Genomic DNA, 50,265 nt, shown 5'->3' on the forward strand with positions numbered 1-50,265 from the left:
TCCATTTACAGGATTCAGCAAGCCATTTCCGGCGCGGTTTTGTCCTCACTTCTCACAGGAATATTCTGCATGTTTAATATTTCCCTGCTGTTCTATTACGGACCGATCCTCGGCATTGTAGCGCTGGGGATTCTGGCCGTCGCCGTAGCAACCATGCTGGGATTGTTTGCCATGCAGCTTCGCTATCAGAGGCCTCAACTGGATTTGGAAGGGAAGATCAACGGGTTCAATATTCAGATTTTGACAAGTATGGCGAAGATCAGGGCAAATGCCGCAGAAACGCGCGCATTTGAGAAATGGTCCCTCATCTATTCCCAGCTAAAGGCGCTCCGCGTGAAATTTCGAAAGGTGGGTATGGTCACAGCCATTTTTCAGGCATCACTTCCCCTGATCGCAACCCTAGCCATTTTTGCGGTGCTGGCTCACACGTGGAAACCAGAAGATCCGACCATTCCTACGGGGCAATTCCTTGCGTTCACTGCGGCCTTGACTGCGGTTATCTCCGGCGTGATGTCCGCTGTAGGTAATTTGACGGAGGTGCTCTCGGTTAAACCGATGTATGAACGCATGCAGCCCATAATACAGGCGACGCCTGAAACACAGACCGCGAAGAAGGACCCCGGTGAACTGAGCGGAGCGATTGAAATGGCGCATGTCAATTTCCGATACAAATCCGACGGTCCGTTAATCCTGAAAGACGTGAGCCTGAAGGCCGATCCTGGAGAGTTCATTGCCCTTGTTGGTCCCTCCGGATCGGGAAAATCCACTATCCTGAGACTCCTTGTCAGATTTGAAACTCCTGAGTCTGGATCGATATTCTACGATGGGCAAAGGCTTGCGGAATTGGACATTCAAGCGATAAGGCGTCAACTCGGTGTCGTTCTCCAGGGAGGTAAGTTGCTTTCAGGGAACATATACGAATCTATTACAGGAGGATATCGCCTGACCCTCGAAGACGCATGGGATGCCGCTCGCATGGCTGCCCTGGACAAGGAAATTGAGGCTATGCCTATGGGAATGCATACCGTAATCGGTGAAGGGGGATCAGGTCTTTCCGGGGGGCAACGCCAGAGGCTTCTCATCGCTCGAGCCATCGTGAGGAGGCCGCGCGTCGTGTTGTTCGACGAGGCGACCAGCGCCCTGGACAATCCGAGCCAGTTTTCGGTCAGCAAAAGCCTTGAGGGTCTCCAGGCCACGAGAATCGTCATCGCTCATCGGTTGAGCACCATTCGAAATGCGGATCGTATCTACGTGCTAGCGCGCGGCGAAGTTGTAGAATCTGGCTCCTATGACCAACTCATGGCCAAGGGAGGGATTTTCTCTGATTTAGCGAAGCGGCAAATAGCCTGATACGATTATCAGCGGCCAACACATATATCCCGCCTGATTTCACTCTTTCCCACAATTCAATTTGACATATTCCATAATAATTAGTTATAATACCAACTTAGTAGATATTCTTCATGTTACTTCGCAGCTAAGGACAATTAGAGCGCGGAGCCAAAAGAGCACGCGTCCTCAACTAGCGAACGATCCTCGCCGTTCACCTCTTTGAAAGGCCTAGCGGATGGGTTTGTTGCCTCGATTTGTGATAGCCGTGTCATGTTGCCTCATACTATTGGCGACGAATTCCGTCATGGCAGGCGAGGATAGAAAACCCAAAGGCTCTCCGATAATTATAGAACGCTTCGCAAAACCCAAACCAGATCAACTCCGTTTAAACCTCCAACAGGCGGTCCAGACTACTTTGAGCCGCAATCCCCGGGTTGGGCAAGCGCTCTCACGGATCAGACAAAGGGTGTGGCAAGAGCAGGAAGCGTATTCAGATTTTTTCCCGTCCGCTGCGATTGGCTACCAGGGGACATGGCACAGATACAAAGTTGGAGCCGGCGCCTTTGGGCCGCCTGACCACATGTCCCGCTACAGTGCAGCCGTAGCTCAAGTAAGAATCAACGGGGAAAGGATACGGCGCTCAAAACCTGACATTGATTACCCTTACAGGATCGACCCATGGAAGCGCTTTTCAGGAACTTTAGCCGTAACTCAGCCTATCTACCAGGGCGGGCTGACGGTCAGCAACTTTAATACCGCCAAGCTTCAGGTAACCAATTCAGAGTTGCAGTTACAGGTTGATCGGCAAGACCTCATTCTCGAGGTATACCAGGCGTATTACCAAATGATGCTTGCAAAACTGTTACTCGAGGTGAACGCTGAGTCCATATCCACACTCGAAAAACTGAAGAGTCTCAATGAAAAGTTCCTTCGGGCCGGGACGGTTACCAAGACGGACGTGTTATCAACCGAAGGTCAACTCTATTCAGCCTACGTCGAGCGAAGGGGCTTCATGAGAGACATGGCGGCCGCCAGGGCGAAGCTGAACAACCTACTATCCAACCCTCCTGAAACACCTGTCGAGATAGAGCGGGATTACAAACAAAGATCGAACCCGTACAGGATACCTCAGATTTATAATACCGCCATGACCAACCGTGATGAGATTGTCCAGGCTAATGTTCTAATCCGGGAGGAGATCGAGGCGACCAAGGCGGCCAATGCGGCTTTATTGCCAAAAGTTTCACTGGTCGGCCAGGGGACAAGAACGAACGATGACTGGAACGTTCTCGATCCGGAGGGCAACAACGATTGGACCCTTACAGGATTACTCACATGGACTTTCAATATATTCAGGAACAATTCAACTGTTAAGGAAAAAAGAGATGCGGTAAATGAACTGGTCCTCGCGAGACAGAGACTGGTTCAGGATATTTCCCAGAATGTCAAAATCGCCTATCTGGACATGAAAACCTCCGAAGGCAATATCGATGATTACCGAAGAGCCGTCGCCACTCGAACCGAAAACTTCAGGCTCTTTCAAATGCGATACCGACAGGGAGATGTAAGTTTTACCGACGTCCTGATAGCTGAAAGGGAACTAGTCTCCGGCAAGGCGAATTACTACATCTCTTCGATCAACTACAGAATCAATCAGGCCATATTGGAGAGAGCGATGGGAATACTCAGGCGCTAGCGCGTAGCAAAGAGCGACGTTTCGATTTTTTCTTAATTGAGATCTTTGGCCGGCCTACTAATCCTTAGCCGACTCAAAACCATCCTACACTGGGCATAACCCGTGACTACTTGTATAGATACATGACGTGTTTTGAGTTTGTGTGCGAAAATAGCACACGGACCAATACGATTGACCGACGTTAAGACATTGAATTAACTTCTAACCCATTCATAATACAGAGAGCGGGAATTATGTAGTCCGTTATTAGGACACTCACCCCTTTCTTGCCGACCTCTTGTATCTCACCCACCACATTCCATGGCTGTGGCTAACTAACTAACATCACAGCTTTTATAACAAACTTCATACATTAGCCATGGGTTGGCACACAAAATGCTCGGTAGTTACAAGGGTTAAAATCATCACCCCGCGCGATAGACTGAACCGCTTTTTGGATCTGCGGAACAGGGGAAGCGACTGCAGTCCTCTCCGATGGCTTTAACGGGCTGTTCGGCGTGGGAATAATTCGTGTCCATGACAAATATAAGATAAATCCTGTAGGATCGTCCGTGCCGATTGATATGAACGACAAGAACCTAGCGTGAAGCCAAAGGCTATGCTGAAAATTGCCGAGAATTTGGTCGTTATCCGGCCTTGTGAGGACAACATGTCGCAGAAAGGGAGGTCACATGTCAGTAGCGAATAAACCGGTTGCAAAGCCCCAAATAAGATTCCGTGAGGAATCTGACAACTGGGTGATTCTTTTTGATCCGGATACAGGTAATTCAAGAGTCCTGAACCCTATCAGCGCGTTCATATGGAAGCTCCTGGACGGAACGCATAACGTGAGCGACATCGTTGAGCAGGTAAGAGACTTTTACACTAACGTGCCTCAAGAGGTTGACCAGCAGATAACTGAGTTTATCGAAGTTCTGGCGACAAAAGGGTTTGTTGAGACAACCTCTGAAGGGACGGCAGCGTCATGACACTCATGAAAACACCCAGGTCTGTGGACCTGCTCATAACGGGTAAGTGCAATCTTCGTTGTAAATATTGCAGTTATTTTAGCAGTGGAGCGGAGGTGGAGGAGGACCTGCCCACCGAAGAATGGCTGACGTTTTTCGAGGAATTGAATCGCTCCATGGTCATGGATGTGTGTTTTCAGGGTGGCGAGCCTCTCATGAGACCGGATTTGCCGGAACTCATCCAGGGTGTCGTGCGTAACGGTATGAGATTCTCGATTCTGTCCAACGGCACATTGATCACCGACGAGACCGCGCAGTTTCTTGCATCCACCGGCAGATGCAATTACGTGCAGGTTTCTATTGATGGGTCGGGCGCCGAAACCCATGATGTGTGTAGAGGCGCGGGAAACTTTGAGCGGGCGGTCAATGGGCTCAAACTTCTGCAGAAACATAAAGTTCCTGCAACCGTGAGGGTTACCATTCATCGGGGAAATGTCAGAGACCTGGATAATGTAGCTCGACTGCTGCTTGAGGACTTCGGCCTATCCTCGTTTGGATGTAATTCCGCTTCCCATCTCGGTTTGTGCCGAAAGAACGCTGAACAGGTCCAGTTGAGCGCGGAAGAACGTTCCCTGGCGATGAAATCTCTCATAGCCCTTTCCCGGAAATACGACGGGCGGATATCCGCTACAGCCGGCCCTCTTGCTGAGGCCCGCGCCTGGCGCGAAATGGAGCGTGCTAGAGAGCAGGGATTGGAGGGACTTCCCGGTCGTGGATTCCTCGTCGGCTGCGGAACCTCGTTTTCCAAAATAGGGGTCCGAGCTGATGGAGTAATGGTTCCATGTGTTCAAATACCGGACATGGCCCTTGGCCGAATCAATAGCGACGACCTTACGGAAATCTGGCAGAACAATTCCGAGCTAAACCGGTTTAGAAATCGAAGAGAAATTCCCCTCTCTTCGTTTGAATTTTGCGCAGGGTGCGACTACACGCAATATTGCACCGGAAATTGTCCCGCCACTTCGTACACTCTGGTGCATGATGCCTGGCATCCTAGCCCGGATTCCTGCTTCAGGTCATTCCTTCAATCAGGGGGAACCTTGCCGCCTGAAGAGGAACTTTCCAGTTCGACCCAAGGAGGCATTTGTCATGAGTGAAACAGATCAAAGCTCACGCCCTTCCTGGCCCCTCAATACGATCTATTTCTACCTGACAAAAGGCTGCAACCTGCGATGCCGCCATTGCTGGATAACACCGAAGTTTCAGGGGGACGATCAATCTTATCCTTCGCTTGCCCCAGACCTGTTCCGGTCTATTCTTGAACAGGCAAAGCCGCTCGGCCTATCGTCACTCAAATTCACAGGGGGGGAGCCACTCATCCATCCGCAAATAACAGAATTGCTGGACCACGTTCAGACAGAGAACTTGCCGCTCGCGGTGGAAACAAACGGAGTCGCCTGTACGCCGGAACTCGCCGGAAAAATCAGGGCATGCAAGGATCCGTTTGTTTCTGTGAGCCTTGACGGCGCCGACGCGGAAACCCATGAGTGGGTTCGAGGGGTTAAGGGGTGCTTTGAAGCTGCTTTGGCTGGGATCAAGAACCTCGTGGACGAGGGGTTACCGCCTCAGATCATCATGACGGTGATGCGCCGAAATGTCAGTCAAATGGACTCCATGGCTCGCCTCGCTGAATCCTTGGGAGCGTCATCGCTGAAATTCAACGTTCTTCAGCCCACCGCCCGCGGGGCGCACATTCATGAGTCTCATGGCGCTCTCAGCATCGAAGAATTGTTGAAATTGGGCCGGTGGGTAGAGAATGACCTGAGCAAAACCACAAAAATGCGTCTAATGTTTGACCATCCGATGGCTTTCCGTCCTCTGGGAAAGATTTATAGTTCTCAGGGCGACGGTTGCGGCACGTGCGGTGTGCTGGGTATTCTCGGGGTTCTGGGAGACGGCGCCTATGCCCTGTGTGGCATCGGGGAAACGGTCCCGGAAATGGTGTTCGGTCACGCGGGGACCGACCGCCTGGAAGATGTCTGGATGGGCAGCCCGGTGTTGACGGAGATCCGTGAGGGAATGCCCAAGGCCTTAAAGGGCATCTGTGGGCAGTGTCTCATGCGCTCGCGATGCCGGGGGAGCTGTATAGCGCAAAACTACTATTCGAATAAGGATCTTTGGGCTCCATTCTGGTTCTGCCGCGAGGCTCACTCCAGGGGACTCTTCCCAGTTAGCCGCCTTGCAGAAGACGACCCTGGGGATAGGTCCGCCGCTGTGGCATGACAGATAATAAGAATAAGTGAGTCAATCAATCGATCCCTCGTTTTCAAGAGGTGTCAAATCCACGGATAGAAAGGATTACAGCTATGGCGGACGAAGAAAAGAAAAAAGGTGATTACGAAAAACCCGAGTCACACGGGGAAGGTGATGATTTGGAGGGTGTCAGCGGCGGCTGGCAACCTGGAAACTGCGCCAGTGGAGAGAATGCCCAAGGTTATTGCGGTACCGGATCGGGGGTCACAGCAACCTCATGCACCAGGGGAGAGAGCCCCCATCCGGTGTAATGGGCGACACGCAAGAATTGGAGTTGGCAGGGGCGGCGGCGACAACTTGGGCGTCAAGCGCAGAGACGGCCAATCAGCAGCCAGTTACTGTTTTATTGGATCGGGGGTGTCTAAAATAAGTCGCTCCCCCAATTTCATGGAATATGTGGGAAAGGCTCAGAAGTTTCACTGAGGCGATTTCACTCCGAGCTTCGATGACAAGATACGGTAGCTCGCTACAGAGCTAACCAGGATCCACTCGTAGGAGGATTGGCAACATGGCGGACAAGAAAAAAGACGATTACGAAAAACCAGAATCACACGGGGAAGGTGACGAGTTGGAAGGCGTCAGCGGCGGCTGGCAACCTGGAAACTGCGCCAGTGGAGAGAACGCCCAAGGTTATTGCGGCACCGGATCAGGGGTCACAGCAACCTCATGCACCAGGGGAGAGAGCCCCCATCCGGTGTAACGGACTACATACAAGAATTGGAGTCCGCAGGGAGCTAGGCCTCGCCAAATGCGACAGGCGGACTCCTTATCAATTGGGGCATGTCAGCTCTGGTGTCCTCTCCCTAATCTCATCAAGCTGCCATGTCCCGAGCGTTGGTCATCCGCAACCGGCCTTACCAGAAAAAAAAGGTCAGTTGAAGCTCCAAAGTCAGAGTGTTCTCCACAACATGAACATCCAGCGACCGAGTTACAATAGAGTCTTTTAGTCCGTCAAAGCCCCCTGCTACATTCTGATAGCTGTAGCGCCCATACAGTCCTAGCAAAAGGTTACTCGTGATTGGGGCCATGCCCTGTATCCGGCCCTCGAGCAATACACCGTCCTGGGCGACACAGTGGTATTCCCCGTATTGGTTTTGTCTCACCGAACCGTTTAAAGTTTTGTAGACGAATCGGGATGTCAGAAATTCAAAAGTCGACCGCCAACCTGGGTACGCCATTTCGGCGCAGAGGCCAACAAAAGGAATTGTTGAAGTGACATCATCATGAGACCCGACACTGGCGTTCATGTCGCTTGTTTCCTCATCGTTATACCACCAGTATTCCCGTCGCCAACCCCCAATTACACCGAAACGATGTCCTGCTGATCTCCAGACATCAAACAGGCCCGCAGCTTCAACGCCGACGTATCCGGGCCTTGCGTCCGAGTATAAACCGTTTGGCGCTCCGGAAGTTGGCGTCCACCAGGGGCCATATATTATATTTTGCTGTCCATACACGCTCACATCGCCGATCATACGGACGGAGAGCCGGTTGATAGGCGCCAATTCAATCGCGCCTGAAAGGATGGGAAACCCAAAGGAGATATCAAGCTGAACAGTGTTGCCGGAATATTGATCGGAGGCGCTGCTCACCACTTGGGAGCCGTACAGGTAGCCAACCCTAAATGATGAGTTGACGGGAATGTTCCATGGAAGAAACTCCGCACGTACGGAAGGCGCCATCACAACAAAAATCAAGAGTGATACATGCGCCAATATCCTGATATGCTTCAGAATAGTTACCATTGAATTCACTAATGAATAATTGGTCGCTGAAATTAATGGGTTGCGACCCCGTATCTAATTAAATTATCTCCTCATTCGGCGGCTTGATTGGATGTGTGCAGGCGCACTTCTTCGGCAGAAGTTTTCTCCAGGACCTGCTGGGCTTTTCTAATTTCCTCTACGCCCCCATGAGCTATTAACAAAAACTTTTCCGCTTTCAGTTCAGTTTCATATTTTATGATGCTGTCCTTGGGAATTCCCATGCTGAAAAGCCCAGCTCCCAAAGCGCTGAGACCTCCAACAACAACCGCCCCTTCCAGGGCTGCTATAATCCAGCTCACTAGTGGACCGGCTACGGCGACCGGACCTATACCTGGAACAAAAAAGAACGCCGCCCCAAACAGAAGGCCCCACAAACTACCCCAAAAGGCTCCCAGTTTCCCCCAGGCTTTCATCCTGTCACCGACTGAATAATAACCAACCACGTGCTCTTCAGTGTGGTAATCTTTACCCACTATGGATAGCTTGCTCATGTCAAACCCTGTTTTTTGAAGTTCATTTACGGATTGTTCGGCTTCCAGGTGGCTTTTGTAAATTCCCACAACTGAATTTTTTTGTTCCATGATTAAGCTCCCGCACATAAAAATTTTGGTTGATTATCGATCGCAGTGACCCATTAATCTGTTTAGGTGTCTTTACCACATCAAATCAAGAACCATCGAATATTCTATCACGTTTCAGTCACGATTATAGCATCTTCAGGGCATTCAGCCACACAGGCCTCACAGCCGTTGCAGGCAGCAGGATTTGACACTTGAACTTCCTCATTCTCGATCTCAAAAACTTCTTTAGGGCATATTCTAACGCAAAAGTAATGTCTCTTGCATCTATTTTGATCAATTTTAGGTAAGTATATTGTCAAATATCCTTCCCCGATGGAATGGCCTTCTCGAATCTTGCCCGAAGGAGCTTTTTGGGAACCCCGTGGTCTACTACGTCCCACGGGAAAATCTCTTCTGGTCCTCGCGTACGTTCAGAGTAAAATTTGACATCCGGGTCGGCTCCTGCAAAACATGACATGCCTAACTTACCCTGTTCGGCCATCAGTTTTACGCCACTGGAAATTCTACGGTCAGCCCTGCTTAGTACTGCCTGAATCTCGGACATGCGGGTAGATTCGTGTCTGACGACAAGATTTTTAACGCCTCGCAACCGGTCTTCAATTATTTTTATGCGATGATCCCATTCTTTTTTAGACAGAGCCGCAGTCCATTGAAAAGGAGTCCAGGGTTTCGGCACAAAGGCGTTTAGCTGGACACCTATTCGTCCTATTTTCCCCATTTTTCGCGAAGAATTGAGAAAAATTTCTCTCGACTCAAGGACAAACTCTATTATTTGCTTCACGTCTTCTTCTGTTTCAGTGGGTAAACCGATCATAAAATAGAATCGGAGGTTTGGGGCGCCTGCGGAAACCAATTTTTCGATCAGTTCAAAAAAGAGTTTGTTGGGAATTTGTTTCCCTATGACCCGTTTCAAACGTTCCGAAGCGACTTCCGGCGCGAGCGTAGCTGTTTTTTGGCCTGATTCCACAATGCGTTTTATGATTTCATCATTTAGACCTTCCGGCCGTATTGATGATAGTGAAAACTTGCCACCTTGATCAGCGATGTCGTTAAGCATATTTGACAGGTCCGGATGAGAAGCCAGGTCGGAACCAATTAGCCCAATGGTCTTTCTGGCCTTGATTGCTTCGGCAAGGCCATTTTTTATACTGTCATATTTGTAATGGCGCACAGGCCGATGAATCCAGCCTCCTGAACAGAATCCGCAGCCCCTGGCGCACCCACGGTTGACCTCGACCAGACAGGAATTTTTAAACTCTGTCGGGAAATCATCAAGTATGATGAGGGGAGGCGCATCCAGCGTAGATAATCTTTTTACCGCTGTGATTCTGTCTGGAAACCCAGGCTCCGGTTCTATAACCGATATTGTTCCGTCATCTTTGTACCTGAAATTGTAGGATTCAGGAACGTATACCCCCTGAACATCCTTGAAATTCCTATAAAATTCGTGTCGGTCTCTTGTGGCCGATCTTGACTCGCAAAACTCTTTTAGCAAATTCCATAAGCCATTTGGATCATCTATGGCCCCAACCAATTCACCGATAAAGACAAGATCGAGAAATTCACCCAGAGCCTCAGGATTCATGGATACGGAAACGCCTCCGGCCAAGACCAAGGGGTCCACAGGTCTTCTGTCCTTTCTCAACGGAGGAATCCCGGCGCTGATCAACGTCCTGGGCACAATCCAGTAATCATTTTCAAAAGGGATGCTGAAAGCGACTATCGGGAAGCGTTTCAGTGAAGCCCGATCTCCTTCCAAAACCCGGGAAGTCAAGTCTGTTGGCCGTTTCAAAAACTGTTCATCTACAAAGAAAGTCTCAGGGGCGAATATTCCTGATTGCTCCAGTGTGCTTCTCAAGAATTGAAATCCCAAGTTACTCAACCCAACTTTTCGCGTATTTGGGAAAACCAGCGCTATAGGCGAACGGGCGCCCAATTTGTGGCGTTTAGGCTTAGTGGCGATTCTTTGCCTCATATTCAATGACGACAAATGTATATTGATTGAAGATTGCCCGGAGAAAAACTTTCCAGACTGTCAGGGGGAACAGGACGTCCCCCTGACTTATGATGAAAGACTTTTGATGGTCTATTCGGCATGTTTTCGTAGAAAGGTGGGAATATCAAGATCTTCTTCGCCGTCAATTGAGAAATCATCCACTACGTTCAAATGCCGACTACCCTTTTCTCTCTGGCTCTTTCTAATAAAAGCGGGAATCTGCGAATCTCTGGGCTCATTGGGAATGATCGTCCTGGCCGCTGATCGGTCAATTTTATTTTCATCTGTTGACGGGCTTGGAGACTTAGCAAAAAGGAGAGAATCCGTTTTGTCGATCAAACCGCTCTCGCTGCGTCCAAAACCAGTGGCGATTACAGTTACGTTTACGGCGTCTCCCATGTCTTCGTCTATTACAGCTCCAAATATTATGTTCGCGTCATCGTGAGCCTCATTCTGGATTATGGAGACAGCGTCGTTGATCTCAGTCAACGACATGTTCGATGAACCGGTAATGTTTATTAGTACTCCCTTGGCGCCGGACATGGAAACGTCTTCAAGCAACGGACTGTTAATAGCCATTCTTGTGGCTTCTTCAATACGTCCCTCGCCTGTGGCTGAGCCTGTGCCCATAAGCGCCACACCTTTTTCCTGCATAATGGTCTTGACATCCGCGAAATCAAGATTGATCAAACCGTTTATGGTAACTAAATCTGAAATTCCTCTCACGCCCTGCATAAGGACATCGTCGGCTCTTCTGAATCCTTCCAGAAACGAGATGTCTTTTTTGAGTGAAAGCAGCCGTTGGTTGGGAATAATGATCAATGTATCAACTTCTCTACGAAGTGTCTCTATGCCTTCTTCCGCTTGGCGCATGCGCCTTTTGCCTTCAAACAGAAATGGTTTGGTCACCACAGCCACGGTGAGGGCGCCTACTTCCTGCCTGGCGATTCGGGCTATTATAGGGGCCGCTCCTGTGCCTGTTCCGCCACCTAGACCCGTTGTAATAAAAACCATATCAGACCCTTCTAAAGCGTCTCTTATGGCTTCATAATCTTCATTGGCGGCTATACGGCCAATTTCAGGGTCCGCCCCGGCTCCAAGTCCGCGGGTTTGTTGTCTGCCAATCTGTAATTTTAGCGGAGCCTGGTTGTGCTGGAGCGCTTGAGCGTCGGTGTTCGCCGCAACAAACTCCACTCCATTTAAACCGGCGCGAATCATGTTATTAACGGCGTTTCCACCACCACCGCCAACTCCAACAACCCTTATTAATGCGCTGCGGTTAGATTCAATTTCAAAGTCCAGCATAAGCCGGCGCCTCCTCTATTTAATATCAACCAAAACCTTCCAGACCGTCGAGCCTCAATCAAATTGTCAAGGTCCCGAACGACAACGCTTGGTCCGGTCAGTACATTACAGACCGGAATTCGCATACCACGAGCCAAGACTTTTCGCCAGAAAATTCATGATATTCCAATTTAAAAAGCTTCAGTAAACCACCTTCTCATTTTTTCAAAAACTTTATTGAAAACCTTACCTGACTCATAAGCAGAGCTTAGATCAGCGCATCCGTGCCTAGCTCCCCAGAGTACCAGTCCCACACCGGTAGCGTAAACCGGAGAGTTCACAACATCCACCAACCCACTCACACCGGTTGGATAGCCCAATCTAACCGGCATATCAAACAACTGTTCCGCCAGTTCCGCTATACCCTGAATGGCCACACTGCCCCCAGTGAGCACTATTCCGGATGCCACAGCGCTCAACAAGTTGAACTTTTCAAGTTCTCTCCTTACCAATCCTATTATCTCTTCCAAACGGGGTTCGGTTATCTCAGCTAGAACCGATCTTGCTAATACCCGAGGTTGCCGGCCTCCCACTCCTGGGACATGTATTGTCTCATCGCGATTTACAAGAGTGGCCAAGGCGCAACCATATCGCTTTTTTATTTTCTCAGCTTCTCCTGTCGGAGTTCTCAAGCCTACGGCTATGTCGTTCGTGAGTTGGTCACCTCCCACAGGGATGACAGCAGTATGTTGAATCGCTCCTTCAATAAAGACAGCGATATCAGTGGTTCCGCCCCCTATGTCGATCAAGGCGACCCCCAGTTCTTTCTCGTCCGAAGACAATACCGCTTCAGAAGCCGCCATCTGTTGCAAGATCAGGTCGTCCACTATCAGGCCACTGCGGTGAGCGCATCTCACGATGTTTTGCGCTGCAGAAACAGCTCCTGTTATAATATGAACTTTGGCTTCGAGGCGAACACCGGCCATACCTACCGGTTCTCTAATGCCGCCCTGATCATCGACCATGAATTCCTGCGGCAAAATATGGATTACCTCTCTATCCAGAGGTATCGCAACTGCTCTTGCAGCGTCGATTACTCTTGATACCTCCTGAGTGGTCACTTCCCGGTTTTTTATGGCTATTACACCATGGGAGTTTATGCCTTTGATGTGCCCGCCGGAAATTCCCGCTAACACGGTCTCCACTCGGCGTCCAGCCATAAGTTCGGCGTCATCAACAGCCTTTTTTATGCTGGAAACAGTGAGGTCAATATTGACAACTACGCCACGGCGTAAACCTCTAGATGGAGAAGTTCCTACCCCTATGATGTCCACCGCGCCATCAGCGTTTAACTCTCCAATAATGGCGCAAATTTTTGTGGTCCCCACATCCAGACCGCAAATGATGTTATCGCTTCTTGACATTTTCTTACCCCTGCAGAAGCGGATCTTCAGAAGACCGAACAATAGCTCGATCTTCAAAATCCAGGTTAATTATCCGTGCGTTTCGCCATTGACCCCTGTTTTTAAGAAATCTCTTCAGTCGTTCATATCTGGCTATTTTGGTCTCAAAACCTGAGTTACCAAAAATAATCACCTGTCCTGAATTCATTTTTAACGTCAGTCCATCATCATGACTAATATTGATTTCCCTGATGTCCTTGATGTTGATTTCCGAACCGGACCGATCGAGAAGTTCGGTCAGTTTGAGCCCTGACAGCAGTGATTCCTCAACCTCTTTTGGGCTCGAGCGCAATTCATCCGGTTTTATACCTGTAAATAGAGGTAGCCCTACAGAATCACCGGGTAAAATCCGTGAAAATATTTTTGCGTTTTCATCAATGTAATAAAGCTTTTCACTCGCAACTATACCTTGGGGAATCCTCTCTTCAATTTCAACGACGAGTTGGCCGGGAAATCGCCTGGAAACCGCTCCCTCACGAATCCACGGGTGATGGCGTAATCTTTGTGTTATTGATTCAAGATCTATATCAAGAAGGTTTACGCCTTTCTCTACTTTCGTTGTTTCAATTACTTCTTCAGTTGACAGTCTATGGTTTCCATAAACATCCACTTTGCTCAGGTTGAAGTACGAGGATCGAACCACCACGAGATATGTAAGGACAAGCGCCATAAATATATCCAGACATATACCAGTCCAAAACAACACGTTCAAAGCCACGCGATTCCAGAGCAGCGGTGGTTTGCCCTTTTCAGAACCGGGAATATCGTTGGCTTGTAGATTTGCTTTGAGCGCAGCTTCAGACATTTTTTTCTTCCGGATGAACGACTCGTATTTCGAGTTCGAGATCAATGCCCGCTTTTTCTTGGGCGGCTTCACTGATTGTATTTATAAGTTTAAGAATATCTGAGGCTTTAGCCTTGTTTCTATTGATGATGAAGTTCGCATGGACAGTTGAAACCGAAGCTCCTCCGCATTCGAAGCCTTTGAATCCCAGTTTCTCAATCAGAGCGCCTGCCGGCATCGCATTTGAAGGATTCTTGAATATGCAGCCTGCATTCGGATATCCTCGAGGTTGAGACAGTTTCCTATGAGCCCTAAATTCGGTAAGCTTTTTCCCTATTTCATCCAACTTTCCAGGGTTGAGTTCAAACCCGGCCTCTAACACCACAGAGCCGGACGGCAAATTCAACTTCCTGTAACCATAAGAAAAAGAACCTTTTAGCAGCTTTGTTCTTGAACCTAGCGCATCCACCAATTTAAGCTCTGTAATTAGATCCGCCACTGAAATCCCACCTGCGCCGGCGTTACACGCTACTGAGCCCCCGACCGAACCGGGGATGCCCCAAAGTGACTCCATGCCTGTAAGACCTAAACGACATGCCTTTGAGACGACTAGAGGCAGAGGTACTCCTGCCTGAGCTATAATCTTGTTTTTGCGGGAGTCTTTCTCTTCGAAAGTTAGAGTTTTCATTCGAAGCCCGGACACCACCAATCCCCTGAAACCGTCGTCATGGAATAACACGTTTGTGCCGGCCCCAAGCATAAAATGCCGAATGCCTTCTGTTTTGCAAAAGGACAACAAACGAGACAAAGACTGTGGGTCTCGCGGAAACGCAACTATGTCCGCAGGGCCTCCTACCCGAAAGGAGGTCAGGTGTTTCAGGGGAACTCCGGTCAAAGGAGGTTCTCCTAATATAGCGCTGATCTGCTGAATTCTAATTTCGCTAGTTTTCAATAGAAGCGCCTCTTTTTTTCTCGAGTTGTTCTAGAATCTGAGGGCCAAGTTTTGTGACATCTCCGGCCCCCAATGTAATGAGCATATCGCCAGGCTCGAGTTCCCCAGCTATTTGTAAGGCGATTCCGGATCTGTCTCCCAAAAAACGGGCCGTCTTGTGTCCTCGGGCCCGAATGCCTTCACAAAGTTTCGCTCCAGTGACACCTGCGATCGGTTTTTCACTGGCAGGATATATGTCCATGATATAGAGCAGATCGGCATCGTGAAAAGCTGTGAGGAAATCATCAAACAAAGCCTGGGTACGGGAATACCTATGTGGTTGAAATAAAACTGCTATCCGCTTGTCGGCCATCTGCCTGGCCGCCAGTAGCACCGCCTTGATTTCCGCGGGATGATGTCCGTAATCATCAATTACGGTTACTCCGGCGGCAACCCCTCGTTTCGTGAATCTTCTTTGGACTCCTGGAAAAGATTCCAGGGCTTCTTTTAGAGTAGCAAAAGGAACGTCGAAGAGTTCCGCAACAGTTACAGCGGCGAGAGAATTCACGACGTTGTGCATTCCTGGCATAGGCAGTCTTATTTCACCCAACAAGGAATTTTCCCGATAAACCTGAAAAACCGATCTGTCTCTCTCCAACCTGGGCTTGGATGCTCTGATTCGCGCTTGCGAAGATAGCCCATAAGTCAAAAATCTTTTGGAAATTAATGGGATGATTCTCTGGACGTGCGGGTCGTCCAGACAGACGATAGCGCATCCGTAAAATGGTATCCGATTTATAAATTCCAGAAACGTCGATCTTATTTCTTCTATTGACGAATAGCAGTCCATATGTTCGAGATCTATATTTGTGATCAAAGCTATGGTCGGAAAGAGCTTGAGAAAGGACTTATCCGATTCATCCGCTTCAGCGACAAGGAGATCACCCTGACCAAGATGAGCGCCTCCTCCAAGAGCATTAAGCTTACCACCAATTACTACAGTGGGGTCCAAACCCGCGTGTGACATTACCGAGGCTATCAAGGAAGTTGTGGTCGTTTTCCCATGCATGCCTGCAACCGCTACAGAAGTTTGCATCCGCATGAGTTCAGCCAACATTTCGGCCCTGGGGATAACCGGGATCCTTCTTTCCCTGGCCGCTACTACTTCAGGGTTGTCTTCGGCGACGGCTGATGAATAGACAAGCACATCCGCTTTATCGAGATGCTCCTTGCGATGGCCCACACGAACCTGCGCCCCTAAAGATCTGAGGTGTATTACCGTGGGAGACTCCTGCAGATCGGATCCGCTTACATTGAACCCGAGCGCAAGGAGAATCTCTGCGATTCCGCTCATCCCTACACCGCCGATGCCGACGAAATGAACATCTCTAACCTTTTTGAATAATGTGCCAATCACGCAGCTAACCTTTTGTCCTTTAGTATTTCAATCACAATGGACCTTGCGGCGTTCGGCTTTCCAAGCATTCGTGCGTTTTTTGCCATTGATTCAAGACTTGAAGGATTCTCCATCAGTTGAATTATCTTGGTAATCAGAGCGCCATGCTTTAGGTCTTCATCTTTAACTGTTTTGACTGCATTTCGGCTTTCCAGCCATTGAGCGTTTTTGGTTTGATGATCTTCCGCCGCGAATGGGAAAGGAACTACTATCGCAGGCTTGCCCACTGCAGTAATTTCAGCCAGGGAACTCGCTCCGGCTCGACAAATGACAAGGTCTGCCCATGAATAATATGAGCCCATGTTTGTTATAAAATCTTTTACCTCTGCTTCAATCCCTGATTTTTGGTACGCTTCGTTGACTTTTTCGAACAACTCAGACCCTGTTTGATGAACAATTTTGATTTGCCCTTTTTTTGGCTTGAGTTGACTCAAATGGTCAATAACGCCCAGATTGAGGCTGTTTGCTCCTTTGGAGCCCCCAAAGATCAATATTTTGAATTTGTCTGAATTTCCCGGACTGTGCTCCGGCTCCTCAAGCAATGTCTTCCTTACCGGATTACCCACCAGGAATGTTCGTTCCGGCGGGGTTGAAGGTTTTGTGTTTTCCCATGAAATGAAAATCTTATCGACAAATTTGGCTAACATTCTATTGGCTACGCCCATTATGGAATTCTGTTCCTGAACTCCGGTCTTGATGTTCAAAATCAGGGCGGCCGCCAACGTGGGGGCAGATGCGTATCCTCCAACTCCCAAGACAAAATCTGGTTTGAAGTCACCAATGATTTTGAATGATTGAATGATCCCAATCGGAATCTCTAAACCAGCGCGAAGGGAATTGAAAATCCCTGTCCTCATGATTCCTCGAGCGGAGACAAACTTGATGGGAAAATTTGTCTGAGGAATCAATTTTGCCTCGATTCCCCTTTTGGTACCAACAAACAAAACGTCAGATGAAGGATCTTCCGACTTGAGAGCTTCGGCTATCGCGAGAGCAGGGAAAAGATGACCGCCTGTGCCTCCTCCGGCGAGAACAAGTTTCATCGTCGCTCTCCTTCCTTTTTGGCCGACGCCGTGGCGCTTATGGCCATAAGGATGCCGATCCCCGCAAGATTGCTGATCAGTGAAGTGCCACCGAGGGATACAAGTGGCAAAGGCAGCCCTTTTGTCGGCGTGAGCCCCATTGTCACGGCCATATTAATTACGGCCTGAATCCCTACCAAAGCGGTAATACCAAAAGCCAAACATCTGAGAAATGTGTCCTGAGCCCTGATGGCTATCATCAAACCCCTGAATATAAGGAGATAGAATAACAGAATTATAACAATCACCCCTGTCAGTCCCAGTTCCTCTCCGACAACGGCCATAATGAAATCTGAATGGGGCTGCGGTAAATAGAAAAGCTTCTGTATACCTTTTCCCAAACCCACTCCCCAAAATCCACCGCACCCAAAAGCTACCAAACTTTGAATCACCTGGAAGCCAGTACTCAACGGGTCCGCCCAAGGGTTGAGGAAACTCTTTACTCTCGCAAACCTGTAATTAGCGCTCATTCCAATCTGGAAAAGAAAAGGCAGGCACAATATGGCTGAACCAACAAGATGCTGTAGCCTGACTCCAGCTACAAACATCATCAGAAAACCAACAGTTGTAATAATTACCGCCAGGCCGAAATCGGGTTGCGCTAGCGCCAACATGACCACGAGAGCCATGATCAATATATGTGGGAGAAAACCAATAGCGAAACTCTTCACTCCTTCGCCCTTCTTGGCAAGGGAACGAGCAAAAAATATTATCATTGCATATTTGATTATTTCAGAAGGTTGAATATAAAATCCCAAAGGAAGACGAACCCATCGCCTTGATCCCCCGAGTTCAACTCCTATTCCTGGGACAAAAACCAAAATCAGCAGCAAAAGAGATAAGCCAAGGCCCACAGCGGCCGAATCCCGCCAGAAAAAGGGATTGATTCTGGAAAAAAGGAACATCAAGCCCAATCCCACAATCATTGCCAATCCCTGTCTCTTCGTATAATAAAAACCGTCGCCAAACTTTGCGGACGCTATCATGAAACTCGCTGATGTCACCATGACTATGCCGAAGGTCAGTATTAGTATGGTAACAAATAGCAATACGGGATCACTAAATGATAACTTGTTCCCTTTTAGCGCAATTGTTTGACTCTGAATTGTCATTAACGTCTAATTCCGGTTTCTTGTTTTCAATGCTCTTGATAACCTGCGACTAATTCGATTCGGCTTATCTTAAGCGGGTTGTGTACCTTGTCATCGTAGTTTCAGCGTGCTCATGGCAATGAGCGCAAACACGATTGAAAGTATCCAGAAACGAACAATTACCTTTGGTTCAGCCCAGCCTCTGAGTTCAAAATGATGATGAATAGGAGCCATGGCGAAAATTCTTTTGCCCGTGGTCTTGAAAGAAGCCACCTGAAGTATCACCGATACTGCTTCAATCACAAATACCCCACCGGCAATGGCTAATAAGATTTCGTGTTTCGTCACTACCGCTACAGCTCCGAGAAGTCCTCCCAGAGATAATGATCCTACATCGCCCATAAAGACTTCCGCCGGGTAAGCGTTGTACCAGAGGAACCCCATGCCTGCGCCAAGCATTGCTCCGCAAACTACACAGAGTTCTCCAGATCCGGGAATGTATGGTACCTGAAGATACTGGGCCAGTTTCAGGTGGCCGGCAATATAGGCGAATAATAGGTAGGTGGCGGCGCATATCATTACAGGCCCTATGGCTAAACCATCGAGGCCATCCGTCAAATTTACCGCGTTTGAAGCTCCAGCGATTACCAGGGCGGCGAATATAGGGTACCAAAAGCCAAGATCGGGATGAAAGTTTTTGAAAAAGGGGACTGCGAGAGTTGTCTTGAATGATGGATCCATCCAGAGAAACAACCCAACCAGTCCGCCTATCAATAACTGAAGCCCCAGTTTCTGCTTGCCGCTCAAGCCATTGTGGCTCTGCCTGCGGATCTTCAAATAATCGTCCAGAAAACCAATAGCGCCATAAGAAAGAGTGACACCAAGCACAACCCATACATAGACATTGTCCAGCCTTGCCCAAAGTAGACAGGAAAATGTCATCGCAAAGAGGATGAGCACACCACCCATAGTAGGTGTGCCAGTCTTTTCAAGGTGTGACTGAGGACCATCATCTCTAACCATCTGACCAATCTGAAATTCCCTCAAATAATCTATAAGTGGTCTGCCCAAGAGAAAGCTTATCATTAAGGCTGTCAGGGTAGCCATAATGGCTCTGAATGATATATATCTGAAAACGTTAAATAAGATTAAGTCAGCATTTAGAGGATAAAGGAGGTGATACAGCATTTTCTAGATCTCCCTTTCGATTTGATCGGCGATCAATTCCATCTTCATAGCCCGAGATCCTTTAACAAGAATTAGTTGAAAATCGCTGATCGATCCTCTCAAAAATTCCCAAGCCCGCTCTTTATCAGAAAATAGCCTTAGCGTGCTGTCATCTCCACCGGAAGACAAGAATCCTCTGGCAAAATCATCCCTGAAAGCTCCGATATAGACAATACTGTCTATACAGGCTTTGCCGGCGAAGGCTCCGATTTCTTCGTGAAGATCAGCCGCATGATCTCCCAACTCCATCATGTCTCCTAGAATAGCTACAACGGACCGTTTGCCACGATAAAAGGTCAAGGCTTCCAAGGCTGCTTTCATTGAAAGCGGATTAGCGTTGTAAAAGTCACGAATCAGTTGTCTTGAGCACATCAGATCTGTAACTTCCATCCTCCAGGCAGGAGGCCTAAAATTTTGAAGGCCCTCTCGAATGTCTTCAATCGGAATCTTTAACTCCAGGCAAGCGGCGCAGGCTGCCAATGAATTCAAAATATTGTGAAGCCCCATCACGTTCCATTTGATGTCCGTTCGTCCAAAGGGTCCGACTATTTCAAACGAGGTTTGAACTCCGAGTTTTATATTGTCAGCTTTGAAATCTCCTCTAGTCCGACCAAAGGTAACTATTCGCCCATTAAATCGCCCCATAAGTTTTCTAAGGACTTCACTATTTTCAGGAATGATACCTAAACCACCGGGAACTAACCCCTGTACGAGCTTGAATTTTTCAATGGCGATATTTTCTATAGAACCAAGACCTTCCAAGTGGGCTTGTCCGATACTTGTGATCACAGCGACATTAGGCGATGCGGCCTTTGCGAGGAGATCCATTTCTCCAAAGCGATTGATTCCTGCTTCCACCACCGCAAATTTATGATCACGTTGGATGTCCAAAACTGTCATAGGCAGACCTATCAAATTATTGAGGTTTCCAAGTGTAATCTTTACGGGCCCATGCTTTCTGAGTACAGACCCTATCATTTCTTTCACGGTGGTTTTGCCGGAGGACCCGGTAATCGCGATGAGTGGGGTTGGGTATATTTTTCGGTGGGTTGATGCAAGGTCGGTCAAAGATCGGAGGGTATCCTGAACTTGAATCAGGACATGATCGGAGAGGTGATAAGGGATTTCCAATTGAACATCGCAATTAACCAGGCTTCCCCCAGCCCCGGCGTCGAGGGCCGGAATCACAAAACTGTTTCCATCGTAATTCTGACCTGTTAAAGGAACGAAAAGATCGTTTGGCCCCAGTTCCCTTGTGTCAGTGCAAATTCCGTCAAAAGCCGCGTCCGCTCTGCCCTGAAGCAAGACCCCAGAAGTAGATTCCAAAATGTTGTTGACTGTATATGGTCCAGCTTCAGATCTCATCTGCTAAGCCTTGGTACCTTTTAGTGGTCTTGGTGAGTCATTATCCCTGCAAACAAAAGCTTCCAGCTCTCGAGACTCTTGAAGAGCTATCTGCCTGTCGTCAAAAGGATATCTAATCCCTTTAATCTCTTGATAAGTTTCATGACCTTTGCCGGCCAAGAGTAACGTGTCATGGAGTTCCATCCTGTTCATGGCCCACTTGATGGCTTCTTTCCGGTCGGTTATCACGATATAGGAACCTTTTTTGATGTCAGCGTTTACTTGATCATCAAGCGTTTTGTTGAAACCAAAAGACAAGACGCCCTGTTCTATCTGGTTTATTATTTCCAGAGGATCTTCACTACGAGGATTGTCGGAAGTAATTATTACACAGTCACTCCCACCGGCCGCTTCCCTTCCCATAACCGGCCGTTTGGTTTTGTCCCTGTCCCCTCCGCACCCCATCAAGGTAACGAGGCGGCCTGAACAAACCTCTCGTAAAGCGTCCAGGACGTTCTTGAGCGCATTGGGAGTGTGGGCATAATCTACAAATATGGCTCCTAGTTTTGAATCTACCCGCTCAAGGCGACCGGGTACTGTTTTCAGATTCTTTATCCCCTGAATAATTATCGCCTTGGGAATGCCCAACTTTAGGCTCACCGAAATCGACGCCAGGATATTGGACAGATTAAATGCTCCAACTAATGATGACTCAATTTCAATTGGTCCTTCAGGAGTCTGAACGAGCGCCTTGACTCCATCTTGAGAAATTTTAGTCTGGCTGGGATAGATATCTGGATCATCCGTCGAACCAAATTTTATTGTGGGAACTGACTTTGTCTCTTTCGCCAATCTAAAACCATAAGAATCATCTATGTTTATTGCCGCACATACATCTTGTTTGGTGGACAGAGGCAACAGTTCCGTGAAGAGGATTTTCTTGGCCTCATAGTAAGCCTCCATATTTTGATGAAAATCGAGATGGTCATGGGTCAAATTACTGAAAACGCCCACGTCGAAATTGCAACCATCCAGACGCCGCATAAAAAGACCATGGGAGGAGGCCTCCATGATTGCATGGGTGACACCTGAATTCTTCATTTGGGAAAGCATTTTCTGGACGTCAGACGCTTCAGGAGTGGTATTGGCAGCGGACACCTCAACCCCTGGCCATCTGTGAGATATTGTTCCGACAACTCCTGGGACATAGTTCGCTGTTTTAAGGATCGATTCCAGCAAGAAAGTTGTCGTAGTTTTTCCATTGGTCCCAGTTATGGCAATCACTCTAATGTTTTCCGAAGGCCTTCCGTAAACCCATGAAGAGAATGGCCCCAAACATTGACGTGAATTCTTGACTCTCACCCAGACACATCTGGAAAAATCAAAACCTCTAGGGGGTAATTCCTCCGCTATGACGACCTTTGCCCCATTCTCAACAGCCTTGGCGACAAAATCGCATCCGTCCGCCTTGTCTCCCTTGATGGCCACAAACGCATAGTCCTGCCTCACCTGTCGGCTATCATGAGAAACCCCTTTAATTTCAATATCAGGGTTGCCCCAGATCTCCAGGGTTTTGATAACTTTCAGGATGTCAGCCAACACCACGCTCAATATATTCCTCCGGAACACGAAATCTTTATTGGGGCGCCTTCACGAACTGTTTCGCCCGGTTTCGGATTTTGTCGGGCTACATGGCCCACTCCTTCAATCGAAAGATCACATTTCATTTTGCCACAAACATCCACAACCTCTCTGATATCGGAACCCTTTAGATCAGGCATTACCCATTCACCGGGTTTCATTCCGGGTTTTGGATTAAAGCTTGTTACACAGGCGTCAATGATCTTTCCGACTGGTTTCTTGTTTTCGACCAACTGACCCGTGGAGCGAGGAGAACTTCCAGACAAAGCCAGAATTCCTTCGGCGATTCTTTTGAAAACAGGGGCCGCAACTTTTCCACCAGTTCGATCATTACCTGATGCAGGCTCGTCTATAAGCACGAGAATGACTACTCTCGGTTTAGCGCTTTGGATCGCTCCTAAGAAGGACATGAGATATCTGTCTTTGGAATAGCCACCTGCAGAATCAGCTTTTTGGGCTGTTCCTGTCTTCCCTATAATGTCTACTCCAGGAATTGAGGCCCCTTTTCCTGTGCCCTGAACAACGGTTTTTCTCAAAATGTCCACCAGCGCCGAAGAAGTTTCTTCACTTACGGTCCTTCTCAGCAATAGCGCCGGGTTATCAAAGACTGTTTCACCCAAAGCGTTGGTAATACTTTTGAGGAGACGCGGTTTGTAGAGCTTTCCGCCGTTGATCGCAGCGGCGAATCCTATCGCAAGCTGAATAGGCGTAACGCTGATGCCCTGTCCAAAAGCCATGTTGGCTTTTGTAAGAACCGACCAGTGACTGGGCTTCGGTAATATTCCGGGTCTCTCACCAGGAAGATCAACGTTAGTTAATGAACCAAATCCGAATTCCTTTAGCATGTGGTAATATTCGGTTTTTGAAATTTTTTCTGAGACCTTCACTGCTCCTATGTTGCTGGAATTAATTAGTACTTCATCAAAGGTAAGGTTTTTGTGAGGACTTACATCATGAATTTCGGAGCCATTGTAGCGATATAATCCATTATTCACGAAAAATACGTCGGACCTGTTCACCTTCCCCAGATCAAGCGCAGTAGCCGCTAGAAAAACCTTGAAGGTGGAGCCTGGCTCAAAAATATCGGCCACGGCTCTGTTTCTTCGAGAGCCTGCCGCCGACTGTTCAAAAACGTTTAGATTAAAAGTAGGACGAACCGCTAAAGCTAAAATCTCCCCTGAATCTTCATCCAATACAATCACGACGCCACTTTTCGCGTGTTCGCGATTCACAGCCGCTTCTAACTCGCGCTCTACTATGAACTGAATGTTACGATCAAGAGTAATGTGAACATCGTTGCGTTCCGGCGACCGGTCCGTTGCAGCGAACATGATCCGTCGTCCCAAATTATCTTTTTGCGCGGTTACAGGAATGGGCGCTGTCTTAAGAAACTTATCATAAAATAATTCAAGCCCTTCCAACCCTCTTGAATCTATCCCAGCGAAACCGATTGTGTGAGAAGCCAGGTTTTTGAGCGGATAAAATCTCTGGTATTCCGGATCAGTATATATTCCCGACAGGTTGCTTTTGCGCACTTTTTCCGCCGTGACAGGCGACACTCTTCTTTTTATCCAGACAAAAGGTTTAGGTTCATCAAGTTTGTTGAGAATTTCCTTTTTGTCCATGTCAAGGATTCTGGAAAGCGTATCGGCAGTCTGGGTTCTCTCTGATTGGTCTACCAATTTTCTGGGACGCGCATAAACAGAGTCAACTTCAAGGCTTGCGGCCAGTTGTTCACCTGTTCTGTCAAATATAAAACCTCTTCGCGCTTCCAGATGAATGTTCATGGCCCGCTGTTTCTCGGCCCTCTTCTTGAGGGTATCGGAATCTACTATCTGTAGCCGATATGCACGCGCAATCAGGACCGCTGATGCGACAGCGAAAACGCACGCCACAATGGCGATTCTCACGACCATCCAGTTTATTGATTTTTCATTCCGGAACATGGATTATCCTGCCAACAGACGGTAACCTCAGTCCTTGCTTCCTTGCTTTTTTTTCAAGTTCAACAGGCGATTCCAAAGATGACAATTCAAGACTTAGTTCTCTGGCACGACTCTTAAGTTCTTTGTTTTTATTCTCCAACGCTGAAATCTCGTATCCCAACTGAACAAGGGCCATTCTCGTCCATACATTGAACAAACCAACGAGGAGCAAAATTAGTAGAACTCCCACGAGAGAACATAGAATAATTCTCGACACCCTTGATGTCGGGGTTTGATCTTGAGAAGCAGTTTCCTTGCTTGTTGTTGATCCACCTGAAGAGGCTGATCCAGTGTCGAGTTTCTTCCATTGAGTGTCCTGCATTTGTCAGAAGTTTACAGAGCCTCGATTATCCGCATCTTTGCGGATCTTGATCTAGGATTGTCTCGTAACTCCTCCCTGGAAGGTCGCAAAGGCTTGGGTGTAAGAATTTGCCAGCGTTCGCTCTTCCGGGATTTTTCCCTAAAAGATCTTTTTACCATCCTGTCTTCCAGAGAATGGTATGACACAATGACTAGACGACCGTGTTGGTTCAATATCTCTGGGAGTTCTTCGAGTCCCTTTTCCAGATTTCCCAACTCGTTGTTGACCAGGATTCTCAGTGCCTGGAAGACCCTGGTGGCAGGATGAATTTTACCTCTTTTTCGGCCTATTGTTCTTAACACAACATTAGAGAGTTCCTGGGTATTTGTAAGAACTCCACCGTTCGCGCTTTCTTTAAGTCTCTGAGCAATTCTTGCCGCTCTGGGCTCCTCACCGTATTCACGAATTATCTTTTCGAGTTCAGCTCGACTTATATTTTTTAACAAATCTTCGGCAGAGTCTCCTGCAGCCCTATCGAAACGCATGTCTAACGGACCGGCGAACCTGAAACTGAAACCTCTCAGGGGATCATCCAATTGGTCCGAACTCAATCCTAAATCGACCACGATTCCGTCCACCTTTCCTACCCCGATTGATTTCAGAATTGACTGTGCGTCGTGGTATCCGGCGTGCCGACAGGTAAAACGTTCTCCGTAGTTTTGCAATCTGGCCTGGGCTCTGCTTAACGCCTCTTCATCGATATCAAAACCGAATAATTTGCCATCCGGCCCCGAAGCTTCGAGAATAGCTTCAGCATACCCACCTGCGCCCAGACATCCATCCACATAGACTCCCCCCTGCCGGGGAGCCAGAAATTCGATGAGTTCTTTTATCAGGACGGGTTGATGCAATTTTGTTCTCCAACGTCTGTTTCCTCAAGGTCTGCCGGTCTTATTACTAATATCGCTATTCGGTCAGGCTGAGCGACACTTCAATTTTAACAATTATCCATATCGGTTTGACTTTACTTATAAGATATCAGACAAGATTACCGACTGACTGCTCTACATGCATAAAACTGAGACGCCTTAAAAAAAGATTATAAAGTTATAGTTGATATGTCAAGCGATTTTTACTTGAAATATTTTATCTTTTTATTTAAAATGATTGGTTTTTATAGTCACTGTTTATAATTACAACCTTAGATACCCGAATTTCCTGTCGGATATTTCCCATGATCTTTTGCTCTTGACGATAGTGAGTTTGATAAATATACTGCTGCTCAAGCCGAAGTGGTGGAACTTGGTAGACACACCATCTTGAGGGGGTGGCGGGCGAAAGCTCGTGCCGGTTCGAGTCCGGCCTTCGGCACCAAATCCTAACCATGATCCCGGCCGCATTGCGCCGGGTTTTTCATTTTTTCTCCGAGGGTTTATCCCATGTCAAGGTTGATTCGGATACTAAGCTGGAATGTCAATGGCATCAGGGCGGTTTACAAAAAGGGTTTTGTAGATTGGCTCCAGAGGGAGAGTCCTGATGTCCTTTGTATTCAGGAAACCAAGGCTAGCAAGGACCAGTTGTCGGAGGATCTTCTTTCTCCGAACGGGTACGCTTCATACTGGAGTAGCGCGTCCCGTAAAGGATACAGCGGTGTTGCGACTTATTCGAAAATTTCGGTTCACGATGTGAAGCACGGAATGAACATCCCTGAATTCGATTCCGAAGGACGCTTTCTTCAGCTTGATTTCGGAGAATTCATATTGCTGAATGTTTATTTTCCAAATGGAAAGATGAACGCTGAAAGGCTAAAATACAAACTCGATTTTTATGACGCCTTTCTCAATTACATAGAAGAGCTACGAGCCCGAGGACGGAAAATAGTCTTTCTGGGTGATGTGAATACAGCTCACAATGAGATTGATTTGGCTCGACCGAAAGAAAACTCAAAGGTCTCCGGTTTCCTGCCTATAGAGAGACAGTGGATTGACAAGGCCATGGCCACAGGTTATTTGGACACGTTTAGAATGCTAAACAGCGACCTGGTTCAGTACAGTTGGTGGGACATGAAAAGCGGCGCGAGGAGTAGAAATATAGGTTGGAGAATTGATTATGTCTTTGTCAGCCCCGATCTGGAAACATCTGTCACACGCGCTTTTATACTGACAGACGTCGAGGGCTCGGATCATTGCCCGGTTGGCATAGAACTAGAAACTCCAACCAGTTTTTAAACCAGTTTTATTTGAGATTCGGGCCCACTTTCCGGGGAACGATCCACACCCGTGATGATCCGGGCCAAGCATTTTCAAATACGCTCTGTAGATTGATGATCAAACCAGCCCCGGTATCTTGACTCCCCTTTCGGCCGGTTTAATCAACGAGAGCGAATGCTTATAAACAAGATAGGTATCTTCGGAATCTTCTACTATTATACAAAAACTGTCGAAGCTTCGAACAAAGCCCTTTATTGAAGTGCCTGAAGTCAGCGCGGCTTCTATCTCAATTCTGGCTTTGCGGACCTGGTTTAAGAATTGGTCTTGAATATTAAAATGAGTTTTTGGCATCTGAGCGCCCCCTAAATAATAATCCCTCGAGTGACCATTTTATATTTAAAACGTTTTTCACTCGTTGGGGAAACTCTCGGATCACCATTAGTGTCCGAGAAAGTTATCAACCTCAACCCCGATAGTCGAGATTTCTTGAGGATCAAACCATCTAACATCGGGCTCTGATCTAAACCATGTCAACTGTCTCTTGGCGTAATGACGGGTATCTTTCTTCATTAATACTGCCGCTTCCGAAATGTCCGTTTCTCCGGAAAGAACCATCCCTGCATGCCTATACCCAAGAGATTGCAAAGACTTAAGATCTCGGGAATATCCCTTGTCGTATAAATCCTTTACCTCATCTAACAAACCTTCATTTAACATACTATCTACACGATTATCAATTGATCGATAGAGCTTTTCACGTTCAGGACTGAGTCCCAGGTAAAGAATTTCGTAAGGACAATCTTTCAAAGCGTGTTGCTTGTGGAAATATGAAATCGGTTTACCCGTTAATTCAAATACCTCCAAGGCTCTTAAAATTCGAGTGTAGTTACAGGGCCCTATGCTTTGAGCCGACAAAGGATCAACAACTTCCAGTCGGCGAAATAGACTTCCCGTTCCTTCCACTTCCTCAATCCCGTGTAACCGTGACCTCAATGTAGAGTCAGCCCGAGGAAGATCCGCTATTCCTCCTCTTAATAATCTAATATACAAACCTGTACCGCCAACCACAAGTGGAAGCGCCGATTTTTCAACAATTTTTGCAATTGCCGATCTGGCCTCCCTGACGTAGTCTCCCGCTGAGAAATCTTCGTCAGGATATCTAATATCCAGCATGTAATGGGGGACTCTTTCTCGTTCAGATCGTGACGGCTTGGCCGAGCCGATATCTAAAAATCTGTAGACCTGAATAGAATCCGCAGAAATAATAGCAGATTTAATCCCACGCGCCAATTCGAGCGCCACGGATGTTTTCCCTGAGGCTGTTGGTCCTCCGAGAATGATTATCTTGGGCTTCGCAAACATCTTTCAAACACAATAACGTCGAGATGACCGCTCAGACATGAGAAAACAGGCCGGAACCCCATTCTTTGTCCACAATTTCTTTTTCAAGCTTCAGTCCTGTTTCACGGAATGTTCTTTTCATTTCATCCCAATCCGTTCTGGTGACACCTGCAATTATCAAATATTTCCGGGAAAGCTCCGCCAACTTCGGGGCTGCGTCAACTAATGAGCGAAAATCCAGATTCGCTGTTACCACATCTGCGCTACGGGAAAGTTGGGCTAGACTTGACAATTTGATTTCGATTAACTCAGCCACCCCATTTAGACCCGCGTTCTTTTTGGCGGAATATACCGCCACAGGATCGCTATCCACGGCTATTACGGGAGCGGCTCCCAATTTCACAGCGGCTAAAGCCAAAATCCCTGAGCCACAACCAATGTCGAGCACGCTACAGCCTCTCGAGTCACGGACAACTTTTTCAATTGTTTGTTCCAGAAGAATCAAACAGCCTTGGGTAGTTTCATGAGTGCCTGTGCCAAATGCCTCCGCAGGTTCGATGATAATTACAATCTTGTTTTCGGTTTCTTCAGGTTGGTCCCATGGAGGGGCTACAATTAATCTTACTCCTATTTTCATAGGCTTGAATCGGTCCTGCCAGGCTATAGCCCAGTTTTCCTGTTTTAGAGGACTTATATGAATCATCGGTTCCTGGATAAAAGGGAAAAAGACCTTTAGGCTCTTAAGAAAGGTTTCCGTTTTCTCCTTTGATGCGTGCCACTGCTCAGTCTTGAGATAGCCCACAACCTTTACGAGATCCAGGTTTAGATCTTCGATCACGCAACCACCTGCGCCGATATCTAAAAGAAAATTCGACACCGAGTCAGACGCCTGATTCGAAACCTCTATTTCCAATGTGATCCAAGTCTCCGGCATGTTTGGTTCCCGCCTAATAAATTTGTCGATCGCTGGGTGAAAAAATTTTGAAGAGTTTGGGCGAATTCTGAAGAAATTGAAGATTAGTCTTGGGGTGAAAGAAGTTTATGCGCCTTGTCTGTAAGATTTATCTTAAGGCGCATAGAGTTTCTGAAGAAAAGGAATAAGTGTCAGTTTACAGTTTTCATACACTGCTGCGCCTGTTCGGATAACTGGCGGAAAAGTTGCCTCATCTGATTTTCCATCTGACGATTCTGGTCATATTGTTGAAAGAGGTTATCCATGGCCTGGATGGTTCCCTGATTCTTAGTAAGTTGAGCCATATTCTGTATTTGCTGCATCAGGCCTTGCGCTACTTTACTGTGCCATGTGGCCCGAGATTCATAGGCTCGAGCATTATTTACCAACTCCTGGCAGACATTTAAAGCCATCAGGTTATCTGAATAGACATTGGTAACGCTAGGAAAAGCTAAAAGAGAAATGGCCAATAATAGCAATGCTATGAATCTGAGGCTCATTCTGTCACCTCGTGTTTTTTAAGGATCTATAGCACCATCAATGATATAATGCAACTAATTTATAATTATTTATGCACATCATATTGTTTTTTAGAATGTAAATATGATGTTGTTCGGTAAAGTTTCCTCTTTTAAGGAAATCTTTTTGCATATCGCTTTTCACGTGATATTTCTATAATGTTATAAACAAGCTTTTGCTTAGACCCTTTTCTGGAGGACTAAGGTGCAAGACCCTTTTAGAACTATAGAATGGCGGGAAAACCATATAAGACTTCTTGATCAGACATTGCTGCCCAGGGAAGAAAAGTATCTCGAAATATATGATGTTGATGTTCTCTGCGACGCTATAAAGAAGCTCTCGGTGCGTGGCGCGCCTGCCATAGGTGTCGCGGCGGCCATGGGGGTAGCTCTGGGTATGTTGGAAGTCGGAATCGACAGGGCTAAAGACGCGCCTAATCATTTTGAACATGTCTGTTCTAAAATTGGCAAGACCCGTCCCACAGCGGTAAATCTCTTTTGGGCGCTGGAACGCATGAAAAATGTCTTTTACACAAACAGGGGATCAACTCTTCCTAATATTCAGGCGATTCTTGTTCAAGAAGCTGTATCAATTGAAGCCGAAGACAGACGGCTGTGTGAGCTTATAGGAATGCACGGCCAAGGTCTGTTCAAGGATGGGGATGTTATTCTGACACATTGCAACGCCGGGGGACTTGCCACCGCTGGTTACGGAACCGCATTGGGAGTAATCCGAGCCGCTTTTGAAACGGGCAAGAAAATCCGGGTTTATGCTGATGAAACCAGGCCTTTGAATCAGGGATCGAGAATCACTGCGTGGGAGTTAATGAAACTCGGAATACCCGTGACCGTAATTACGGACAATGCCGCAGGGGCAATAATGCAGTCCGGTGAAATAACCAAGGCTATTGTCGGAGCCGACAGGATAGCCGCCAACGGCGATACAGCGAACAAAATAGGCACATACTCTGTAGCAGTACTGGCGAGTCGACATGCTATACCTTTTTATGTCGCGGCCCCCTTGTCTACCATAGACATTTCCTTGTCTTCAGGGAAATTTATACCCATTGAGGAGCGAGATCCGATTGAGGTTACCAGTATTTGTGGAGTTCCCGTGGCCCCTGAAGGTGTAGCGGCAAGAAACATAGCGTTTGACGTCACGCCTGCGGAACTCATTTCCGGTATAATCACTGAAAAAGGGATTGCGACAAAGCCATTTACAGATTCTATCGCTATCCTTTTTTCGTAAGGAATTTTTTGAATTCCATGAATCTATCAATTTTAGATCAGAAGACAAAGAATAAAATAGACGCGTTGCAAATAGTGGACGCAACTTCCGGAAAAACTATCTCTTCATCGGATGCCGGTCCTGTCATAAATTCGCTGAGAAGGGAAAACCTAACACTTGATACGGATCTCTACGAACTGACCATGTCGGCGGGTTACCGTCTACTCGGGCGAGGCAATTACCAGGCGTGTTTTGATTTGTATTACAGGCAAAATCCCGATGACGGGGGGTTTTGTGTGTTCTCAGGACTGGAAAGTGTCATCAGCTATATAAACAATCTGGCTATTTATCCTGACGATATTGAATATTTGGCAAGCACTGGAATTTTCTCCGAGGAAGCCCTTGAAGCGCTTGCATCGGGAGTTTCTTTTTCAGGTGACGTGTGGGCTGTGCCAGAGGGAACTCTAGTTTTTCCGAATGAGCCTCTGATTAGAGTCGTGGGGCCAATTGCGGAAGCTCAGATTCTGGAAACCACCTTACTAGCGTTGGTTGGACATCAAACGCTCATAGCCACCAAAGCCGCCAGGCTTTGTACGGCAGCCAAAGGAGACCCCGTGGTCGATTTTGGCACGAGGAGGGCTCATGGAACACAAGCAGCGCTCTACGGAGCCCGCGCGGCCTATATTGGAGGATGCGACGGGACGTCCAATGTGAAGTCGGGTAAATTATTCGGAATTCCCGTCAGGGGCACTCACGCTCACAGTTGGGTTGAAAGTTTTGAAAATGAGATAGAAGCCTTTAGAGGGTTCGGCCGTGTTTTTCCAGATAATTGTGTCCTACTTGTAGACACTTACGACACAATACAAGGAATCAGAAACGCTATTCAGGTTGGCCGTGAGCTTGACCTAAAGGGTAAGAGACTCAGTGGCGTCAGGATAGATAGCGGCGACCTTGCTTATTACTCCAAAGTCGCCAGACAAATGCTCAACGATGCGGGATTTGGCGAAACAAAAATCCTGGCGAGTAGTGACCTGGATGAATGGTTGATTGAAAGCCTCAAACAACAGGGAGCCCAGATTGACATTTGGTGTGTCGGGACCAGACTCATGACTTCTTATCAAACCCCTGCGTTGGGCGTCGTATACAAACTAATGGCGGTAGATCGCGGAGACGGGAAGCTCACGCCAAGAATCAAGATTTCCCACAATCCGAATAAGGTGACCAACCCGGGTATCAAGAAAATTTTCCGATTCTTCAACGGAGGGAACCGGATGATAGGGGATCTGTTAACTCAGATTGATGAACCGATTCCCCACTCAAGACCGATTATGGCGCATCATCCCATGTACGATTATATGAAAAAGGTTTATAAGCCTCCTTTTAAGACAATGGAGCTTATGGTTCCGATTTTTAGAAATGGTCGGCAAGTTTATAAATGTCCCCCCCTCTTGGAAATCAGAACACGGGCTTTACAGCAATTGGAAGCGCTTGAACAGGAGTTCAAGAGATTTTCCAACCCGCATATATACAAAGTTTCTCTTTCTGAAAAACTTTACAGAGTAAAGAAAAACCTCCTCTCATTCCATCGTGAGAAATTAAAAGCCGAAAAAAAGCGCCTCAAAATACCGTGATCTGAAAATCTGGGGCCCTTTTGGAGCAGGACTTTAGCTTTGCGGCCTTCTCCCTGGAGTACCAGGTAGAGTTGCCGCATCAGCTCTTCTCCTGTTCTCATAACACTTGACAAAGTCCGGCATGGCGCCCATCTGAAAGACTCAGACAAAGTATTTTGCGTTATTTGACCGGTGTTTCCAGTTTTTTAAGAAGTATCCGGGACTATTTACTTAAACAAAGTGGCCGAAGAAGCGTTTTAGGCGCATAAACCGACTGAAAGGCGGACGGAAAAGCCAAAAATTAGTATTGAATATAGTAAGTATTAATAATGCTGATGGATAGCGATTGAGTAAAATTGCCGGAGGCGGACGTGGTAGGTAAAAAAAACGATAATAGTAAAAAAACTGTCGAATCCGATGGCGCGGGGCGACTTGAACCTCACGGGTCGACTGATGTGATAGCGGTTGACGAAGATTTTCTATCTCAGAAATCGGATTTGGATGATTCGAAAGAAAGCGCTTTTGACAAAGTGCTGAAAGAATCTGAGGAAAACCGGGATAGATGGTTACGTTCGGTGGCTGAGTTAGAAAATTTCAAGAAACGTTCCCTGCAGGAAAGATCTAAGTTATTGAAATATAAGGACGAAGATTTACTCAGAGAGCTTTTACCTGTGGTTGATAATTTGGAAAGAGCGCTCAGTAACAGCCCCAAAGATGACATGGAAAATCCGCTGACTCAAGGAGTCAAGATGGTGCTGAGAATGTTTGCAGAAGCGTTGAAAAAGTATGGTGTAACTGAAATTGAGGCCTTAGGCGCCGGCTTTGATCCTCAGTTTCACGAGGCCATCGCCCAAGAACCTTCAGCAAAAGGGCCATCCAACTTGGTGACCAGAGAACTTGAGAAAGGCTATATGTATAAAGACCGATTGTTGAGACCGGCGAAAGTCATAGTGTCAACAGCGGCTAAATTAAATTGAAATGTTTTTCAACGAATTTACGTTATTCAAATGACCCAAAACGGCTAGGAGGCTAAAATGGCGGGAAAAGTCATTGGCATAGATTTAGGAACCACGAATTCGTGTGTAGCGATTCTTGAAGGCGGCGATCCGGTAGTTATCGCAAATTCCGAAGGCGGCCGTACGACACCTTCGATGGTGGCGTTCACAGACTCAGGGGAACGACTAGTCGGACAAGTGGCGAAGAGGCAAGCCATCACGAATCCGGAAAACACCTTATTCGCCATAAAGAGACTGATTGGTCGAAAATTCGATTCCAAAGAAGTTCAGGACGATATCAAGGTTTGTTCCTATAAGATAGTTCGCGGTAAAAACGACGAAGCAGCGGTAGAAGTCAGAGGTCGGGACTACACCCCGGCGGAAATTTCCGCCATGATTCTTCAAAAGATGAAGAAGACGGCAGAGGATTACCTCGGAGAAGAAGTTAAGGATGCAGTCGTTACCGTTCCTGCGTATTTTAATGATTCTCAGAGACAGGCTACAAAAGACGCCGGCCGAATAGCTGGGCTCAACGTTCTTCGGATCATCAATGAGCCGACTGCCGCTTCACTTGCTTATGGGCTCGATAAGAAGAAAGAAGAAAAGGTCGCTGTTTTTGACTTAGGTGGAGGAACTTTCGATATTTCAGTCCTGGAGATCGGGGATGGCGTTTTTGAAGTCAAATCAACAAACGGTGACACTCATTTGGGCGGAGAAGATTTTGATCAGAGAGTGATGGATTACCTGGCTAACGAATTTAAGAAGGATCAGGGAATCGATTTACGTAATGACAAGATGGCTCTTCAGCGACTCAAAGAGGCGGCGGAAAAAGCCAAGATAGAGCTTAGCTCTTCAATGGAGACCGATATTAATCTGCCATTCATCACAGCGGACGCCGCTGGCCCTAAACATCTAACGATGAAGCTCACAAGGGCCAAACTGGATTTATTGGTTCAAGACTTGATTGAAAGGACTGTTGGGCCTTGCAAGGCCGCCATGAAGGACGCAGGGGTGACTCCTGATCAAATAAATGAGGTTATCCTTGTCGGTGGTATGACGAGGATGCCGGCCGTTCAGGCAAGAGTGAAGGAGCTTTTTGCGAAAGAACCCCACAGAGGGGTTAACCCCGACGAAGTTGTGGCCGTGGGGGCTGCGATTCAGGGAGCCGTCCTCAGAGGAGAAGTCAAGGATGTCCTCTTGTTGGACGTCACACCTTTGTCTCTTGGTATCGAAACATTGGGAGGAGTATTCACAAGACTTATCGAAAAGAATACCACGATCCCAACTAGAAAAAGCCAGACCTTCTCTACCGCGTCGGACAACCAGCCGTCCGTGTCAATTCACGTATTGCAGGGTGAGCGCGAAATGGCTGCTAGCAACAAGACTCTGGGCCGTTTCGAACTGGTTGGAATTCCACCGGCGCCACGTGGGCTGCCGCAAATCGAAGTCACGTTTGACATCGACGCGAACGGCATTGTTCATGTTTCCGCTAAAGATCTCGGAACAGGAAAGGAACAGTCCATCAAGATCACCGCATCTAGTGGAATGACTGAAGAAGAGATTCAGAGGATGGTCAAAGACGCGGAATTGCACGCTGAAGAAGACAGAAACAAACGTGAACTGATAGATGCGAGAAATCAGGCTGACTCCACAATTTACATGACTGAGAAGTCATTGAAAGAACACGGAGACAAAGTTGATTCATCCGTTAAAACCGCTATTGAAGCGGCCATAACTAAGACTAAAACAGCTATGGAAGGTTCGGACGCCGCAGCAATAAAGGCGGCTATGGAAGAGCTACAGCAGGCGTCCCACAAACTGGCTGAAGCTATGTATTCTCAGGCGTCCGCATCTGGTGGCGCAGGCCCCGAGGCTGGAGCCGGATTTGAATCTGGCCAATCTCAGTCAGGCCCTAAACATGAAGAAGATGTGGTTGACGCTGATTTTGAAGAGGTAAAAGACAGCAAGAAATAGATTTTTTTGGACAAACCCTGGTTTGAAAGGGAGCTTTCACAAAGAAAAGCTCCCTTTTTTTGTTCTCCGAATTGGGATTTGATCTTAGGGCTCATGATATGTTATTCTATAAAGATATTTTTTGAATAAAGGTTTTTCTTCAACCTCATTTAAGAAATCGTAAAATCTGAATTAAGAGTACGCGTCGTTAAGATTTGACTCGTCGAGGACCCCGTTCATGGCCGAAGTTATACCTTTCAAAATGGTGCATTACAACCCGGACCGCTCAGAAGACCTGAGTAATCTTATTACTCCTCCATATGACATCATATCTCCGGAACAACAGGAATTCTTCTACAATAGCTGCCCTCATAACATCATAAGGTTGGTTCTTGGCAAGCGATTCGCCAATGACACAGCGGACAACAACAGGTATACGAGAGCCGCAATTACGCTCAGGAACTGGATGCGTGACAATGTTCTGGTCAGACGATCAAAACCCGGATTCACTCTTTATCAAATGGATTTCAGAGAACCTGAAGGCGAACGGAGGAGACTGGACGGTTTGGTCGGTTTGGTTAAGGTCGGCGATTACGGTGTTGGGAAAGTTCTGCCTCACGAAAAGACCTATGTGGGACCTAAAAAGGATCAGTTGGAATTATTGCGTGCCTGCCGGGCGAATTTCACTCCCATCCACGCGATGTTTGACGATCATGATGAAGTTGTCATGCAACTGTACCAATCTCTTTTGAGAACAAAACCGGAACAGGAAGTTCAAGATTCGGACAACATAGTTCACCGAACGTGGAACGTGAGTGACGAAAAAACAGTTAAAGAGATCACCGAATTCTTAGGAGATAAGAGCCTGTTCATAGCCGATGGGCATCACAGATATGAGACATCCTTAGCCTATTGTAATGAAATGGAAAATCTCAACGTTTCCGGGCCCGAGCATCCGCACAAATACGTGATGGCTTATCTCACCTCCATGTCTCATCCTGGCCTTACAATACTTCCCGCGCACCGGATGCTCAAGAACATTGATAATTCATGTATGGCCGAATTTTCGACAAGACTTCGAGATCACTTTGATATTCATGAGATGGACTGTGATCTTAATGACTTGGAAAAGTCATCTCATGAACTTGCGCTGAAGTTGCATCAATACCTGGACGTGGGAGGACATTTTGGAATGGTTGTCCACGGAGAAAACAAATTTTTTCTGTTAAGCATGAAAAATGATAGAACTGGACAGCCCTTGATCGCACATGATCTTCCTGAAGCCCTTGCCAATCTGGATGTGACCATACTTCGCGAGTTTATTCTAGGGCACGTATTTGGATTGGACAAAGAGAACTCGGAAGATCATATCGAATACACCCCTTCAATTTTCGACGCTGTAAACAGAACTCTCCGAGGGGATGTTCAAATAAGCTTTATCCTCAACCCAACCCGGGTTGACCAAATGCGTAAAGCAGCGGAATTGGGGCAGAAAATGCCTCACAAATCCACTTACTTTTATCCCAAGATCTCATCCGGATTGGTGTTGAACGTATTTTGATCCTGATTGGATTGAATGTGGGTTGAATGACATGAATCGCATTAGTGTGATTATGAATCGGGACTGATTTTGCAGGAGCATTCAGAAACAATAGATGGCCTTTTTCGGAATAAGGTAAAGGTTATCCAGGCGTCCAAAGGTTACCGGGTGTCGGAGGACGCCATCATCCTAACCTGGTTTGTGAGACCGCACGAAGGAGATCTGATTCTTGACGCAGGGGCGGGTTGCGGCGTTATTGCTTTTGGTCTGGTAATAAAAAACCCGTCAGTCAAAGTAGTCGGTTTGGAAATTCAGGAAGGTCCAATCGGTCGGGCTCAACGAGGAGTAATACTCAACAACCTTGTTTCAAAGGTATTCATGTTGCGGGGAGATCTCAGAAAAGCTGATCTGTTTTTTCGTCCTCACACATTCAACATGATCGTGTCCAACCCCCCTTATTACCAATCAGGTTCCGGACGAGTAAGTTTATTGAGTGAAAAGGCCCTTTCCAGACATCAGATAATGATGCCATTGACTGATTTATTTCTGGTGTCTTCGCGTCTGTTGAAATCGACAGGTAGATTTTGCCTGATTTATCCAGCCAACGGGTCGGGTCAGCTAGATAGGGCGGCGGCTCTTTCGGGCCTGAAAATAAATCGTAAGTTATGGATTCATACCCACGAAGAGTCGGAACCTGTTCTTTTGTGCGTGGAGGCGTGTCAATCAACTCAGGATAACTATTTGACTGAAGACAGGATTTGTCTATACCATTCTAATAATGTCAGGACTCCTCAGGCAGAGGCTATTCTTGCCGGGGAAGAATTTGTGTTCTAATCGCCCTGTTTGGGTTAGGGCGTTTTGTCACATATAATTGGAAAGATTCCGAGTTTTTCAGGAGGCGAATTTGGAAGAGTTTAGTAGAATCAAAAGACTACCTCCCTATGTCTTTCAGGTCGTCAATGACCTTAAGATGAAGCTCAGAAGAGCTGGTGAGGACATAATCGATTTGGGTATGGGTAACCCTGATATTCCAACCCCAGATCACATAGTTGACAAATTAATTGAGGCCGCCCAAAACGGAAAGAATCACAGATATAGCGCGTCCGCTGGTATACCGAAATTAAGATTGGCGTTTGCGAATTGGTGGCAGAGACGATATGGCATAGAGCTGGACCCGGATTCAGAGATCGTGGCCACCATGGGAGCCAAAGACGCTTTGGCTCATCTTGTCCTGGCTATCGTTAATCCAGGAGATGTAGTTTTTGTGCCTTCCCCAACATATCCTATCCACCCATACTCAGTGGTTATCGCCGGTGGGGATCTAAGGCATATACCGATCAGACCGGACCGTGATTTCTTTGAAGATCTCAAGGCTGCGGCCCGCTTGACCTGGCCTTTGCCAAAACTGTTGATCATTTCATTCCCTCACAACCCCACAACAATGGTTGTGGACGAAGATTTCTTCAAACGCATTGTTGAGTTTGCGCACGAGTACAAGATCATGATCATTCATGACTTTGCTTATGCGGATTTGACCTTCGACGGGTACAAGGCTCCAAGCTTTCTTTCTGTTCCCGGAGCTAAAGAAGTTGGAATCGAGACATTTTCATTGTCAAAGAGTTATTCAATGGCCGGTTGGCGAGTTGGTTGCGCCGCGGGTAACCCCCAGATGATTGATGCTCTTAGAAGACTTAAAAGCTATATAGATTATGGGATGTTTCAACCTATTCAAATTGCCGCCATTATAGCTCTGAATGAAAATCAGGATTGCGTGTCTGAAATCGTTTCGGAATATAAAGATCGTAGAGATGTGCTCTGTTCAGGGCTTCTGGACTGTGGGTGGTCCATAACTCCACCGAAAGGCACGATGTTTGTGTGGGCGGAGATACCGGAACAGTTTAGAAATATGGGGTCACTTGAGTTTTCTAAACTTATGACAGAAGAAGCGAAAGTAGCGGTAAGTCCCGGGATTGGGTTTGGACCTTTTGGAGATGAGCATGTAAGATTTGCGCTTGTGGAAAATCGCATGCGTATCCATCAGGCTGTTCGTGGAATCAGACATTTTCTCAACAAGAACGACACAGACTCGCCGGAGGGGGAGATCCCCATGCCACAGTCAGTTGGGCTTTAAAGTGAACCCAATACTTCAGGCTGATTTTTCAATGTTCAGATAGAAATCTTTAACTATTCGTTATGGATTATTTAAACGGGTGCCTTTTATGGACGAGATTTCGATAGGCTTAATTGGTTTTGGAACCATCGGTAGTGGCGTAGCTCAAATCCTGAAAGAGAATCAGGGGATTATCGAGGCTAGGACAGGCTTTAGGATCAATCTTAAACGCATCGCTGATCTTGATGTTGATACTGATCGAGGTGTGGAGATTGACAGGTCAATTCTTACAGCCGACGCTTATGAATTACTCAGAGATCCGGAGATATCTGTTGTAATTGAACTCATTGGCGGCTATGAGCCTGCGCGGACTTTTATCCTGGAAGCTCTACGAAATGGGAAATCGGTTGTCACAGCGAACAAGGCGTTATTGGCCGAACACGGTCCGGAGATTTTTCAGGCCGCTAGGGAAAATGCTACGGACATAGCTTTTGAAGCGGCTGTGGCAGGTGGAATACCTATCCTAAGGTCGTTTAGAGAAGGTCTGATAGCCAACAAATTTGACAAGATTCTCGCTATCCTGAATGGGACCTGCAACTTTATCCTTTCAGAGATGACGCGAAATCCAGGCGCCGAGTTTCGCCATGCGCTCCAAAAGGCGCAGGAATTAGGTTACGCAGAGGCCGATCCAACATTAGATATAGAGGGTATTGATTCGGCCCACAAGTTGACTCTTGTTCTAGCGCTCACTCACGGGATTTATGCCCCCATAAAAAATATCCACGTTGAGGGAATCACCCAAATAGGATCTTTTGATTTAGTAATGGCGCGTGAATTTTCTTACAAGATCAAATTGCTCGCCATGATAATTCGTCATGGGGACAGGGTTGAGGTTAGACTACACCCGACAATGCTTCCCGAAACTCACCCTCTTGCTCAAGTCGATGGCGTGTTTAATGGCATTTTTTTGCGTGGTGACATGGTTGGAGATCAATTATTTTATGGTAGAGGCGCAGGACGTGAACCTACAGCATCAGCAGTAATGGGTGATGTGATTGAACTGATTAGGAACAAGACTCTTGGTAAAGCCGGCAGAGTTCCTCCTCTGGGATACCCTGGCCCTCTGGCGTCAATGGAGTCTGTCCTGGACATGAATGAGGTGGTGACCAATTACTATATCCGTATTCAAGCGATTGACCGACCTGGAGTGTTGTCCAAAATAGCCGGCATAATGGCTGATCATAACATTAGCATCCATTCAGTCGTTCAAAAGCGTCGTGACCACTCCGGCGCAGGAGCGGTCCCTGTGGTTTTCATAACACATTCCGCCAAAGAGGCCGATGTAAGGCTTGCAAAAAACGAAATCGGAAATTTGGATGTAGTTACTGAACCACCAACTATTATAAGAATCGAAGATGAAGATCTTGATTGAGAACCGGATTTGTATCTGATTCTCCTCAATCCAAGATATTATGGAAAGTTTCAGGGTCAATGGAGATAAATGATGTGGAAAGGTATTATAAGGGAGTATCCCGACTTTTTTAATTTTTCCAACGATAAACATGTCATAACCATACTCGAGGGAAATACGCCTCTGATACCAGCCCCGCGGCTCGCGGAAAAGATAAACCCGAAGGTATCGATCTTCCTGAAGTTTGAAGGCCTGAATCCAACAAGCTCGTTCAAAGATCGAGGCATGACCATGGCTGTTTCCAGGGCCGTAGAAGCCGGATCAAGAGCGGTAATATGCGCCTCCACCGGAAATACATCCGCTTCCGCCGCTGCTTACGCTGCTAGAGCGGGTATCAAGGCTTTCGTAGTGATACCCGAAGGGAAAATTGCCCTGGGTAAACTGGCTCAGGCTATGATTCACGGCGCCACAGTGATAAAGATTCTTGGAAATTTTGATGACGCTCTGAATATAGTTAAACAAATTTCGGACGAACACCCTATAACTTTAGTAAACTCCTTGAATCCTCACAGGATTGAAGGCCAGAAATCAGGGGCCTTTGAAATATGCGACACACTTGGAACAACCCCGGATTATCACTCCCTGCCAGTTGGAAACGCAGGGAACATAACGGCCTACTGGGCTGGGTACAAAGCATATTTTGACTGTGGGAAAATCAGGAGTCTTCCCAAAATGATCGGTTTTCAAGCTGAGGGAGCTTCTCCCATTGTCCAGGGTAGAATCTTTGAAAAACCGGAAACCATTGCCACTGCCATAAGAATAGGCAATCCCGCTTCATGGAAGAAAGCTGAACAAGCCCGGGATGAGTCTGGCGGCCTTATTGACAGCGTTACAGATGATGAAATACTTGAAGCCTACAAAATGGTCGCATCACTGGAGGGAGTTTTTTGTGAACCTGCGTCAGCCGCTTCCATTGCAGGTCTCATCAAGAAGAGCGCTCAAGGGCTTTTCGCTGGTGGAGAACGGATCGTATGCACCTTGACGGGGCATGGTTTGAAAGACCCTGACAACGCTATTAAAGTTTCTACTGAACCGGTAACCTGCGAGCCGGATACCAAGAAGGTGTTAAATGTCCTCGGATTCTAACATGAAATACTTGATAATTGTTCCTGACGGCATGGCTGACTCGTTTGATAATTCTTCGGATCCTACGTCATTGGAGTCGTCCAAAACCCCATGGATGGACAAAATGGCCTCCTACGGAAACATTGGGACATCAATAACAATCCCTGAGGGTATGGCCCCTGGCAGCGACGTCGCGACATTATCCCTGATGGGATACTCAGCGGCCGACACTTACACGGGAAGAGCGCCTTTTGAAGCGGCTTCCATGGGAATCAAACTGAAGCCTAGTGACTTGGCCTTTCGTTTAAATCTGGTTACGTTGGACAGGAATTTCACCATTATGGCCGATCATAGCGGCGATCATATTTCGACGCCCGAAGCTAAAGACCTTATCGGATCATTGGCTCTTGAAATTGAGTCACTCGGGTTTGAAGTTTTCCCTGGGATTTCTTATAGAAATCTGCTGGTCTGGGAGGATGGACCGGACGACATAGTCACTCATCCGCCCCATGATTTTCCAGGTGAACCAATAGCCCATTATCTTCCTTCGGGAAAAGGTTCTGAAAAATTGCTTCGGCTTATTGTCAAATCATGGAGGATTCTGGATAAACATCATGTTAACCAACGCCGACAGAAACGCGGACAGGGCCCTGCAAATTCCGTATGGCCTTGGGGTCAGGGCAAACCGCCTCAATTAAAAACTTTGAAGGAACGATTCGGGGTGACCGGAGCTGTTGTCGCAGCGGTAGACCTGGTGCGAGGCATTGGCAAGTACGCTGGTCTTGATGTGATAGATGTTCCAGGCGCAACAGGATATCTTGACACAAACTATGAAGGAAAGGTTCAAGCCGCTATTGACGCTCTTGGTACCCATGATTTTGTCTTGTTGCATATCGAAGCTCCTGACGAGGCAGGCCACTCCGGTCAGATGGACCTTAAAATAAAAGCGATCGAAGATTTTGATCAAAGGGTCGTGGGACCTGTTCTGAAAGAACTGGAAGCATGTGAAAATTGGCGAATATTACTGGCTCCGGATCATCAAACCCCTGTCGCAAAGAGAGTTCACAGTTCAGGTCCAATCCCATTCTTGTTACTGGATTCTGACTCGTGGAGAAAATCAGATGGGTCGGACCAAGCCAAGTTCACCGAAAGGGCTGCCGCCGATTCTGGAATTAAAGAACCACTGGGTATGAATTTGATTGAGGTCCTTTTCGGTCGCAGGAACCTTCAGGGGTAGGTTGCAGTGTGATAACCGACTTCATTTTAAGTCATGAAGCCTCTATAAGGTTTGTTTTCTTCATTTCCATATTCGTTGTAGTCGCCTTTTTTGAAACCAGGCGCCCGCGCAGACAATTGACCGTCTCAAAAACCGGCAGATGGATAATTAATTTGGGGATTGTCTTTATAGACTCTATTGCGCTGAGGATATTCTTTTCCGCAGGGGCTGTCGGTTTGGCGTATTGGGTGGATCAACACGGATGGGGAATAATGAACTTCCTCGGGTTCCCCTATTTTGTGAGCGTTGTAGGTAGCATTCTCATATTGGATTTTGTAATTTACCTTCAGCATGTGTTGTTTCATGCGGCCCCGGCGTTTTGGCGCTTACATATGATCCACCACGCTGATCTGGATTTTGACGTTACTACCGGCACACGATTTCACCCTATTGAAATTCTGCTTTCAATGATAATAAAATCTGGAGCCATATTAGCCTTAGGCCCACCGGTTCTGAGTGTGCTTCTTTTCGAGATCTTGCTTAATGGAACAGCCATGTTCAATCATAGCAACATAAAGCTTCCTGAGCGGTGGGATCGGATTCTAAGACTTTTCGTCGTAACCCCGGACATGCATCGAGTTCATCATTCTATCTTTCCAAATGAAACAAACAGTAATTTTGGTTTTAATTCTCCATGGTGGGACAGGCTACTCGGGACTTACAAACCTCAACCCAGATCAGGACATGAGGCTATGACCATAGGCCTGAATCAGTTTCGAGACCCCAACCGCTTAACTCTTCCAAAGATACTTATACTTCCGTTTGTCGGTAATCCGGGAATTTACGCTATTAACCGCAGGGGCCAAGTATTCACTAAATCTGAATGATTACATTTTTTGAATCAAGATATTGACCAGCTAATGAATTACCTTAAAAATACGATCCCATCTGATTTGCGCCATATCCGGAGCTGAATAGTAGATCAGGAACGCTTTTCCTTTCACATCTTCCAAAGGCACAAAGCCCCAGAACCGGCTGTCGTGGCTAAAATCCCTGTTGTCTCCCATCATAAAGAGAAAACCCTTCGGGACTTTCACAGGCGGCATGTTGTCTCTTGGATTGAGGTCTCCCGGCATGACCACATTGCTGTTAAATCTCGCCTGAGGTGTATCGTACTCTTTTCCATTTATGAAAACCTTTTTGTTTCTTATCTCAACGGTGTCCCTCCCAACCCCGATTACTCTTTTAATGAAATCCTTCGTGCGGTCTTCGGGGTAGATGAAAACAATAACGTCACCTCTCTGTGGTTGAAAAAGATCCGGAAACCTATAGCTAGTGAATGGAATCCTAATTCCATAAATCAGCTTATTCACCAGAATATGGTCACCGATGAGTAAAGTGGGCTCCATTGAGCCTGATGGAATTTTGAACGCCTGAACAAATATGGCTCTTATGATTATAGCCAAAATTATGGCTACTACTAGAGCTTCGCTGTATTCTTGAAAGGTCGTCCTTGGGGACTTTTTGTGGGGTTCTGGAACACTTAAAGGTTGAGCCATTTTCTTCTCTTTCGGTCTGATCCGCTTTTGAATAAGCGCCAAGATGAAATTATATAGGACATGCTACTGCAGGTGTAAATGGGAACAGGGCAAAGGGCGTCAAAAAACGGTTTGGGCTGGTTCCATTATTTAAGACATCATCAATGATTTCAGTAGATAACCTCAGTTAAAAATTCATTCCCCTGCCAAAAAAATGAAACCGGAGGGGAGAAGTTTTTCCTCACCCCCCGGTCCACCGGTTTAACAGGCCCCTCCCTCCCCCGAGGTTGAGGCCGGGACCTTGCTATCATTAGAAGACTTAATAGTCAAGTTATTCTTGCAAGTATACGCCATTTATTCACAAAAAACCTGACCTTTTAAGTATAAGCGGCAATACGTACGCTTAGGGATTACTGACAACATGAAGGCGCGGAAAAAGATTGTTATCAAGAGAACGAAGCAGCCCCGCCTAAATAGGCCTGCTTCACTTTTGGGTTCCTTAGTAGTTCGTGACCGGGACCTTCCAATATAATTGTTCCATTCTCCAATAAAAACGCGTAGTCCGCAATTTTGAGAGCAGCGTTTGCGTTCTGTTCAATCAGAAAGATGGTCACTCCCTCGTTTCTTATCTTTTCGATAATCCTGAATACATCCGCTACGATCATAGGGGCAAGCCCAAGGGAAGGCTCATCCATCATCAACAAACGGGGCTGAGACATCAGGGCTCTACCAATAGCCAGCATCTGCTGTTCCCCACCCGATAAAGTGCCGGCCATCTGTTGACCGCGTGACTCGAGCACAGGAAATATGTCATAAACCTGCCCAAACAAGCTATTCAGTCTTTTCTTTTCCCTAGTATAATACGCTCCCATAAGAAGATTTTCACATATAGTAAGGTTCGCGAAAACTTTCCTTCCTTCAGGAACGTGGACCAACCCCAGTCGTTGAATTTTATTGGGAGCAATATTTTTAATAGGTTTGCCCTCAAACAGAATCGCTCCGGCTTGCGCTTTAGCCAATCCTGACACTGTGCGAACAGTCGTGCTCTTGCCTGCGCCGTTAGCCCCTAAGAGTGTAACGATTTCCTTGGCCCCGACTTCGATCGAAACGCCTTTCAAGGCGTGGATTCCTCCATAATTAACATGCAGGTCTTCAATTTGAAGCATGGTCTTCCGTTACGCCCTCAAATTCAGCTCCTAAATATGCGGTTATTACTTGTTTGTCATTTTTTATCTGGTCTGGAGTTCCCCACGCTATTGGACGGCCATGATCTATTACCCTTATCTTGTCGCACACTCCCATGACAAAACTCATGTCATGATCGATCAATCCTATTCCAATAGACAGATCCTTTCTTAGCCTTAATAAAAAATCTCCGAATTCCCTGGTTTCAGTCGGATTCATGCCGGCTACCGGCTCATCCAAAAGTAGAAGCTTCGGGTCAAGGGCCAGAGCCCTGGCTATTTCGAGTTTTCGCTGGCTCCCATACGGGAGTGAATTGGCTCGCTCTAAGGCAAAGCTTTCCAGGTTCATGAGTTCCAACAAATCATACGCTCTAGATCTAATTCTTGACTCATCCCTTGTGAATCGCCCAAGACCCATTATCGCTTCAACAAAGGAATAGGAAATTGATGAATGAGCGGCGATCATGACGTTTTCAAGCACGGAAAGGTCTTCGTAAAGTTTTATATTTTGAAAGGTCCTGGCTATACCGTTGCGAGCGATTCGAGAAGGGGGCCATCCAGTAATCTCTTGACCACAAAAAAAAATGGAACCCGATGAAGGTCTTATTCTGCCGCTCACCGCATTGAAGGCGGTGGTCTTCCCAGCGCCGTTTGGACCGATTAATCCTATGACTTGATTTTGTTGTATTTCAAGACACAGGTCACTCAGAGCCTGAACTCCTCCAAAAGAAATCGATAAATCTCGGATTTCCAGCAGTGTGTCCATTGTATGTTCAGGCCCTCATAGAGCCAACTTTTCTCATAAACCAGCCGAGAAAACCATTCCACGTAAATTCGGACTTTCCCATTATGCCGCTTCTAGCAAAAAGCATGACCAGAATAAGAATGAACGAGAATATGACCATCCTCATGCCTGGGATTCCTTCGTATTGAAACCCGAACAAACTTGAAGGTTCTTCGAACACTCGAAGCGCTTCCCCTCCCCAGGTAATAAGCACTGCCGCAAGAACAGATCCGGTGGTGCTCCCAAGCCCACCGATAACGATGATGATCAGCAGGTTAAACGTGAACATAAATGTAAAAAGAGATGGCGAAATTGTGGTAATCAGGTGAGCCAGTAATCCTCCTGCTACTCCTTGAAAGAACGCGCTGAAAGTAAAAGCGAATGTTTTTATGCGAAACGAGTTTATGCCCATGGCCTCGGCCGCTGTTTCATCTTCTCTAACCGCTTTCATGGCTCTTCCATAAGATGAATTCACAAGCCTGACTGTACAAAAAATCGTGAAAACACAGACCCCCCAAGCCCACCACAGGTTCGTATATGGGATCAAGCCCTTTAATCCTAATGAGCCGTTGGTTAATGACAGAGAATTATTGGCCAGTACTTGAATCACTTCGCCCAACCCTAAAGTTACAATTGCCAAATAGTCTCCGCGAACCCTAAAGACAGGCACGGCCATGAACATGGCTATCAGGGCCGTAACAATCCCCGCAAATAGTAAAGAGACGGCGAAAGGGACCGATATCACGGACAAAGGCCACAACATCGGTTCGATTATGAACGATCTCAATTTTTCATCCGGGGATAACGTCAAAATTGCGCTTGTATATGCGCCTATTGCCAGAAATGCGTTAGGGGCCAGGGAAAATTGCCCCATTACACCATTGATGAGGTTGTAGCTTACGGCAAGAGTTATGAAAATGGCTATATTTTCCAGAATACGAATTGAATATTGATTGAAATTTTGCTCTGCATGAAAAAGAAACGCAAAAAGTATCATCAAGCCGGCAATTGTAAGAATCCGGTTGTGGGAGCTTCCCCACATCACGGATTTCTCCATCGTGTTGGAACCTGGTTCGACCACGAGTCAATCCGGAAGACGCTCGCCCATGATGCCTGTAGGGCGAGTCAAAAGAATGATTATCATCAGAAAGAACGCTATAGCGTCACGGTAGCCTGACCAGTCCGGTTCAAAAGCGACTATCAACACTTCGGCCAAGCCAAGTATCAGGCCCCCTAGAGCCGCTCCCGTGATGTTTCCTATGCCCCCTAGCACAGCCGCTACAAAAGCTTTTAGTCCTGGAATAACCCCCATGAACGGTTCTACAGCGGGATATTTCATGCACCACAGGATTCCCCCAGCAGCCGCCAATGCCGACCCTAACGCAAAGGTGAAAGATATTACCCTATCTTTGTCGACCCCCATGAGCATGACTGTCTCCATGTCCCTCGAAAGGGCTCTCATTGCCATACCTATACGGGTCTTTTTGACCACAACTATACAAACAGCCAGCAAGACTAGCGTGGTTACAAGAATCCAGATTGAAAGCGCAGGAATACTTACTCCCCCCAAAATCAGCGACCCCTCAAAAAGTTTTGGTATTGGGAACGATTTTGGTCTCCCCCAATGATTACCAATCCCAGATTTTCCAGCAAAAAAGACACGCCAATCGCCGTTATCAGGGCATTGATTCTAGGACTTTTTCGAATGGGCTTGTAGGCGCCTCTGTCGATCAGGATCCCGAGAAGGGCTGTGAACAAGACAGAACCAGCGAAAGCCAAAGGCCACGGCGCATTAAAAATGACTACTCCGAAGAAACCTACATAGGCGGAAACCATCAGCAGGTCACCATGAGCGAAGTTTATGAGACGTAACACCCCGTATACCATGGTGTAACCGATGGCCAACAGCCCGTATAGGCAGCCTAAAGTAAGTCCATACACGAGTTGTTGAAAGAAAAAACTTAAATCCAATATTGGATCCAGCTCCTTTGAGGGTTCAGGGGAATCATGGCATGATTGTGGTCACGTAAACAAATTTTCCGTTCTCAACTTTGTTGACCACCATAGGTTTCACAGCATTACCATCCGGTTTAATAGTGATCTTACCAGTCAAACCTTCGAAATCCTTAGTCGCGCTAATGGCATCCCTGATTTTTTCAGGATCGGTTGACCCCGCTTTTTTAATGGCTTCTACAACTATGAAATACGCGTCCGCTGATTGCGCAGTGTATGAGTCAAGCTCTTTCCCGACTGTCTTCTGGAAAAGCTCGTAAAATTTCTTTCCTAATGGGGTGTTTATAGTATCGACATGAAAATGGGCCGTGAAATACAAGCCTTCTACAGCTTTGCCTCCTAATTGTATAAGTTCAGGAGCCTGGACTCCGTCACCTGCCAATATGGGAGTATTCAAGCCCATTTCCCGGGCTTGCTTGGCGATAAGAGCGCATTCGGTGTAGTAAATGGGAGCGTATATTATATCAGGTTTAACTGACTTTATCCTGCTCAATTGTGGAGTGAAGTCTCTATCTCCCATTTTATACATCGTTTCCGATATTATCTTTCCACCACCCTTGGTAAACTCGCGCTGAAAAAACGTCTTTAACCCTACACAATAATCCTGAGAGATATCATAAATGATTGCTGCGGTTTTGGCGTGAAGTTGGTCCAGCGCCAATTTTGCAGCTACGCGCCCCTGTTCCGGATCTATGAAACACACCCTGAATACGAATTTCTTGCCTTGATTTACGAGAGGATTAGTAGCGGTGGGGCTAACCATTGGAATTTTCGATCTCTCTGCATGATCCGACGCAGCTATCGTATTGCCGGATATAAGCTCGCCAATTATCGCGACAACCTTATCTTTTTCGATCAACCTCGAAACAGCGTTCGCCGAGTCAACCTTCTCCGATTTGGTGTCGGCAAGTTTGATTTCGATGGGTCGTCCTAGCGCTTCCGGCTCTATTTGCTTAGCCGTATTTATCCCATCCCAGGCCATTTGTCCGAAAGCGGCCACACTGCCGGTCATAGGTAACAACGCGCCAATATTGATCGGTTCGGCAGCCATGGCCCACGACATCATGCTTAAACACAAAGCCGTAATTACCAGCAAAAGCCGAGGCATATAGCACCTCCTTAGATTTTTATCGCTGAATCTCCGTTTGAAAATGGCTAAATCGACCCGGCGCTAGTTGTCGGAACAAGACTTGAACCGCACCCGATTTCTTGGACATTACTTAAGCCTCAGGCTGCTTGTCTTGTCAATTGATGATGTCTGTATTCCACAGGGCTCATGAATCCCAGCCTTTCTAGTCGCCAATAATTGTTGTAGGT

46 protein-coding genes and 1 tRNA gene (1 of these 47 running past the window's edge) are annotated in these 50,265 nt (G+C 46.9%); 20 read left to right on the forward strand and 27 right to left on the reverse strand.

The features are described from left to right. The 7 genes from WC647_08700 to WC647_08730 form a co-directional block, all read left to right on the forward strand. Positions 1–1,350, forward strand: partial view of an NHLP bacteriocin export ABC transporter permease/ATPase subunit gene (locus tag WC647_08700; protein MFA6222382.1) — the final stretch only. Its footprint begins 1,566 nt before the window's first position; only the last 1,350 of its 2,916 coding nucleotides appear in the window; its start codon lies beyond the left edge, outside the window; the stop codon is at positions 1,348–1,350. Between the two features lie 226 nt (positions 1,351–1,576). Continuing rightward, positions 1,577–3,028, forward strand: a complete 1,452-nt coding sequence (locus WC647_08705) for a TolC family protein (protein MFA6222383.1) — start codon at positions 1,577–1,579, stop codon at positions 3,026–3,028. Positions 3,029–3,699: 671 nt separating this feature from the next. Next, on the forward strand, positions 3,700–3,996 hold the full coding sequence (locus WC647_08710; GenBank protein ID MFA6222384.1) for a PqqD family peptide modification chaperone: 297 nt from the start codon (positions 3,700–3,702) through the stop codon (positions 3,994–3,996). Next, positions 3,993–5,132: a SynChlorMet cassette radical SAM/SPASM protein ScmE gene (scmE, locus tag WC647_08715; GenBank protein MFA6222385.1), complete on the forward strand. Its 1,140-nt coding sequence runs from the start codon at positions 3,993–3,995 to the stop codon at positions 5,130–5,132. Before WC647_08710 ends, scmE begins: the two co-directional genes overlap by 4 nt. Then, a complete protein-coding gene (gene scmF, locus WC647_08720) occupies positions 5,125–6,258 on the forward strand; it encodes a SynChlorMet cassette radical SAM/SPASM protein ScmF (GenBank protein ID MFA6222386.1) in 1,134 nt (377 codons plus the stop codon). The genes scmE and scmF overlap by 8 nt, the downstream gene beginning before the upstream one ends. 83 nt (positions 6,259–6,341) lie before the next feature. Further along, on the forward strand, positions 6,342–6,539 hold the full coding sequence (locus WC647_08725; GenBank protein ID MFA6222387.1) for a hypothetical protein: 198 nt from the start codon (positions 6,342–6,344) through the stop codon (positions 6,537–6,539). Between the two features lie 257 nt (positions 6,540–6,796). Further along, positions 6,797–6,988, forward strand: a complete 192-nt coding sequence (locus tag WC647_08730; protein MFA6222388.1) for a hypothetical protein — start codon at positions 6,797–6,799, stop codon at positions 6,986–6,988. A gap of 154 nt (positions 6,989–7,142) precedes the next feature. On the opposite strand, the gene WC647_08735 is transcribed toward WC647_08730, so the two are convergent. The 16 genes from WC647_08735 to rsmH form a co-directional block, all read right to left on the reverse strand. Continuing rightward, entirely contained in the window at positions 7,143–8,033 is an 891-nt protein-coding gene (locus tag WC647_08735) for a hypothetical protein (protein MFA6222389.1), read from the reverse strand. Between the two features lie 71 nt (positions 8,034–8,104). Beyond that, on the reverse strand, positions 8,105–8,635 hold the full coding sequence (locus tag WC647_08740; protein MFA6222390.1) for a general stress protein: 531 nt from the start codon (positions 8,633–8,635) through the stop codon (positions 8,105–8,107). A 295-nt stretch (positions 8,636–8,930) separates the two neighbouring features. After that, positions 8,931–10,493, reverse strand: a complete 1,563-nt coding sequence (locus WC647_08745) for a radical SAM protein (GenBank protein ID MFA6222391.1) — start codon at positions 10,491–10,493, stop codon at positions 8,931–8,933. Between the two features lie 228 nt (positions 10,494–10,721). After that, positions 10,722–11,936 (reverse strand): cell division protein FtsZ, encoded by a 1,215-nt coding sequence (gene ftsZ, locus WC647_08750; protein MFA6222392.1) that lies wholly within the window; start codon positions 11,934–11,936, stop codon positions 10,722–10,724. A gap of 170 nt (positions 11,937–12,106) precedes the next feature. Beyond that, positions 12,107–13,339 carry a cell division protein FtsA gene (ftsA, locus tag WC647_08755; protein MFA6222393.1) on the reverse strand — a complete coding sequence of 411 codons (1,233 nt, stop codon included), beginning with the start codon at positions 13,337–13,339 and terminating at the stop codon, positions 12,107–12,109. A gap of 4 nt (positions 13,340–13,343) precedes the next feature. Further along, a complete protein-coding gene (locus tag WC647_08760) occupies positions 13,344–14,183 on the reverse strand; it encodes an FtsQ-type POTRA domain-containing protein (protein MFA6222394.1) in 840 nt (279 codons plus the stop codon). Next, a complete protein-coding gene (murB, locus tag WC647_08765) occupies positions 14,176–15,114 on the reverse strand; it encodes a UDP-N-acetylmuramate dehydrogenase (protein MFA6222395.1) in 939 nt (312 codons plus the stop codon). Before murB ends, WC647_08760 begins: the two co-directional genes overlap by 8 nt. After that, positions 15,104–16,510, reverse strand: a complete 1,407-nt coding sequence (gene murC / locus WC647_08770) for a UDP-N-acetylmuramate--L-alanine ligase (GenBank protein ID MFA6222396.1) — start codon at positions 16,508–16,510, stop codon at positions 15,104–15,106. The genes murB and murC overlap by 11 nt, the downstream gene beginning before the upstream one ends. Further along, positions 16,507–17,592, reverse strand: a complete 1,086-nt coding sequence (gene murG / locus WC647_08775) for an undecaprenyldiphospho-muramoylpentapeptide beta-N-acetylglucosaminyltransferase (GenBank protein ID MFA6222397.1) — start codon at positions 17,590–17,592, stop codon at positions 16,507–16,509. Before murG ends, murC begins: the two co-directional genes overlap by 4 nt. Next, positions 17,589–18,743: a putative lipid II flippase FtsW gene (ftsW, locus tag WC647_08780; protein ID MFA6222398.1), complete on the reverse strand. Its 1,155-nt coding sequence runs from the start codon at positions 18,741–18,743 to the stop codon at positions 17,589–17,591. The genes murG and ftsW overlap by 4 nt, the downstream gene beginning before the upstream one ends. 90 nt (positions 18,744–18,833) lie before the next feature. Beyond that, positions 18,834–19,910: a phospho-N-acetylmuramoyl-pentapeptide-transferase gene (mraY, locus tag WC647_08785; protein MFA6222399.1), complete on the reverse strand. Its 1,077-nt coding sequence runs from the start codon at positions 19,908–19,910 to the stop codon at positions 18,834–18,836. Between the two features lie 3 nt (positions 19,911–19,913). Beyond that, a complete protein-coding gene (gene murF / locus WC647_08790) occupies positions 19,914–21,314 on the reverse strand; it encodes a UDP-N-acetylmuramoyl-tripeptide--D-alanyl-D-alanine ligase (GenBank protein MFA6222400.1) in 1,401 nt (466 codons plus the stop codon). A gap of 3 nt (positions 21,315–21,317) precedes the next feature. Then, on the reverse strand, positions 21,318–22,898 hold the full coding sequence (locus WC647_08795; protein MFA6222401.1) for a UDP-N-acetylmuramoyl-L-alanyl-D-glutamate--2,6-diaminopimelate ligase: 1,581 nt from the start codon (positions 22,896–22,898) through the stop codon (positions 21,318–21,320). A 2-nt stretch (positions 22,899–22,900) separates the two neighbouring features. Next, the gene (locus WC647_08800) at positions 22,901–24,880 is read right to left on the reverse strand and encodes a penicillin-binding transpeptidase domain-containing protein (GenBank protein MFA6222402.1); all 1,980 of its coding nucleotides are present in this window, start codon (positions 24,878–24,880) and stop codon (positions 22,901–22,903) included. After that, the gene (locus tag WC647_08805; protein ID MFA6222403.1) at positions 24,867–25,241 is read right to left on the reverse strand and encodes a septum formation initiator family protein; all 375 of its coding nucleotides are present in this window, start codon (positions 25,239–25,241) and stop codon (positions 24,867–24,869) included. Before WC647_08805 ends, WC647_08800 begins: the two co-directional genes overlap by 14 nt. A gap of 11 nt (positions 25,242–25,252) precedes the next feature. After that, the gene (gene rsmH / locus WC647_08810; GenBank protein MFA6222404.1) at positions 25,253–26,131 is read right to left on the reverse strand and encodes a 16S rRNA (cytosine(1402)-N(4))-methyltransferase RsmH; all 879 of its coding nucleotides are present in this window, start codon (positions 26,129–26,131) and stop codon (positions 25,253–25,255) included. Between the two features lie 375 nt (positions 26,132–26,506). On the opposite strand from rsmH, the gene WC647_08815 reads away from it, so the two are divergent. Next, positions 26,507–26,594 (forward strand) — tRNA-Leu (locus WC647_08815). Between the two features lie 65 nt (positions 26,595–26,659). Further along, positions 26,660–27,448, forward strand: a complete 789-nt coding sequence (locus tag WC647_08820; protein MFA6222405.1) for an exodeoxyribonuclease III — start codon at positions 26,660–26,662, stop codon at positions 27,446–27,448. 99 nt (positions 27,449–27,547) lie between these two features. Here WC647_08820 and hfq read toward each other — a convergent pair whose 3' ends face one another. The 4 genes from hfq to WC647_08840 form a co-directional block, all read right to left on the reverse strand. Next, positions 27,548–27,781 (reverse strand): RNA chaperone Hfq, encoded by a 234-nt coding sequence (gene hfq / locus WC647_08825; GenBank protein ID MFA6222406.1) that lies wholly within the window; start codon positions 27,779–27,781, stop codon positions 27,548–27,550. A gap of 87 nt (positions 27,782–27,868) precedes the next feature. Then, positions 27,869–28,792 (reverse strand): tRNA (adenosine(37)-N6)-dimethylallyltransferase MiaA, encoded by a 924-nt coding sequence (gene miaA, locus WC647_08830; GenBank protein MFA6222407.1) that lies wholly within the window; start codon positions 28,790–28,792, stop codon positions 27,869–27,871. Positions 28,793–28,823: 31 nt separating this feature from the next. Continuing rightward, entirely contained in the window at positions 28,824–29,705 is an 882-nt protein-coding gene (locus WC647_08835; protein MFA6222408.1) for a 50S ribosomal protein L11 methyltransferase, read from the reverse strand. 170 nt (positions 29,706–29,875) lie between these two features. Beyond that, positions 29,876–30,223 carry a hypothetical protein gene (locus WC647_08840; protein MFA6222409.1) on the reverse strand — a complete coding sequence of 116 codons (348 nt, stop codon included), beginning with the start codon at positions 30,221–30,223 and terminating at the stop codon, positions 29,876–29,878. Between the two features lie 223 nt (positions 30,224–30,446). Between WC647_08840 and mtnA the strand changes: the two genes are divergently transcribed. The 11 genes from mtnA to WC647_08895 all read left to right on the forward strand — a co-directional run bounded on the left by mtnA (position 30,447) and on the right by WC647_08895 (position 44,316). Then, complete coding sequence (mtnA, locus tag WC647_08845; protein MFA6222410.1) at positions 30,447–31,490, forward strand: S-methyl-5-thioribose-1-phosphate isomerase; 1,044 nt, start codon at positions 30,447–30,449, stop codon at positions 31,488–31,490. A gap of 17 nt (positions 31,491–31,507) precedes the next feature. Further along, positions 31,508–33,100, forward strand: a complete 1,593-nt coding sequence (locus WC647_08850) for a nicotinate phosphoribosyltransferase (protein ID MFA6222411.1) — start codon at positions 31,508–31,510, stop codon at positions 33,098–33,100. A gap of 350 nt (positions 33,101–33,450) precedes the next feature. After that, positions 33,451–34,056, forward strand: coding sequence for a nucleotide exchange factor GrpE (grpE, locus tag WC647_08855; protein MFA6222412.1), 606 nt, complete (start codon positions 33,451–33,453; stop codon positions 34,054–34,056). A 57-nt stretch (positions 34,057–34,113) separates the two neighbouring features. Further along, on the forward strand, positions 34,114–36,048 hold the full coding sequence (gene dnaK, locus WC647_08860; GenBank protein MFA6222413.1) for a molecular chaperone DnaK: 1,935 nt from the start codon (positions 34,114–34,116) through the stop codon (positions 36,046–36,048). 217 nt (positions 36,049–36,265) lie between these two features. After that, positions 36,266–37,588, forward strand: coding sequence for a DUF1015 domain-containing protein (locus tag WC647_08865; GenBank protein ID MFA6222414.1), 1,323 nt, complete (start codon positions 36,266–36,268; stop codon positions 37,586–37,588). 69 nt (positions 37,589–37,657) lie between these two features. Beyond that, positions 37,658–38,401 carry a methyltransferase gene (locus WC647_08870; protein ID MFA6222415.1) on the forward strand — a complete coding sequence of 248 codons (744 nt, stop codon included), beginning with the start codon at positions 37,658–37,660 and terminating at the stop codon, positions 38,399–38,401. Between the two features lie 70 nt (positions 38,402–38,471). Further along, positions 38,472–39,698, forward strand: coding sequence for an aminotransferase class I/II-fold pyridoxal phosphate-dependent enzyme (locus WC647_08875; protein ID MFA6222416.1), 1,227 nt, complete (start codon positions 38,472–38,474; stop codon positions 39,696–39,698). A gap of 88 nt (positions 39,699–39,786) precedes the next feature. Further along, entirely contained in the window at positions 39,787–41,109 is a 1,323-nt protein-coding gene (locus WC647_08880; GenBank protein MFA6222417.1) for a homoserine dehydrogenase, read from the forward strand. 72 nt (positions 41,110–41,181) lie between these two features. Beyond that, on the forward strand, positions 41,182–42,234 hold the full coding sequence (gene thrC, locus WC647_08885) for a threonine synthase (GenBank protein MFA6222418.1): 1,053 nt from the start codon (positions 41,182–41,184) through the stop codon (positions 42,232–42,234). Then, on the forward strand, positions 42,218–43,450 hold the full coding sequence (locus WC647_08890) for a cofactor-independent phosphoglycerate mutase (protein MFA6222419.1): 1,233 nt from the start codon (positions 42,218–42,220) through the stop codon (positions 43,448–43,450). Before thrC ends, WC647_08890 begins: the two co-directional genes overlap by 17 nt. Positions 43,451–43,458: 8 nt before the next feature. Beyond that, on the forward strand, positions 43,459–44,316 hold the full coding sequence (locus tag WC647_08895; protein ID MFA6222420.1) for a sterol desaturase family protein: 858 nt from the start codon (positions 43,459–43,461) through the stop codon (positions 44,314–44,316). A gap of 30 nt (positions 44,317–44,346) precedes the next feature. On the opposite strand, the gene lepB is transcribed toward WC647_08895, so the two are convergent. The 7 genes from lepB to WC647_08930 all read right to left on the reverse strand — a co-directional run bounded on the left by lepB (position 44,347) and on the right by WC647_08930 (position 50,056). Then, positions 44,347–44,988 carry a signal peptidase I gene (gene lepB / locus WC647_08900; GenBank protein ID MFA6222421.1) on the reverse strand — a complete coding sequence of 214 codons (642 nt, stop codon included), beginning with the start codon at positions 44,986–44,988 and terminating at the stop codon, positions 44,347–44,349. A gap of 425 nt (positions 44,989–45,413) precedes the next feature. Beyond that, positions 45,414–46,133 carry an ABC transporter ATP-binding protein gene (locus WC647_08905; protein ID MFA6222422.1) on the reverse strand — a complete coding sequence of 240 codons (720 nt, stop codon included), beginning with the start codon at positions 46,131–46,133 and terminating at the stop codon, positions 45,414–45,416. Then, positions 46,120–46,917 (reverse strand): ABC transporter ATP-binding protein, encoded by a 798-nt coding sequence (locus tag WC647_08910; GenBank protein ID MFA6222423.1) that lies wholly within the window; start codon positions 46,915–46,917, stop codon positions 46,120–46,122. Before WC647_08910 ends, WC647_08905 begins: the two co-directional genes overlap by 14 nt. A gap of 7 nt (positions 46,918–46,924) precedes the next feature. Further along, positions 46,925–47,977, reverse strand: a complete 1,053-nt coding sequence (locus WC647_08915; protein MFA6222424.1) for a branched-chain amino acid ABC transporter permease — start codon at positions 47,975–47,977, stop codon at positions 46,925–46,927. Positions 47,978–48,019: 42 nt separating this feature from the next. Then, positions 48,020–48,505, reverse strand: a complete 486-nt coding sequence (locus WC647_08920; GenBank protein ID MFA6222425.1) for a branched-chain amino acid ABC transporter permease — start codon at positions 48,503–48,505, stop codon at positions 48,020–48,022. Positions 48,506–48,507: 2 nt separating this feature from the next. Next, positions 48,508–48,906, reverse strand: coding sequence for a branched-chain amino acid ABC transporter permease (locus WC647_08925; protein MFA6222426.1), 399 nt, complete (start codon positions 48,904–48,906; stop codon positions 48,508–48,510). A gap of 34 nt (positions 48,907–48,940) precedes the next feature. After that, on the reverse strand, positions 48,941–50,056 hold the full coding sequence (locus WC647_08930; protein ID MFA6222427.1) for an ABC transporter substrate-binding protein: 1,116 nt from the start codon (positions 50,054–50,056) through the stop codon (positions 48,941–48,943). Positions 50,057–50,265 lie beyond the last annotated feature (209 nt).

Source organism: Desulfomonilaceae bacterium (assembly GCA_041662605.1).
GTDB lineage: Bacteria > Desulfobacterota > Desulfomonilia > Desulfomonilales > Desulfomonilaceae > CAJBEZ01.

Excerpts from the sequence above, each read along its gene's own strand:
- WC647_08710 (MFA6222384.1), top strand. The coding sequence starts at position 3,700 with ATGTCAGTAGCGAATAAACCGGTTGCAAAGCCCCAAATAAGATTCCGT.
- scmE (MFA6222385.1), top strand. The coding sequence starts at position 3,993 with ATGACACTCATGAAAACACCCAGGTCTGTGGACCTGCTCATAACGGGT.
- scmF (MFA6222386.1), top strand. The coding sequence starts at position 5,125 with ATGAGTGAAACAGATCAAAGCTCACGCCCTTCCTGGCCCCTCAATACG.
- WC647_08725 (MFA6222387.1), top strand. The coding sequence starts at position 6,342 with ATGGCGGACGAAGAAAAGAAAAAAGGTGATTACGAAAAACCCGAGTCA.
- WC647_08730 (MFA6222388.1), top strand. The coding sequence starts at position 6,797 with ATGGCGGACAAGAAAAAAGACGATTACGAAAAACCAGAATCACACGGG.
- WC647_08735 (MFA6222389.1), bottom strand. The coding sequence starts at position 8,033 with ATGGTAACTATTCTGAAGCATATCAGGATATTGGCGCATGTATCACTC.
- WC647_08740 (MFA6222390.1), bottom strand. The coding sequence starts at position 8,635 with ATGGAACAAAAAAATTCAGTTGTGGGAATTTACAAAAGCCACCTGGAA.
- ftsZ (MFA6222392.1), bottom strand. The coding sequence starts at position 11,936 with ATGCTGGACTTTGAAATTGAATCTAACCGCAGCGCATTAATAAGGGTT.
- ftsA (MFA6222393.1), bottom strand. The coding sequence starts at position 13,339 with ATGTCAAGAAGCGATAACATCATTTGCGGTCTGGATGTGGGGACCACA.
- WC647_08760 (MFA6222394.1), bottom strand. The coding sequence starts at position 14,183 with ATGTCTGAAGCTGCGCTCAAAGCAAATCTACAAGCCAACGATATTCCC.
- murG (MFA6222397.1), bottom strand. The coding sequence starts at position 17,592 with ATGAAACTTGTTCTCGCCGGAGGAGGCACAGGCGGTCATCTTTTCCCT.
- ftsW (MFA6222398.1), bottom strand. The coding sequence starts at position 18,743 with ATGACAATTCAGAGTCAAACAATTGCGCTAAAAGGGAACAAGTTATCA.
- mraY (MFA6222399.1), bottom strand. The coding sequence starts at position 19,910 with ATGCTGTATCACCTCCTTTATCCTCTAAATGCTGACTTAATCTTATTT.
- murF (MFA6222400.1), bottom strand. The coding sequence starts at position 21,314 with ATGAGATCTGAAGCTGGACCATATACAGTCAACAACATTTTGGAATCT.
- WC647_08800 (MFA6222402.1), bottom strand. The coding sequence starts at position 24,880 with ATGTTCCGGAATGAAAAATCAATAAACTGGATGGTCGTGAGAATCGCC.
- WC647_08805 (MFA6222403.1), bottom strand. The coding sequence starts at position 25,241 with ATGCAGGACACTCAATGGAAGAAACTCGACACTGGATCAGCCTCTTCA.
- WC647_08820 (MFA6222405.1), top strand. The coding sequence starts at position 26,660 with ATGTCAAGGTTGATTCGGATACTAAGCTGGAATGTCAATGGCATCAGG.
- hfq (MFA6222406.1), bottom strand. The coding sequence starts at position 27,781 with ATGCCAAAAACTCATTTTAATATTCAAGACCAATTCTTAAACCAGGTC.
- miaA (MFA6222407.1), bottom strand. The coding sequence starts at position 28,792 with ATGTTTGCGAAGCCCAAGATAATCATTCTCGGAGGACCAACAGCCTCA.
- WC647_08835 (MFA6222408.1), bottom strand. The coding sequence starts at position 29,705 with ATGCCGGAGACTTGGATCACATTGGAAATAGAGGTTTCGAATCAGGCG.
- WC647_08840 (MFA6222409.1), bottom strand. The coding sequence starts at position 30,223 with ATGAGCCTCAGATTCATAGCATTGCTATTATTGGCCATTTCTCTTTTA.
- WC647_08850 (MFA6222411.1), top strand. The coding sequence starts at position 31,508 with ATGAATCTATCAATTTTAGATCAGAAGACAAAGAATAAAATAGACGCG.
- dnaK (MFA6222413.1), top strand. The coding sequence starts at position 34,114 with ATGGCGGGAAAAGTCATTGGCATAGATTTAGGAACCACGAATTCGTGT.
- WC647_08865 (MFA6222414.1), top strand. The coding sequence starts at position 36,266 with ATGGCCGAAGTTATACCTTTCAAAATGGTGCATTACAACCCGGACCGC.
- WC647_08880 (MFA6222417.1), top strand. The coding sequence starts at position 39,787 with ATGGACGAGATTTCGATAGGCTTAATTGGTTTTGGAACCATCGGTAGT.
- thrC (MFA6222418.1), top strand. The coding sequence starts at position 41,182 with ATGTGGAAAGGTATTATAAGGGAGTATCCCGACTTTTTTAATTTTTCC.
- WC647_08890 (MFA6222419.1), top strand. The coding sequence starts at position 42,218 with ATGTCCTCGGATTCTAACATGAAATACTTGATAATTGTTCCTGACGGC.
- lepB (MFA6222421.1), bottom strand. The coding sequence starts at position 44,988 with ATGGCTCAACCTTTAAGTGTTCCAGAACCCCACAAAAAGTCCCCAAGG.
- WC647_08905 (MFA6222422.1), bottom strand. The coding sequence starts at position 46,133 with ATGCTTCAAATTGAAGACCTGCATGTTAATTATGGAGGAATCCACGCC.
- WC647_08910 (MFA6222423.1), bottom strand. The coding sequence starts at position 46,917 with ATGGACACACTGCTGGAAATCCGAGATTTATCGATTTCTTTTGGAGGA.
- WC647_08915 (MFA6222424.1), bottom strand. The coding sequence starts at position 47,977 with ATGTGGGGAAGCTCCCACAACCGGATTCTTACAATTGCCGGCTTGATG.
- WC647_08930 (MFA6222427.1), bottom strand. The coding sequence starts at position 50,056 with ATGCCTCGGCTTTTGCTGGTAATTACGGCTTTGTGTTTAAGCATGATG.